A 55530-nucleotide genomic window follows, 5' to 3' on the forward strand; every position below is an offset into this window, starting at 1 on the left:
GAGTGTCGACCGATGGGGCGGGGCAGAGGCCATGGGCTCGAAAAATCTGCTGCGAGGCGGGGCGGTTGACCTCGATCAATGAAGGCCGCACCGGCGCGCGTCAAATTACGACCATCGTGGACGGCAGGGGACACCCCGCCGGCGAGGCCCCCGGAAGGGCGGCGGCGCAGGGCCGGGAGAGACGGCCGTCGACAGCGAATCCATGGCGTTACACTGCGCCGTGGGCCGGGGCGCCCGGCACGGTCTCGGGGGAGCCGTGCCGGGTGCTTCCCTTTTTGCAGGGCTGGTGAGCGCCGAAGCGCCGGCCTGCTCCCTCTTCCAGATGGTGGAGCCCTTGGGTCCTGGCGCCCGGCCGTCCTGCGCCGTCGCCGCACCACGCGGAGGTCCGCTCGATGCCTCCGCCGAACGCGCGCCCATCCATCGGCAGCGGCCGTCGCCGCCGGCCAGCCAAAGAAAAAGGCCGCCCGGAGGGCGGCCTAGTGTGTCTGCGGGAGGAAGTCGGGGGCGAGGAGGTGCCCCCGGGACAACGGCCGGCTGGCGGCCGCAGCGGGTGGTCAGTGCGAGCCCGTGACCTTGCAGAGCCTGCACACGTTGGCGATCATGACCTCGTCGTGACGTCCGTAGACGAGCAGTCCTTCGCGCCGCAGATGCGAGAAGGCCCGGCTGACGGTTTCCAGCGTGAGGCCGAGATAGTCGGCGATCTCCTGGCGCGTGAGCGGCACGCGGACGTTGACCTGGTCCTTGCCGGCCGGGCCGACGCAGCCCTGCCCGCCGCGATTCGGCACGAGCCGCATGAGGAACGTGGCGACGCGCTCGATCGCGGACTTGCGGCCAAGGAGCACGGCGTGGTCATGCAGGGCGCACATCTGCGCCTTCATGCGCTCCGCGATGAGGGCCTGGACCGCCGGCGAGCCGTCGACGGTGGCGCGGTCGTAGGCGACGATGCGGGCGGGGGTGAGCGTCTCGGCGCAGACGTCGTGAAGGCGGGTGGTCGTCAGGCCGAAGACGTCGCCCGAGCCCAGAAGCTCGATGATCTGGCGGCGTCCGTCCGGGAGGAGCTTCGACAGCATCACCGCGCCCTCGAGAATGACATAGACGGCACGGGCGTCGTCACCCTCGTCGATGACGGTGGAGCGCGGTTCGAAATCGAGGTGGCGTCCGGGCTTCTCGGCCGGCTCGGCGGCGCGGTCTTGGCGGGAGATCCCTAGCGTCCAGCGCGCGTCGTGCTTGGGCGGAGTGCGGTCACGGTCGTAGTCCGGGAGACGGTGTTCCGAGCGGGGGTCTTGGCTGCGGGTGTCGAGGGACATGGCAGGGTTCCGGAACAGCGGACCGTCAGGCCGCCATTGGCCTTAGCCGGTCCGGGCGGGAGATTTCCCGGTTGATCAAAAGCTAACCGGCGCTCCTCGAATTGTGCATCGGGAAGCGTGCGTAAGCACTGCTACGGACATCGAAAGGGGAATGTTTCGGGGAGGCCGTCTCAGACGATCTGGGCGATGATCTCGCCCGACAGCGGCTTGCGGAACAGCTCGATCCCGTCGAGGCCGCGAATCTGTTTCGCGATCGCCACCTGCGACTGGCCGGTGATGGCGATGACGCGCGGCGGATCCTTCATTTCCTGCAGCCAGCGGATCACGCCGGCGCCGCTGATGCCGGGGAGAAGGAGGTCGACGATGATGATGTCGTCCGATCGCGGCGGCGCCGCCTCGAAAAAACTTTCAGCATCCGGATAGGCGTGGACGACGTGGCCCATGCCGCGCAGGAAGGTGAGCAATGAATCGCTCACTCCCGGGTCGTCTTCGACAATGTGCACGGCCACGGTATCACCTGATCCGAAGAGGTCCGCCGGGGAGTTGGAGGCATGCCTCCTCCGAGCCGAGCTCACGCTTGATCATGATCAAAGATAATGTCTCAAGCGGGAGGCGGACCATAGGTAGTGTCACTGACGGCCTGGACGCGGACGCACCGCGTCGCCGCAGCTCCTGCATCGGGGGATGAAGGAAAGTGTGGGCCGGTTTCGTGTCGGGCGATAGCCCGTAGGACTGCGGAGCCCGCCTGCCCCGTCAGTGGCGCCTTGCGTCCGAATAGACGATGCGGACGAGGTCGGCGGTGTTGCGCGCGCCGAGCTTCTCCATGATCCGGGCGCGATGGACCTCGATCGTGCGGGGGCTGATGCCGAGCTGCCGGCCAGCCTCCTTGTTCGACGCTCCCAGCGCGATCCGCTCCAGCACCTCGCGCTCGCGGGGCGTCAGCTGCTCCTCGCCGACGAAGGCGCCGAGGGTGGGCTCCGTGGTGCGCTGGCGGGCGAGGATGGCCTCGCGCACCCGCTCGACCACCGTGTCCGCGTCGAAGGGCTTTTCGACGAAGTCGTGGGCGCCCTGCTTGATCGCCTCGACCGCCATCGGGATGTCGCCCTGGCCGGAGATCATGAAGATCGGCGCCGCGTAGTGCGGGCCGAGCTCGCTCAGGATGTCGAGGCCCGAGCGACCGGGCATGTGGACGTCGAGGATCACGCAGGCGGGTGTGCGAAGCTTCGCCGCGGCGAGGAACGACGGTCCGTCGGGAAAGGCTGCGACGCGGTAGCCCTCGAGCTCGAAGACGAGGCGCAGCGCGTCCCGGACGGCCGAATCATCGTCGACGATGAAGATTTCGCCTTCGATGGCGATCGCACTGCTCATGCTTCTGCTCCGCTCCCCGCCGATCGAAGGTCGCGGGCGGTGGTGGGGGTTTCTTCCGTGTCGTCGTCCGTCTCGGCCTCGGCCACGACGGGCAGACGCAGTTCGAACCGCGCGCCCCGGCCGTCGCCGCCGGGATCGACCGTCAGGTCGCCCGCATGGTTCTGGGCAATCGCCCGCGAGATCGACAGGCCGAGGCCCATGCCGGTCCGCTTCGAGGACGAGAACGCCTTGAAGAGCGTCGGGACCATGGAGGCCGGCAGACCCGGACCGTTGTCCTCCACGGCAATCACGAACGTGTCGCCCTGCCGCTCGGTGCTGACCCTGACGATCCCGTCCTGCCGGCCCTTCAGGGCCTCGAACGCATTGCGCAGGAGGTTGACGACGATCTGCTGGATCTGGATGGGGTCGAGGACCGCCGGTGGCAAGTTGCGGGAAAAGCTGCGCTCCATGCGGGCGTCGGTTCGAAGACCGAGGAGCGTCAGCTCCACCGCCTCCTCGACCACCGCATTGAGGTCGACGGTCCGGCGCTGCGGCTCCCGTTTCTCCACGAACTGGCGCATCCGGCTGATGATTCCGCCCGCCCGTTCCGCTTCATGGACGGCCTTCTCCAGCACTTGCCGGAACACCTCCGGCGAGGTGGGCATGCCCGTCTCGCTGCGGGCCAGCGTCCTGTTGGCAGCCTGCAGGTAGAGCATGATGGCGGTGAGCGGCTGGTTCAGCTCGTGCGCGAGGGCGGCGCCCATCTCGTCCATGGCCGAGACGCGGGCCATGTGGACGAGATCCGCCTGGAGCTCGTTGACCCGACGCTCCTGTTCCTTGCGGGGGCGCAGGTCGCGGATGATGCCGATGAACTGACGGCCTTCCGGGGTTTCGGTCTCTCCCACCGACAGCTCGACGGGGAACTCCGTGCCGTCCCTGTGCCGGGCGCGCACCTCCCGGCCGATGCCGATGATGCGGCGGTGGCCGGTGGTCATGTAGTTGTGCATGTAGACGTCGTGCGCCGACGAATAGTCGGACGGCATGATCAACCTGATGTTGCGGCCGAGCGCCTCCTTCGGCGAATAGCCGAACAGCTTCTCGCAGGCACGGTTGAAGACGAGGATCTGCGCCCGCTCGTTGATCACGAGGATGGCGTCCACCGCCGTGTCCAGGACACTTTCCAGCCGCGCCGCCGACACGGACATGGTCGCGCTCTCGTGCTGGTCCGGTTCGCCCATGCCCGTCTCAACCCTCGCCCCGTCAGAATCCTGCCCCGCGCCGGCGAGCGTGGCAAGCGATCCAATGGGAGAATTACGTACCCAAGGGGCCTGGGGTCAAGCGGGGTGGGCGCGTGCTAGTGTCACGCGGCGCGGACACGGCCTTGCGCGCCTGATACGAACCAGCGCTCCGGGGCCGGGAGGGCGGAACGGGTTTCCGCCCGGCCCGGGAGAGTGAATGCGAGGCGTCAGCGGGCCGCGCAGGTCGAGATCCCGGCGACCTTGTACAACTTGCAGCTGCCCGCCACCGCGCTCAGCATGGGCAGGACGCCGAGCCAGCCGATCCAGTTCCAGCCGGTCTGCGGCGCCCAGTAGGGAAGGGCGACGGCCACCATCGCCAGTCCGAGGTAGAAGCGGATGAGGCGGTCGAACCCGCCGACGTTGCGCGTCATCTGAGGTCTCCGGTCGTGATGCTTCCGTGCCTCGCACGGACGATCCTCCCGGTCTTTGTCGCCGCACAACGAGCGCGACTTTGCTGCAACGCAAAAATACTACCAAAGTTGTGCTGCAGTGCGGCATGGCCGGCGCCGCCGAGGCGCCGCCGGCGTCGTCCGCGGTCAGTTCGGAATGAAGTGTTCGCGGGCCTTCGTCGCCTCTCCCGACGGCGCAGTTGCCCGGAAGACGACATCGGTGGAGCGCTCGGGTATCGCGCCGCGCGGCACGGACAGCAGCACGCGGATCTCGCGGGTCTGGTCGGGGCCGACGGTCACCAGGTTACGGCCATCCGCCGCAGGGGGCTCGCCGACGATCGTGACGACGGCCTGCGGCAGGCCCTCCACCGCGATCTCGAACGTCCGGTCCTCGGCCGCCTTGTTGAGCAGGCGTACGGTGTAGCCGTTGCGGACGCCTCCGTCCGAAAGCCGGGTGAACAGGGGGTTGCGGTCGTGAAGGACGTTGATGTCCATCGTGACCCTCGTCGCCAGCGCATAGCCCATGATGCCGAGCACGGCCGCGATGATGGCGACGTACAGCATCGTCCGTGGCCGGACCACCCGGTAGACAGGAGGCTCGCCACGAGCGCGGCGCTCCATGTTCATGTCCGTGTCGTAGCCGATCAGTCCCGTGGGCCGACCGATCTGCGTCATCACGGTGTCGCAGGCGTCGATGCAGAGCCCGCACTGGATGCAGCCCAGCTGCAGGCCGTTGCGGATGTCCACCCCCGTCGGGCAGACGGCCACGCACTGGTGGCAGTCGACACAGTCACCAACGTGTTCGCCTGCGGCGCGCGCATGCTCGGCCTTCTTGACCGACATCCTCGGTTCGCCGCGGTCCTTCCTGTAGGTGACGTTCAGCGCGTACTCGTCGGTGAGCGCCGCCTGGATTCGCGGCCACGGGCACATGTAGATGCACACCTGCTCGCGCATGTGGCCGGCGAGCGCGTAGGTGGTGAAGGTGAGGATGGCGATCCAGAGATAGGCGACGAGCGGCGCCTGAAACGTGGCGAGTTCGCGCACCAGCGTCGGCGCATCGGAGAAGTAGAGCACCCAGGCTCCACCCGTCCACCACGCGATCATCAGCCAGATCGTGTGTTTCAGGATCTTCTGCGAGACGATCTCGAGATCCCAGGGCCCCTTGTCCTTGCGCATCCTCTCGCGTCGGTCGCCCTCGACCCAGCGCTCGACCGCGTAGAAGAGGTCGGTCCACACGGTCTGCGGGCACATGTACCCGCACCAGATGCGCCCGGCGACCGCGTTCATCAGGAAGAGCGTCATCGCCGCGACGACGAGGAGGCCGGTGAAGAAGTAGATTTCCTGCGGCCAGAGCTCGATGAAGAAGAAGTAGAAGCGCCGCCGCGGGAAATCGACGAGGACGGCCTGGTCCGGCAGGTTCGGGCCCCTGTCCCACCGCACGAAGGGCAGCAGGTAGTAGACGCCGAGTGACAGGGCGAGGATGGCCCACTTGATCCGCCGGAACGTCCCGCTCACGGCCTGCGGGTAGATCTGCCTGCGAGCGGCGTAGAGTGGGCCCTCGATATGAGTCTCGCCGTCGGACATGCGGATGTCTCTCGTGCTGCTTCCACCGCCGGCCATGCCCGGCGGTCAATTCGGGCCTGGTCCCGGATCACCACCGGAGTGATGGCCGGTCGGGCGGGCCGGCGCCTTGACCAAGGGCAAGGCGCCGTGACGTCCCGCTCAGTTGGCGCTCTTCACCGGGCAGGTGTTGAGGCCCAGAAGCGTGTAGGCCGGGCAGAAGCCCATCAGCGCGGTCGCGAGCGGCACCACGCCGATCCAGCCCCACAGGCCGACGGTGCCGGTGGCGGCAAGGACGATGAGGGCGAGGCCGACGACGATCCGCAGGATGCGGTCGATGCCTCCGACATTGGCGGTCATGCTGATCTCCCCTGAGCTGGCGTCCCCTCTCCGGGAACGCGGCCATTTGAGCCGACTCGGGCCGGCGGGTCGGTGACGCCGTCACATTGCCCGCGGGGGGGCGGCTCCGGACGACTACGGACGCCCCCTCTCGGCTATTTGATCAAGTCGCCCAGCGTCGCTTACCAGATGTCAAGATACCGCATGGCAAGACCGTGCAACTGGTGGTTGTGGTCAGGGAGGGGGACGATGTCGGTGGCCAGCGGACTTGGGCTCGCCGTCGCTCGCGACCGGGCCACGCTTTCCGTCCTGAAATCCCTTCTCGTCGAACTCGGCTACGACACCGAGGGCGTGACATCCGGCACCGATGCGGTACGCGAGCTTAAGCGGCTCCGACCGGCGGTGGTGGTGGCGACGTACGGGCAGGCGCCCGTCAACGGATATGGGCTCTGGGCGCTGATGCAGAGCACGCCCTCGCTCGCCGAAGTGCCCTTCGTGCTTGCGCTCACCCAGTTCGAATACACGCGGCTGACGAACGAGGGGCGCGAGATGCCCTCGAACCTCATCATCCCCTTCGGCGCCTCCAGTCTGGCCCGGGCTATCGAGCGATCCCGGACGGGGGTCGTCGACGTCTTCGAGATCTAGGACGGCCGGCGCTTTCCCTTGACCGGGCGCGCCATTGTGGTCGATTGACCCCTGTCCGTCGGGATCATCCCCCGCGGAAAAGGGAGTGCTCGATGAAGCTCGACTCTGTTCCCGCCATCGTCACCGGAGGCGCGTCCGGCCTCGGCGCCGCAACCGCCCGGGCCCTCGCCGGAGCCGGCGCGCGCGTGACGGTCCTCGACATGAACGTCGAGGGTGCCAAGGCCGTTGCCCGCGAGATCGGCGGCGTCGCCTTCGCCTGCGATGTCACCGATTCCGCCAGCGCCGAATCGGCCGTCGCCGCGGCACGCGAGGCCCATGGCGCGGCACGGATCCTCGTGAACTGCGCGGGCATCGCGCCCGCCGCGCGGATCGTCGGGAAGAACGGGGCGATGGCGCTCGATGCCTTCGCAAGGGTCATCCAGGTCAACCTGATCGGAAGTTTCAACCTGATGCGCCTCGTGGCGGCCCAGGCCGCCTCGCTGCCGACGCTCGAAGGCGGCGAGCGCGGCGTGATCATCTCCACGGCGTCCGTGGCGGCCTACGAGGGCCAGATCGGACAGGCGGCCTATGCGGCCTCGAAGGCGGGCATCGTCGGCCTGACCCTGCCCGCGGCGCGGGAACTCGCCGCGATCGGCGTCCGCGTCTGCGCGATCGCGCCGGGGATCTTCGAGACACCGATGCTCAGGGGGCTTCCCCAGGAGGTGCAGGACAGCCTCGGCGCCGCCGTTCCCTTTCCCTCGCGTCTCGGCAAGCCTGAGGAGTACGCGCGCCTCGTTCTCGCGATCGTCGACAACCCGATGCTCAATGGCGAGACGATCCGTCTCGACGGAGCGCTGCGGATGCAACCGCGCTGATCGGTTCTTCCGGCACCGGTTGAACGAACAAAGGCGGCCGAAGGGCCGCCTTCTTCTTGAGCAGGGCTTCCGCTCGACGGTCGTCGACCTGACCTCGGCGCCGCGCGAGGTTCGCTCGCTTCGGGCCGGGGAAAGCGTCTCAGGCCGACTCGCGCTCTTTCGTCAGGAGCGGCAGGCCGAGGGCTGACGAGAACGGGGTCGTACTCCCGCTGATGAGCTTGGCCTTGGGGGCCTGGCTCTTCGAGAGCATTGGCAGGCCGAGCATGCCGGAGAAGCTCCACGACTTCGCGATCGCCGGGAAGGACGGCCCGGACAGTATGAGCGCGTCGCTGTCCAGAAGCACCGGCAGATAGTTGTTGTAGCGCTGCGGGTGGCTGGGCGTCGATTCGACGTAGAGGTTGACGTTCTCCACGCCGGCGTCGATCGGGCCATGGGCGTCGAGGATATCGCTCGCCCAGAGAGCCTGGCCGAACGGCGCGCGCACGACGACCAGGGCCCCGCCCTGCGCCAGCCGTTCCGCAAAGGCGCCGGCGGACGAGGGATTGACCCCCGCGGTCACGATGGCGTCGGCGACGCCTTCCACGGCCACGAACCGGTCCATGTGGACGCGGGCGAGGCCCTCTTCCTCGAGCTGTGCCATGGCGGCGTCCGCCTGCTCGAGGGCTCCGTAGTATCGCGTGATGATGGTCGTCATGACCCCCTCCGACAATCGCTTCACCCCGGGCCGACGTCCGTTCCGGACGAGGTCCCGCCAGTCCAGTCGCATCGGCACGGGGAGTGTCCCCGTGCGGAATGGCGTCTCCGGCCGTTCCAGCCCGCGGCCCGTGGCCGGGGCTGTCCCGCCTCGTGACTTCTCAGCCTCCCGCGGCGCCCGCCTGTTCCGGCAGCGCCATGACGGAGGCCTCCCTGTCCCTTCGGGCCCCGAACAGGGGGACCATCGCGACGAGGGTCGCGAGCAGAAGCGCAATCTCGATCCCGTACACCACGATGTAGGGGGTGGCCTCGCCCAGTCCAGCGCCACGCGCAGCCACGACATCCCTGATGATGCCCCCCGACGCGACGGCGACGCCTGCGGCGGAGGCCTGCACGGCGCCCCAGGCGCCGAGCGCCAGCCCGGCCTGCTCGGGCGGTGCCATGTTCATGGTGGCTGTCAGCGTGCCGTGCCCGAACAAGCCGGCGCCGAAGCCGACGAAGAAGGTGCCCGCGCCGAAGAGGAGCGCGGAGGCCAGCGAACCCGAGAGGATCACCGCGCCGAAGGCGGGAATGCCGACGAGTACTCCCAGCGCCGCCATCCGGAACGGGTCGAAGCCACGGCTCAGCACGCGGGAGGCCAGCCAGAAGCCGCCGAGGCCGCCGATGGCGAAGGTCGCGGTGAGCTTGGTCGTGTCGGCGACGGCGAGCCCCAGAACCTGCCCGCCATAGGGCTCGAGCAGCACGTCGGCCATGCCGAAGCCCATGGTGCCGAGCCCGACGGCGACGAGGCGGTGCCGCGCGTTGGCGCCGGCGATGAAGTCATCCCATGCGTCGCGGAAATGCCCCCGGCGCCCGGGTGCGGAGGCCTCCGCGAGGGCCGCGCGGCGGCGGTCGCGGGACTCCTGCTTCCACATGGCGACGACGTTGAGCACCACGGTGACGACGGCGGCCGCCTGGATCACCTGGACGAGCCGTCCGGGCGTGAAGTCGCTGAGCAGGGCGCCGAACACGAATGCGCTGACGATCATGCCGACGAGCAGCATGACGTACATGAGGCCGACGACGCGGGGCCGCGCCTCCGGCGGCGCGAGGTCGGTGGCCAGCGCCAGCCCGACCGTCTGCACCATGTGCAGCCCGGCTCCCACGAGCAGGAAGGCGACGGCTGCGCCGGCCTGCCCGATCCAGGCGGGCAGGTGGGCCGACTGTCCCTGGTGGGCCAGCACGAGCAGCGCGAAAGGCATGACGGCAAAGCCGCCGAACTGCAGCATCGTGCCCTTCCAGATGAAGGGAACGCGGCGCCAGCCGAGGGCCGACGCGTGAACGTCGGACCGATGGCCGATGAGGGCGCGGAACGGCGCGAAGATCAGCGGCAGCGAGATCATGATGCCGACGAGCGAGGCGGGCACGTCGAGCTCGACGATCATCACGCGGTTCAGGGTGCCGACGAGCATGACGAGCGCCATGCCGACCGTGACCTGGAACAGCGACAGCCGCAGGAGTCGCGACAGGGGGAGGTCCGGTGTCGCGACGTCTGCGAAGGGCAGGAAGCGTGGGCCGAGGCTGACCCAGGCGCCGATGGCCTTGCTGCTCAGGCTGTTCATGGCATTCCCCGACCGGTCGCCGCCCGCGTGACGCGGAGCGCCGGAGAGACGAAGCGGCAGCGAGCGGCCGGAACGATTGATCCCGGCCGCCGCGATCCCGAAGGGACTATTGCGTGCTCTTCGTGACGGCCGATGCGTCGGCCGTCCGCTTCCGGGCTTCGCCCGACTCGTCGAAGACGACGCGCGCGGTGCGGCCGTCCGGCAGCACCACGACGGCCTGCGACGAATCCTCGGCGCCCTTGAAGACGACGACCGCGTTGGCGTTGGCGAACGACCCCGTGGGGACGTCGAGAGCCGCGGCCTTCTTCGGCTTGCCCTGATAGTAGGCAGGCAGCCAGGTCGTGTTCTTCAGAAGGTTGTAGTGCACGAAGAGGGACGTCGAAGCCACGGCACCCAGAAAGAGCGGGATGCCGACCGTCGGCTTCACGACGAGCCAGATCTTGGCGTTATTCATGTCCTGTTCTCCTCAGCCGAGCCACGGTGAGTAGAAAAAGGCAAGAATATGCGCAAGCAGTGCAAAGAAACCGAAAATACGCGTCCCGTCGATGACGTGACGATGTAGTTCCTCGGCTTCCCGTAGTGTCAGGCCAGACGGCCAGACCTTGTCCGGGTCATAATTCATGCTCCGCCTCCTTGAGACAGGCAGCTAGGCCCCGTGCGAAACCCGCACGTCGGTTGCAGCCGGCTGCGGAGGGGACCTCCGCGGACAACCCCCACCGACCACCGCGGCAGAATGTCACATTTGGTTGACAGCTTCAACTGTACGAACTGATTGACATTTTCCCGTCCGAACAGATCCGAAGGGCTTTTCCCGTCGTACGCACGTGTTTTCTCGCCAGACCACCGAGATGGGCCGTCATTCTCACCGGGCCGAGCGGGAACTGCCCAAAAAGGTGCCGTTCGCCCGGCTTTTCAGCGCGGGCGCGATGGCGATTTTCGGGGAGAACGTCAGCGTAAGCTGTCGGGCCGGACCTCGGACCCGGCTCAGGAGGCCCGCCGGCAGGTGAAGCGGAAGCTCCAAGGACCCTTCGGCTCGGCGGACGACCACGTGAAGGCGCCGGTCCGCAGGTCGAAGGTGAAGGCGTGCGGCACGCTCCGCAGGGCTGCGGCGGCCACGAGATGACCGTCCCGCACGAAGGCGATTCGGTCACCAAGCGTCGGCGCGTTCCGGAAGGCCCACGTTTTCGCGCCACCCTTGCCGTCGCCGGGGCTGGCGATCTCGATGCGCTCCTGCTCCGTGTCGAGGAAGACGCCCTCGGCGAGGCTCGCCGGATTGCCCGGCGTCGGGTCGAGCGGCGTGCAGCGCAACGCGATCGGCTCCGCCAGCGCCGGCGCCGCCGCGCAGAGGCCGGCGATGAGCGTGACGGCAAGCTGGCCCTGGGCGCCCGGAAGCAACGCCGCCCTCCGTTGACGCGCGAGGGGCGCGCCCGTCATGCGCCGGTGATCCGCCAGATCACGTTGCCCACGTCGTCCGCGACGAGCAACGCGCCGTCCTTTGCCAGCGTGACCCCGACGGGGCGGCCGTACGACACGCTCTCGTCGGGCGCGAGGAATCCCCAGGCCACGTCGCGCGGCGGGCCCGACGGGCGTCCGCTCTCGAAGGGCACGAAGATGACCTTGTACCCGCTCAGCGTGCTGCGGTTCCACGATCCGTGCTGGCCGATGATCATGCCGTCCGGGAAGCCGGGAAGCGTGCCGGCCGGATGCCAGCAGAGCCCGAGCGAAGCGGTGTGGCCGCCCAGCGCATAGTCCGGGGTGATGGCGCGGGCGACGAGGGCGGGGTCCTGCGGCACGCGGTCGTCGACGATCCGGTCCCAGTAGCAGTAGGGCCAGCCGTAGAAGCCGCCGTCCACCACCGAGGTCAGGTAGTCCGGCGGCGTCTCGTCGCCGAGGCCGTCGCGCTCGTTGACCACCGTCCAGAGCACGCCCGTCGTCGGCTCGAAGGCCATGCCGACGGCGTTGCGCAACCCGCCCGCGAAGATGCGGGAGGTCCCGGCCGCGAGATCGAGTTCATAGATGCAGGCGCGGCCCTTCTCTTCCTCCATGCCGCGGTCGGCGATGTTGGTGAGCGACCCGACGCCGGCGTAGAGCTTCGAACCGTCGGGTGATAGCAGGAGGCTGCGGGTCCAGTGACCGCCGGGCTTGAACTCGACGAGCCGTCGGCCAGGTCCCGTGGTGTTCTCGCTGACCCTGTCGAAGGGGAAGGCGACCACGCCGTCCGTGTTGCCGAGGTAGAAGGTGTCTCCGGCCAGCGCCATGCCGAAGGGCTGGCGCTGCTCCTTGAGGAAGACCTCGGAGACCTCCGCGACCCCGTCGCCGTCGCGGTCGCGGAGCCTGGTCACCCGGTTGGCGCTGACGCCCACGGCGCCGGCGCGGCGCATGGTGGCGCGGATGGCGACATCGAAGAGGGACTTCAGCGGCCCGGGGACGCTCATCGATTCGGCCACGAGCACGTCGCCCGATGGGAGCACCTCGATCCAGCGCGGATGGTCCAGCCCGGTGGCGAAGGCGTTCACCTTGAGCCCGGATGCCACGGAGGGAACATGGCCGGGCTCCCAGCCGCGCGCCGTCGGCATCTTCAGCGTGGGGACCTTGCCCTGCGGCTTCGCCTCCGGAATGACCGGCGCGCCTCCGAACGCCGGCCTCGCATCGCCATCGCGCGCCCGTCGCAGGACGACCATCGTCCCGCCGACCAGTGCGACGGCCCGTGCGACGAGACTGTTCGACGTGGTCATGACCGCTCCCGTTCCCTTCGACCGGCGCGGAGGCTAGTCGAACCCGCGCCCCGTGTGAACGGTCGAAGCGGCCAGCGGCCATGCATGCCGGGAAGGGATGGGCCCGTCCCGGCCGCAGGAGCCGTCAGGCCAGGGCTTCGGCGACGGCCCTGTCGAACGCCGCGATGGTGGCGTCGATCACGGCGTCATCGTGGGCGATCGAGAGGAACCAGGCGCCGCGCTCGAGCGCCCGGACGCCTTGCCCCAGGAGGGCGGTCGTGAGGCGAACATAGCCGGCCTTGTCCGCCATCACCTGGTCCCGGTACCGGTGGATCGGTTCGCGGACGCCAAGGGTGACGTGGAAGATCTGCGGCAGGCCCTGCACGCGGGCCGCGATCTGGCGGTCGCGCAGGATGGTCTGGAAGCCCTCCATGAGACGCTGCCCGCGCACCGCGATCGTCTCGTGGACACGACCGTCGGCGAGGGTCGACAGCGTGGCGACCGTCGCCGCCATGCCGAGCGGGTGTGCGTTGTACGTGCCCCCGTGCATCACGCGCCTGGTCACCATCAGGTCCATCAGGTCGGCGCGACCGGCCACCGCGGCAACGGGCAGGCCGTTGGCGATGGCCTTGCCGAAGATGGCGAGATCGGGTGTGACGCCGAGCAGGGCCTGCGCGCCGCCGGGCGCGACGCGGAAGCCGGTGATGACCTCGTCGAAGATCAGGACGGTGCCGGTCTCGCTGCAAAGCGCACGCACGCCTTCCAGGTAGCCGGGATCCGGCTTGATGACGTTCTGGTTGCACATGATGGGCTCCATGATGAGCCCGGCAACGTCGCCCTTCTTCAACCGTGCGCGGAGACGGTCGAGGTCGTTCCACACGCACACGTCGATCGAGGCTTCCGCGTGCGGGTCGATGCCCGGCGAACCGGGCACGTGGGCCGGTGCGTCAGCCGGCCCCATCGTCTCGGCCGTGGGGGCGACGCTCCAGACGACGTTGTCGAACCAACCGTGGTAGTGGCCCTCGAACTTCAGGATGGTGGAGCGGCCGGTGGCGGCGCGTGCGACGCGAAGCGCGGCCTGCGCCGCCTCGGAGCCGGAGCACGTGAACCGCAGGCGTTCGGCGCAAGGCACGAGCCTGTTCACGAGGGCCGCGGCCTCGTATTCGATCTCGGTCTGCGCCGCGAAGAGGAGGCCCTTCTCCAACTGGCGGCGGATCGCCTCCACCACCTGCGGCGGGTTGTGGCCGAGGATCATCGGCCCCATGCCGAGGTAGTAGTCGATCAGCCGGTTGCCGTCGATGTCGTGGAGGTAGGGGCCCTCGCCATGGTCTATGACCAGCGGTGTCGGCGAGATGCCGAGCCGGAAGTTGCTGTTGACGCCGCCGGGCACGAGCGACGCGGCCTCGGCGATGCGCCGGGCGGAGGCCGTGAAGGTCATCGTCATGGAAGGCTCCCCATGGTTGCGCGCGTCAGGCCCGCGCGACGGCGATGCACTCGATCTCGTATTTCAGGCCGGACAGGCAGCCCGTGATGGTCGTCCGTGCGGGAAAGGGCGCGCGGAAGTACTCGCGGTAGAGCCGGTTGAACTCCGGCACGTCGGCAGCGTCGCGCACGTAGTTGCGGGTCTGCACAACGTCGGCGAGGTCGCAGCCGGCGGCCTTGAGCACCTCGCGCATGTTCTCGATGGAGCGACGGACCTCAGCTTCGAAGCTGTCGTTGACGATGGCGCCGGAGCGATCGACCGAGGCCTGCCCGGAGACGAAGACGAAGGGGCCCACCTTCACGCAGGGAGAAAAGGGAAGGTGCGAGCGGGGGGTATCGTCGAGGGCCGGGTACTCCGGGACGAAGGTCATGAGGGTCTCCAGGGCGGGTCGAGGGGGAAGATCGGCCGGCGGATCTTCCGATAGGGCAGGGTCGTGAGATCGCTCGGGCAGGGGCCCGGCGTGCGGACCCAGTAGCTGCGGCCGCGCAACCGGTCATAGGCCCGCCGGTGGGCGACCGCCGCCTTCACCCCGACGAAGGCGAGGTCCTCCGGGACGATGCCCTGAGATCTCAACTGGCCGAGATCGAACGGGGCGGTCTTGCGCGAGGTGATCAGGATCGACGTGCCTCCGGCGCGGACGGTGGCGCAGGGGCCCATGACGATGTGGATGCCAGATGCCGCCGCCATGTGGCTGCGTCGATCCTCGAGGTCGAAGCGCCCGTCGGACCGCGAGACGAATTCGACCTCCAGGTCGAAGGGGCCGGGATCGAGCCGGCTGCTGCCGCCGAGGGGCAGCGTGACCCTGTCCCCGGGCGAGCATTCGGCGAGGCGGCGCACGGCCGCCGGATCGTTGATGACCACGGCGGAGCGCGCGAGACCGCGCCGGACGAAGCTGCGCAGGATGGTGGTGCAGTCCCCGGGTGCGCCGCCGCCGATGTTGTCGGCGGGTTCGACCAGGATCGCGGGTCCGTCCGCGGGAGGCCGGGCGAGCGCATCGTCGATGGCAGCCTCGAGGTCCCATTCAGCCGGAACGCCCTGTTCGCGCTGCGAGACAGCGATGGTCTCCAGCGCGTCCAGGTGCGCAGACATCGCCTCCGGGTCTGCGTCCGCGACCACGCAGGCGGCAACGCCGGTGTGCCAGGTATCGGCGAAGGAGTAGCCGCCGACGATGCTCACGGCCCAGACGCGAGGATCCTCCGTCTCCATCCGACGGGCGGCAGCGCTCAGGGAGCGCATCGGCTCGTCGGCCGTGCCGGTCCCGGTGGGCGGCCAGAGCACGGGGAAGTTGCGGGATGCGATGCGGGGCCGGACGCCCGTGGCGAGGCTGCGTGCCAGCAACTCGGCGGAGAGCACCGCGGCATCCCGGGCGTCCGAGTGCGGGTTCTCCCTGTAGCCGACGAGTCCCTCGGCGAGAGCCGCCATCCGTGGCGTGAAGTTCGCGTGGAGGTCGAAGACGGCAAAGATCGGCAACCGTGCGGCGCCGGGAAGGGCTCGAATGCGGGCGAGGAGTTCTCCCTCCGCGTCGTCCGTCCCGGTCGTCACCATGGCGCCGTGGAGGGCGAGCCAGATGCCGTCGATGCCCTCGGCGATGGCTGGCCGGGCCACCGCCTCGAACGCGGTCCAGAAGTCCTCGAACACGGCGTGGTCGATCGTGCCCGAGGGCGTGGCCTGCGTCTCCAGCGCCGGGATCACGGTCCAGCCGTGGCGTTCGGCGACCTCGAGGAAGCCGTCGACGGTCGAGGCGTCGCCGCGTCGCGTCAGCAGTTCCTGGCCGGACCGCGTCCGCATGTCGGCGGCTCCGGTGATCTCCTCCAGAAAGGTGTGGGTCTCGTGGAAGAGACCGGCAAGGAGGATGCGTCGCGCCATCACGGTTCCATTCAGTGGCGGGGTGCGGTGAGAAGGCCCTGCCGCGCCTCCTCCAGGGTTTCGACCAGCAGCCGGCCGATGCGGTGACGCGCCTCCTCGCCCATGCGAGTGAGGGGGCCCGCGATGCTGACCGCCGCGACCGCGTCTCCCTTGCCGTCCAGCAGCGCAGCACCGACGCAGGCGGCGCCTTCCTCGTTTTCCTCCACCTCCTCCACGAAGCCGCGGCGGCGGCATTCGGTGAGGATGGCTTCCAGCCGGGCGGGATCGACGGTGGTGTGGGGGGTGAGCGGCACAAGCGGATGCAGGCCGAGGACCTGCCGGCGCGTCGCTTCGCTGCCGTAGGCGAGCAGCGCCCGCCCGCAGGCCGTGGAGTGGTAGGACGCGCGCGTGCCGGCATAGGAGGTGATGCGCAGCGACTGCGAGCCCTCGAGGCTGTCGACGATGATCACGTCGGTCGGACACGGCAGGGCGAGATTGACCGTCTCCCGCGTGACGGCGCAGAGTTTGACCAGATAGGGCCGCATGAAGCCCAGCAGGTCCGTGCGCCGCTCGACGGCGCGGCCGTAGGCGATGAACTCGACGCCGAGCCTGTAGGCGCCCTGGCCGGGGTTGTGCTCGACGAGGCCCACCTCGACCAGCGCCGTCGTCAGGTTGAAGGCCGTGGTCTTGGCGAGGCCGGTGCCCGCCGCGATGGCGCGGAGCGTGATCCAGCCGCCGTCGCCGGCCGCCAGCACGTCGAGGATCGCCTTGGCCCGCGCGATCGACTGGATCCGAGCCTCGGGCGCCGGGGCGGCCGCATCGGTGGTTCGCTGGCTCAACAAGCTCTCCCGGCGGGGCCTCCCGCCCCGGCTGCGCCGATGACGACTGCCGTCGTTCCACAATGTAGAACGATCATCAGCGTCGATCTCTTTTCACTACACTGCTGGTCTGCAGGATTTGCAACGGGAAAAATCACTAACGAAACCCCGTTGACAGTCCGCTGGCTGAAGTCGAACATGGATACAGACCAGCTATCTTACAATGTGGAACGCCTGCTGGTCCGTTCCGCTCGGGGCAGGGGAGGCCAGCGATGCGGATGTTCGTCGGCTCGTTGGCGACCGAGACGAACACGTTCGCGCCGCTGCCCGTAGGGCGCGCGGCGTTCGAGAACGCCTTCTACAAACCGCCGGGCCAGCACCCGGAGACCCCGACCCTCTGCACGGCCCCCGTGGTCGCTGCCCGCCGCCGCGCCAGGCAGGACGGGTTCGAACTCGTCGAGGGCACCAGCGCCTGGGCCGAGCCCGCAGGGCTCGTGTCGAAGGCCGGCTACGAGAGCCTGAGGGACGAGATCCTGGGCCAGCTGCGCGCGGCGATGCCCGTCGACATCGCGCTCTTCGGACTGCACGGCGCGATGGTGGCCGACGGCTACGAGGACTGCGAGGGGGACCTGCTCGCCCGCGCCCGTGAGATCGTCGGACCCAAGGCCGTCGTGGGCGCCGAGTACGATCTCCACTGCCATCTCACCGAGAAGCGCGTGGCGGCCTGCGACGTCGTCGTGCTCTTCAAGGAGTTTCCGCATACCGACTTCCTCGCCCGCGCCGAGGACCTCGTCGACCTCGCCATCCGCACCCGGCGCGGCGAGATCCACCCGACGATGGCGATGTTCGACTGCCGGACGCTGACCGGCGCCTTCATGACGAACCAGCCGATCGGCCGCGCCTTCGTCGACCGCATCATGGCGATGGAAGGCCACGACGGCGTGCTCTCGATCTCGCTCGCACACGGGTTCTCCGCCGGCGACGTGCCGGAGGTCGGGTTCCGGGTGCTGGTGACGACCGACGGGGATCGCGCGAAGGCGGCCGCCCTCGCCGAGAAGCTCGGGCGCGAGGTGCTTGCGATGGGGCGGGCGGCGACGCCGCGCCACTACAAGCCCGAGGAGGCGATCGAACTGGCGCGGAAGGCCACCGCGTGGCCGCAGGTGTTCGGCGACCGCTGGGACAGCCCCGGCGGCGGCGTGCCCGGCGACAGCACGATCATGATCGAGACGCTGCTTCATCATCCCGACGTGCCATCGGCCATCGGCGTCACGTGGGATCCCGTGGCCGTCGACCTGTGCCGGGCGGCGGGTCCCGGGAGCCGGCTCTGGCTGCGGATCGGCGGGAAGGCGACGCCGATCTCGGGGCCATCGCTGGACGTCGAGGTGGTCGTCAAGGCCGTCACCGACGATCTCGTCATCCCCTTCGAGCAGAGCTGGGTATCGCTGGGCGCCGCCGCGGCCGTGTCGGTCGGCGACGTGGACATCGTGCTGGGCAGCAAGCGCTCCCAGACCTTCAGCCCGCCGGCCTTCACCAACCTCGGCATCGACCTGTCGAAGAAGGCGATCGTGGTGGTGAAGTCGTCCAACCATTTCTCGGCGGCGTTCGCGCGCATCGCGCCCGCCATCAACTACCTCGATACAGGCGGGCCGTTCCCCTACGACCCGCTGAAGGTCACCTACCGGCGCGTGCGCCGGCCAATCGCGCCGCTGGACGCCGACCCATGGGCCTGAAACGCCTGCCGCTGCCGCCGCGCAACGGCGGCGAGATCGACGGCCTCGTGCTGGACGCCCTGACGAAGGGCATCCCGGACGCGGCGGGCCGCGTGCGGCTTGGCGAGGTCGGTGCGAAAGGCTGGAACATCTTCCGCGGCGACATCCCGCTGCCTGCCGCAGTGATGCGCGCCGACATCCTCGCGCGCAACAATGCGTGGATGGCCGCGTTCCTCGACGCCAACGGGCTGCTCATCGCCCCGCACGGCAAGACGACGATGGCGCCGCAGCTCTACGCCATGCAGCACGGGGCGGGGGCCTGGGCGATCACGGTCGCGACGACCCAGCAGATGGCCGTCGCCCGCCATTTCGGCTTCCCCCGGGTCATCATCGCCAACCAGCCGACCGGCCGGGCGGCCATCGACGCCTGCTTCGCGGCGCTCGCCGACCCTGCGTTCGAACTGCACGTCCTTGCTGACAGCCTCGCCTGCGTCTCCGCGCTCGCCGACGGAGCCCGGCGGGCAGGCTCGCGCCGGCCCCTCGGCGTTCTCGTGGAGATGGGCGTGCCCGGCGGGCGAACCGGGACCCGAACACGCGAGGAGGCGCTCGCCGTGGCGCGCGCGGTGGTGGCGGCGCCGGGGCTCGCGCTGACGGGCATCGAGTGCTTCGAAGGCATCCTGCCCGACACGCGCGCCGTCGACGCCATGCTCGACGACGTGCTCGCGGTGGCCGCTGCCGCGGTGTCCGAAGGCCTGTTCCCGCCGCGCATGCCCGTCGTCCTCAGCGCCGGCGGAAGCGCGTTCTACGACCGCGTGGGAGAGCGCTTCGGCCCGGCCCTCTTCGGGGACCGGCCGGTGCTGAAGGTCATCCGCAGCGGCTGCTACCTCACCCATGATGCCATCGGCTACGAGACGTCGCACGACCGGATCCTGCGGGAGACGTCGCTTCACCTTCCGCCGGGGCGACTGACGGCGGCGCTGGAGGTCTGGACCTCCGTGCAGTCGCGACCCGAACCGGGCAAGGCGATCCTGACGGCCGGCAAGCGCGACGTCAGCCACGACTCGCACCTGCCCATCCCCACCGCGTGGTTCCGGCCGGGCGGCGGCATGGACGCGCCGCAGCCCCTCCCGCCGGGGCACGTCGTCTCTGGCCTCAACGACCAGCACGCCCATCTGACGCTCCCGGCGGACAGCCCGCTCGCCGTGGGCGACATGGTGTCCCTCGGGATCGCCCATCCCTGCACGACCTTCGACAAGTGGGACGTCCTTCTCGTCGTCGACGCGGAGGGAACGGTCGTCGATGCGGTGAAGACATACTTCTAGGAGCCCGGGATGCGCATCGGCCTGATCCACGTCGCCCAGGAGACGAATGACTTCAACCCCCAGCTCACGACGCTGCGGGACTACCAGTCGTTCGGCCTGCACCTCGGGCAGGAGGTGATCGACAAGTCGGGCGGCCTCGGGCAGGTCGGCGGCCATCTGGCCGCCATCGCCGAGGCTGGCGGCGGAATCGAGACGGTCCCCATCGTGCGTGCCCACGCGGTGGCCGGGGGGCGGATCGACACCCACTCCCGCCGGTACTTCCTCGACCTCATGGCCAACGGGCTGCGCAAGGCCGGCAAGCTCGACGGTCTCCATCTCCAGTTGCACGGAGCCTGTGCCGCCGAGGGCCTCGACGATGTCGAGGGCGAACAGGCTGCGCTGTGCCGGGAGATCCTGGGGCCGGACGTGCCGATCGTGCTCGGCCTCGACCACCACGCCAACGTCACGCGGCTGATGGTCGATTCGGTCGACGCCATCGTCGGCCACAGGACCCAGCCGCACGATCTCTTCGACACCGGCCTGATCGGCATGCGGCTCCTCATCCGCATCCTGCGCGAGGGACTGAAGCCGGTGATCGCCCACCGCAAGATCCCGCTGGTCACGCACCAGGAGAAGTTCCTGACGGCGCACGGCCCGATGAAGGCGTGGTTCGACCGCGCCCGGGCCATGGAGACGGATCCTCGCGTGCTGCAGGCCGCTCCGTTCCCGATGCAGCCTTGGCTCGACGTGGACGAGGGAGGATGGACCGCGGTCGTCGTCACGAATGGTGACCGCGCGCTCGCCGAGCGGCTGGCCGACGACCTCGCCGATCATGCGTGGAGCCTGCGCGACGCCTTCCTCGAGCGCGAGGCCATCGCCATCGACGACGCCGTGCGCATGGCCGACGCCGAGCCGAAGGGGCTCGTGGTGCTGAGCGACACGGGAGACACCGTGTTCGGAGGCTCTGCGGGAGACAGCAACCTGCTGCTGGAGTCGATGCTGCGGCTGAAGATCCGCGGTCCGGCCCTCATCCCTCTCATCTCGCCCCAGGTCGTCGCGCGCCTCTGGGAGGCAGGGGAGGGTGCCACCGTCACCCTGACGGTGGGCGGGGAGACGGCGAGCCGGTTCTTCAAGCCGCTGGAGGTCACCGGACGCGTCCGCATGCTCCGCGAGGGGCTGATCAAGATGTCCGGCTACCAGCATGGCGAGATCGACATGGGCCGCACCGCGGTCTTCGAGGTCGGGCCCGTGACGCTGCTGGTCAGCGAGCTCAGGGGCGTGGCGGGCAACGTGCCCGACGTCTACCGCGTCCACGGCCTCGAGCCGACGGACTTCAAGATGGCGGTGCTCAAGACGGCCTCGAACTTCCAGTACTTCGGGTCGATCACGTCGCGCGTGATCCGTGCCGACACGACGGGTCCGGGACAGTCGGACGTCTACACGCTGCCCTGGCAGCGGCTGCCCCGGCCGATCTATCCGCTCGAAACCTTCACCGACCGCAATGCCGCAAGAACATCGCCGCGGCCTGCGACGCCCTGACGCCCAGCCCACCGCCTCAACAGAAGGATGCAGGACATGAAGCAAAGCTTCTCAAGGTTGCGCCGCATCGCAGGCGCCTTGGCCATCGGAACGATGCTCGTCTCCGCGGCTCCCGCCTCGGCCCAGCAGGTATCCGGAGGCACGCTGCGCGTGGCGGTGATCGCCGACATCGCCAATTTCGATCCGCACCAGTTCTCGTTCGTCAACGCCACGCTGATCAAGAACCTCTACGACAGCCTCATCGAGTACACGCCCGACGGGAAGGCGATCCCGAGCCTCGCGGAATCGTGGCAGATCGCGCCCGACTCGAAGTCGGTGACGCTGTTTCTGCGCAAGGACGTGAAGTTCCATGGCGGCGGCGCCTTCAACGCAGAGGCGGTGGCCGCGAACCTCAAGAAGGCGGCCGATCCCAAGCTCGGCAAGAACCTCTATGCCACGATGTCGATCGTCGACGGGTGGTCCGTCGTCGATCCGTCCACCATCAAGGTGACCTTCAAGACGCCGGTTCCCGAGCGCCAGATCACCGACCTCTTCCAGTTCATGACGATCATCGATCCGGCCGGGATCGACACGGTCGAGCAGAAGCCCGCAGGTTCGGGCGCCTACGTGCTGGCGGAGCGGGTCGTGGGCCAGCGCATCAAGCTCGCCGCAAACCCGAATTACTGGCGCCAGGGCCAGCCGGTGTCCAAGGACGTGGAGATCACGATCTTCTCGCAGGATGCGGCGGCGACGGCGGCGCTCGAATCCGGCGGCGTGGACGTGATCTACGGCGGCACCGCGCGCAGCGCGGCGCGGCTGAAGTCGGCCGACTACCCGGTGCTGTCCGGCCCCGGGCCTCTGGTGCAGGTGTTCCGCATCAACGCCACGCGCGGACCGTTCAAGAACGCCAAGTTCCGGCAGGCCTTCAACTACCTGATGGAGCGCGACGCGATCCTGAAGGCCGGCTACGCGGGCCTCGGCGAGGTCGTGGCGCTGCCGTGGGCGCCGTCGAGCCCGGCCCATGACCCGAGCTACGCGAAGACCTATGCCTTCAACCTCGACAAGGCCAAGGAACTGCTTGCCGCCTCGGGCCTGAGCGCGGCCGACATGAGCGCGTGGAAGCTGGTGGTCAACGCCGGCAGCCAGCCCGACGTCGTGATCAGCCAGATCGTCCAGGCCACCCTCAAGAAGGTGGGCATCGACATCCAGCTCGACATGAAGGAAGGCTCGGAGCTGGTCGACACCATGCTGCAAGGTCGTTTCGACGCCATCTTCGGCGGCGTCGGCAACATCCAGAAGTTCCCCTCCCGCCTCGCCACCAACAGCATCTATCGCACGGTGAACAATCCCGTGCTCGGCAACCCGCACCCCTTCCCGGAGTACGTGGCGGCCATCGAGCGCGTGAACACCACCGTCGGCAGCGGTCCGGAGGTGAAGGCCGCCTACGACAACCTGAACAAGGTGCTGGTGGAGACGTCGTTCGGCATCCCCACGAATACCTACGACCAGGGGATCATCGTCACGGGCAAGAACGTCGCGGGCTTCACCTACGACATGGACAACATGCTGGTGCTGCGCACGACCGGGTTCAAGAAGTGATGCTGCAGGCCGGACGGGCGGGAAGCGGCACGACCGCCCCCGTCCTGTCCATCCGGGGTCTCGACGTCACGTTCGTGGGATCGGGCAAGCCGATCCACGCGGTGCGTGGCGTCGACCTCGACGTGCACGAGAACGAGGTGCTCGGGATCGTCGGCGAGTCCGGCTCCGGCAAGAGCGTGACGGCGCTGGCTGCGGCCGGGCTGCTGCCGCGCAATGCGCAGATCGGTGGGTCGATCCTCCTGGGCGGGGAGGAGGTGGTGGGCGCGGATCCGGCAACCCTCCGTCGCCTGCGGGGCCAGGACATCGGCGTCGTCTTCCAGGACCCGTCGACCACGCTCAACCCCCTGCTCCCCGTGGGGCGGCAGATCGTCGAAGGCGAGATCGCCCACGGGCGCCTTGCCGCTTCCGCAGGACCTGCCCGCGCGGTCGAGCTGCTGCGGGAAGTGGACATCGCCGATCCCGCGAACCGCGCGCAGCAGTACCCGTTCCAGTTCTCCGGCGGCATGCGTCAGCGCGCCGTGATCGCCATGGCGATGGCGGGACGGCCCCGCGTGATCATCGCCGACGAGCCGACCACAGCCCTCGACGTCACCGTGCAGGCACAGGTGCTGGCGCTCCTCGCGGCCCGGCAGAAGGAGACGGGGGCCGCCGTCGTCCTCATCACGCATGACCTCGGCGTGGTGGCGGAGGTCGCCCACCGCATCGCGGTCATGTATGGCGGGCGCATCGTCGAGACGGGGACGGTGCGGGAGATCTTCAGCCAGCCCCGACATCCCTACACGGCCGCGCTGCTGCGCAGCGCGCCGCGCATCGACGTCACCGGCGACCGGCTCGACCCGATCCCGGGTCAGCCCCCCACACCGACCGACATGCCGTCCGGGTGCGCCTTCCACCCGCGCTGCGCGCTCGGCGAGGGGCGTCCCCGCTGCCGCTCGGAGGAACCTCCGCTGCGGCGGCTGGAGGGGACGCGCCACGCGGCGTGCCATTTCGCGGAGGAGGTCCCCCGTCCCGGGCGCCCCGATGGAATCCCGGCGACCGCGCGGGAGGTCGGAACTGCGCCAGCAGCGGAGCCGCTTCTCACTGTCACCAACCTCAAGGTGCACTTCCCCATCCGGGCGGGGCTGTTGAAGCGAGTGGTCCGCACCGTCCGCGCGGCGGACGGCGTGACGCTGACGGTGGCGCCCGGCGAGACGCTCGGTCTCGTCGGCGAGAGCGGGTGCGGCAAGACAACCACGGGCCGCGCGATCATGGGCCTCGTCCCCTCCACCGGCGGCAGCATCCGCTTCGACGGCCAGGAAATCCGAGGCCTCCCGCGTGGCGACATGCGCGGCGTGCGACGGCGCATGCAGTACGTGTTCCAGGATCCGTTCTCCTCGCTCAATCCGATGCTCAGCGTCGGGGAGGCCGTGGCCGAGCCGCTGCGCATCCATGGCCTCTACGACGAGATGGGCGGGGACGCCTGGATCGCTCGCCTTTTCGAGATGGTGGGGCTCTCCCCCTCCGTCGCGCATCGATACCCGCGCGAGTTCTCCGGCGGACAGAAGCAGCGGATCGGCATCGCTCGCGCGCTGTCGCTGAAGCCGAAGCTGCTCATCCTCGACGAACCGGTGGCCTCGCTCGACGTCTCGATCCAGGCGCAGGTGGTCAACCTCCTGCAGGATCTCCAGCGGGACCTCGGACTGGCCTACCTGTTCATCGCCCACGACCTCTCTGTCGTGAAGCATATCTCGGACCGGGTGGCCGTCATGTATCTCGGCCGCGTGGTGGAGGAGGGCGCCAAGCGCGACGTCTACGGAGCGCCGGTCCATCCCTACACGCAGGCGTTGCTCTCGGCCGTTCCCGTCGTCGACGCGGCGGTACAGGGGCGCACGGCGCGCATCGTGCTGGAGGGCGAGATTCCCGATCCGGCGTCGCCGCCGTCGGGCTGTCATTTCCATCCGCGCTGCTTCCGGGCGACCGCCCTCTGCCGCACGGCGGCGCCTGCATTCGGCCCGGTCACCGGCAGCCGCAGCAGGGCAGCCTGCCACCATCCGGGGGCGACGCCATGAGCAGCGGGCTCCTGGTTGCCGCCGCCCGTGTCGCCCGCCGCGTCGTCGCGCGGCCGGGCGCGGCACTCAGCGTCGCCTTCCTCGCCGGACTCTCACTGCTCGCCGCCTGCGCCGGTCTCCTCGGCCTCGACCCCCTGACGCAGGATTTCGTGAGCATGCTCGAGGGGCCCTCCCGCGAGCACTGGTTCGGCACGGACGAACTGGGGCGCGACATCCTCGCCCGCGTGATCTACGGCGCCCGCACGTCGCTCGCCACGGCCGCCGGCGCGGTGCTGCTCGCCGCCTCCATCGGCGTGCCGATCGGGCTCGTCGCCGGTTTCTTTGGCGGGTGGCGCGACGCGGTGCTGATGCGCCTCGTCGACCTTCTCCTCGCCCTTCCCGGCATCATGCTGGCCCTCGCGCTCATCGCCGTTCTCGGCCGCAGCCAGGCGGCGGCACTCGTCGCGGTCGGCATCACCGGCGTGCCGACCTTCGCGCGCGTGGCGCGGGCGCAGGTGCTCTCTCTCAGGCGGCGCGACTTCGTGACGGCGGTCGAGGCCTTCGGGGCGTCGTCGTCCTACACGATGTTCCGCACCATCCTGCCCAACTCGTGGAGCCCGATCCTCACGCAGATGGTCGTGCTCTCGTCCGTGGCGATCCTGCTCGAGGCGGCGCTGTCCTTCCTCGGCGTCGGCATTCCGCCGCCTACGCCGAGCTGGGGCGAGATGCTGCGCACCGGGAAGGAGTACCTCCACGATGCGCCGACCTTCGCCGTGCTGCCGGGCCTCGCGCTGACGCTCACCATCCTCGCGTTCGACACGATCGGGCGGGCGCTCTCCAGCGTGCTGGAAGGGCGCGACACGGTCGTCGCGGCACAACCGGGGAGGGAGGCGAGATGATCGGCTTCATCCTGCGCCGGCTGCTTCACCTTGTGCCCGTGCTGATTGCGGCGTCGGCCCTGATCTTCTTCATGATGTACGCCGTGCCGGGCGGCCCGGTCGGCGTGCTCGTGGGCGAGAATGCGACGCCCGAGCAGATCGCCGAGGTGACACGCCGCTTCGGCCTCGACCGGCCGGTCGTGCTGCAATACTTCGACTGGTTGTGGCGGGCGCTGAATGGCGACCTCGGCGTGTCCCTGCACAGCCGCGTGCCGGTGATGCAACTCATCGGCGAGCGACTTCCGGCGACACTCCAGCTCGCCGCGACGGCCACCGTCGTGGGGCTTGCGCTCGGCATCCCGATGGCGCTCGCCAGTGCCCTCGCCCAGGGCTCCTGGCTCGACCGCCTCCTCAGCGGCTGGAGCGCGCTCGCGCTCGGCGTGCCGACCTTCTGGGTCGGCATCCTGCTGATCCTGCTCTTCGCCGTGGAGTTGCGCCTGCTCCCGGCGGCATCGGCCTACGTTCCGTTCTGGGAGTCGCCGCTCGCCATGCTCCGGGCGACGATCCTGCCCGCCGCGACCCTCGGGCTCTACGTGTCCGGCATCTTCGCCCGCTTCCTGCGCGGCTCGCTGATCGCCGAACTCAATGCGGACTATGTGAGGACGGCGCGCTCCAAGGGCCTCACCGAGGGCGTCATCGTGGCGCGCCACGTCATGCGCAACGCCATGCTGCCGTTCATCACCATCGTCGGCATCATGCTCGCGGGATTCATCGGCGGGGCAGTCGTCACGGAGGCCGTGTTCACCTATCCCGGCATGGGCCGGCTCGTGATCCAGGCCATCAGCAGCCGCGACTATCCGCTGATCCAGGGCTCGATCCTGGTCATCCTCGCGATCTACATCCTGATCAACCTGATGGTCGACGTGCTCTATGTCTACATCGACCCGAGGATCGACTATGACTGACCCCCGGGCGGCCGAGGCCGCCGATGCGTGGACGCCCACGACGCTTTTCGGTCTGGCCGGGCAGGTGGCGGTCGTCACCGCTTCGACGCGTGGGCTCGGCTGGGCGATGGCACAGGCGATCGCGGGCGCCGGCGCTCATGTCGTTCTTAACGGTCGGGACGCCGCTCTCCTCCGCGATCGCGTGGCGGAGCTCCGCGCGAGAGGCGGCAGCGCGGAGGGGATTTCGTTCGACGCCACCTCGGGCCGGGAGGGTGGGGACGCGCTCGCGGACATTGCCGCAAGGCACGGCCGCCTCGACATTCTCGTCAGCAACGCGGCGGCGTCCCTGCGCAAGCCCGTCACCGAGATGACCGACGAAGAATGGGAGCGCGACATCGCGGCCAATCTCACCGGCGGGTTCAGGCTGGCCCGCGAGGCGGCGCGGATCATGTCCGCCGCCGGGTACGGCCGCATCCTCTTCACCTCGTCGATCAACGGCATGATCGTGCGGCCCGGGATGGCCGGCTATGCCGCGGCCAAGACCGGGCTCTTCGGCCTCGTGCGCGGGCTCGCCGTCGAGGTGGCAGCGCGCGGCGTGACGGTGAACGCCATCGCCCCGGGCTACTTCCTCACCGACGGCAATGCGAAGACGCGTGCGGCCGATCCGTCCTTCCACGACCGGATCGCGGCACGCATCCCGGCCGGCCGGTGGGGGCGGCCTCCCGAACTGGCCGCTGCGGCGCTCTATCTCGTGTCGCCCGCCGCGTCGTTCACCACGGGGACGGTGCTGACCGTCGACGGCGGCATGACGGTGTCGATCTAGACGGTTTCGGGGCCCGCGCCGCTTCAGGCCGCGGACCGGCGCGCCAAGGGGACCGGACGGCGCTGATCTCGCCCTTCCGGGCCTGCCGGGGGCGCGGCGGAGGGATTCTTGGTCCGGCGTGACGGCGTCTCGAACCGGTCGACCATCTCCGACAGGGCCTCGATCCGGTGAGAAAGCGACAGGGCCGAGGCTGAACTCGCCTCGGCGAGGCCTGCGTTCTGTTGCGTGATCTCGTCCATGTGGGCCACGGCCTGGCTCATCTCCTGGATGCCGTTGGCCTGCTCGGCGGATGCCGCCGAGATCTCCTCGACGCTCGCCGCGACCTTCTTCGACGCCTCCACGATGCGCCCGAGCGTCACGCCCGCGTCGCGCACGAGGCGGACGCCCTCGCCGATGGCGACCGTGGACGACGAGATCAGGCCGCCGATGTCCTTGGCCGCCTCCGACGAGCGCTGGGCCAGCGTCCGCACCTCGGCGGCGACGACGGCGAAGCCCTTGCCGGCGTCGCCCGCGCGGGCTGCCTCGACCGCGGCGTTAAGGGCGAGGAGGTTCGTCTGGAAGGCGATCTCCTCGATGACGGTGGTGATCTCGGTGATCTTCGCCGAGGCCTGCTCGATGCGTGTCATCGCATCGACCGCGTTGCCGACGATCAGACCGCCTTCCTGAGCCACGCCGCGAGCCTCCTCCGCGTAGCCGACGGCGTGGCGCGAGGCCTGGGCGCTCGTCTTGACGGAGGCGGCGAGTTCCTCGGTCGTGGCGGCGGTCTGTTCGAGGGCCGATGCCTGCTGCTCGGTCCGCGCGGCGAGGTTCTGGCTGCCCTCGGTGATCTCCTGGAAGGCCATGAGCATGCTGCGGGCCGCGACCTGCACCTCGTCGAGGATGCCGGCCATCGCATCGACGAGGTCGTTCACGCCGCCGCCCAGCGCCGCGAGGTCCTCGCCAGCCTCGGGACCGGCGGAAACCCGCTTGGTCAGGTCCCTGGCGCGCGCGGCCTCGACCACGGCGCCGATCTGACTCATGACGCCTTCGAGCGCCATGCGATGCTTCACCTGTGCGGTGATGTCGGTCGCGAACTTGACGATCTGGCTGGGTTTGCCCTCCGCGTCGAGGATCGGATTGTAGGTGGCCTGCATCCAGACCTCTCGACCGCCCTTGGCGAGCCTGCAGTACTGGCGTGCGTCGTACTCCCCGGCGCGCAGATGGGCCCAGAATGACTGGTAGTCAGGACTGTTCCGCTCCGGGGCGGGCACGAACATGCTGTGATGCCTGCCGCGGACTTCGTCGAGGCCGTAGCCCATGGTGCGAAGGAAGTTGTCGTTGGCTTCGACGATCGTTCCGTCGAGATTGAAGATGGCGACGGCCTGAGACCGGCTGATGGCCTTGTTGAGCCCCTCGAAAAGCGCGTCGCGCGCCTTCTGCCCCGTGATGTCGGTGGCGAACTTGACGACCTTCTTCACCCGGCCGGACCGGTCGACGATGGGGTTGTAGCTCGCCTGGAGCCAGATGCCGGTGCCGTCCTTGCGGATGCGCCTGTACTGCGCCACCTCGAAGTGATTGGCGCCCAGGCGTTCCCAGAACTGGCGGTACTCGGTCCCCTGCGCGTAGGTCTTGTCGACGAAGAGGCTGTGGTGGCGCCCCCGGATCTCGTCGAGGGTGTAGCCCATGGTGGCGAGGAAGTTGGAGTTGGCCGTGAGGATCGTGCCATCCGGCGCGAACTCGATCATGGCCTGCGAACGGTCGATGGCGGATACGAGCTCTCCGAGGCTCGACGCGCCCCACGAGAACGGCAGACGAAGCACGATGGCAACCCCCGATGCTTTCAAGTCACGGAGACATGTTGGGGATTAAGAACTTAAGGAAGAATGCTGCCGATTGGCCGAAAATTTTCCCTTCCGTGGGATTCCATCGGCTCTGGAGGTGTCATTCATCTATCCGAGGTCAGTAAAACTACGAAGAAGCGAGCGTAGTGGCCGCAACCTTCGTTGAAACGTCAGCGAGCCACGTTGTTGGCAGGCGTGCAGAACGCCGTCGCGGCCGTGCGCACCGTCGTAAGGGCGAACTCGTCTGCGCCGACGGCCTCAGATGGACAGTCCGCCGAGCGACTTTCCGCCGTCGACGAAGAGCGTCTGGCCGGTGATGAAGCTCGTCCGCGGCGAGGCGAGGAAGGACACAGCGTGTGCGATCTCCGCGGGCGAAGCCGCCTTGCCGGCGGGCTCCAGCGCCTCCCATGCCTTGAACATCTCGGGCGGTGCGGAGCGGGTCATCGGCGTGTCGGTGAAGCCCGGCGCGACCGAGTTGACGGCGATGCGCGCGGCGCGCAATTCCATCGCCATGGCGCGGGTCAGGCCGACGACGGCGGCCTTCGAGGCGACGTAGTGGGCGAAGCGCGTCCCGCCGAGCGAGCCGCGCGAGGAGATGGTGACGATCCGCCCTCCGGCCTGCATCCGACGCGCCGCCTCCTGGGCGGGAATGAACGTGCCGATGACGTTGACCTCGAGCATCCGCCGGAAAGCGTCGTCGGTCAGGTCGAGAAAGGCGGCGTCGTTGTAGATGCCGGCGGCACACACGACGACGTCGACCCGCGGCCGCGCCGAGAACACCGCCGAGACGGCCTCCCGGTCGCAGACGTCGACGGGCGCGGCGGCGACGTCGAGGCCTGCGCGGCATAGATCCGCCACCGCTGTCTCGAGGCGATCCGCCGTGCGGTCCATTGCGACGACCTGGAACCCGTCCTCCGCCAGGCGCCGGACGATGGCGAGCCCGATGCCCTGGGCACCGCCGGTGACGAAGGCGATCTCGCGCATGGCCGCGTCCCTCACTGGTAGCCGAAGAACCGCGGGAGAAAGAGGGTGATCGAAGGGAACCACGTCAGGAGGGCGAGCAGCGCAACGAGGCTCAGCACGAACGGCCAGATCTCCCGGATGATCGCTCCCAGCGGCACCCGTGTCAGCGAGGCCATGACGAACAGGAGCAGGCCGTAAGGCGGGGTGATCAGGCCGATCATGAAGTTCAGCGTAACCACGATGCCGAAGTAGGTGAGGTCGATGCCCAGCGCCCTCGCGCTCGGGATGAGCAGCGGCACGAACACCAGCATCATCACCGAAGCGTCCAGCAGGCAGCCCAGGACCAGGAAGAAGAGGTTCACGACCAGCATGAACCCCATCGGCGAGAGCTGCATGGCCGCGATGGCGTTGACGAGGCTCTCGGCCAGCCGTTCGTTGGCGATGGCGTAGTTGAGGATGAAGGCGCTCGCCACCAGCAGCATCGTCGTGGCCGTCTGCTTGGCCGTCTCGAACAGGACGCCCTGGAACACCGGCAGGTTGATGCGACGGTAGATGCCCGCGCCCAGGACCAATGCCCAGAAGGCTGCGACGGCGGCGGCCTCGGTGGGCGTGAACAGTCCGGAAAAGATTCCACCCAGCAGCACGACGGGCAAAGTGAAGGAGAGTGCGGAGCGCGCGAAGATGCGCGGCGCCTCCCGCAATGGCACTGCCTCGCCCACCGGCAGGCCCCGACGCCCGGCGATGATCCGGATCGCGATCATCAGGGCGCCGCCCATGAGGATGCCGGGGACGATGCCCGCGAGAAACAGCGCCCCGATCGAGGCGCCGGAAAGCAGCGCGTAGATGACGAGAGGAATGGAGGGCGGGATGATTGGCGCGATCGTCGCGGCTGCCGCCGTGATCGCACATGCGAGGCCCGCCGGGTACTTTCCGGTCTCCCGCATCATGCGCGTGGCGACGAGGCCCGGCCCGGCCGCGTCCGTGATGGCGCTGCCGCTGATGCCGGAGAAGATCATGCTTGCCAGCACCGTGACATGACCGATACCGCCGCGGAAGCGCCCGACCAGCACGTTGGCGGCGGCGAAGAGCCGGTCGCTGATGGTGGCCGCGTTCATGATGTTCGCGGCGAGGATGAACATGGGGATGGCGACGAGGACATACATCGCCGTCATCTGGCTCATCACCTGTCCCACGAGCAGGCCGATGTCCTGGCGCGTGGCGAACAGGTAGGAGGCACCGCCCGCGAACATGACGAGCGCCAAGGGCAGGCGAAGGAGGGCGCCGAACAAGACCGACGCGAGAAGGGCCCACAAACCTGTTGTCACTGTTCACCCTCTGCCGTGGTGCCGTTCCAGCGGTCGAGCTCGGCGCGCCAGCGCGGCGAGACCAGCTCGCGGAGGGACCATGCGAACCGCAGGACGATGACGGCGAAGAAGAGGGGGTAGATCGCGTAGACCCAGTCGAGACGCAACTGCAGTGAGTCACTGCGCTCGCGCCAGAGGAAGAGGGTGTAGTCCACCATCCCCGGGAGCGCCGCTCCCATCAGGATGACGAAAGCGGTGCCCCCGATGAGGAGGCTGGCCCTCTGGAGCGACGGCTTCAGGTTCGTGAACACGACGTCGAAGGCGATGTGTTCGGGCCAGCGCAGGACGAACGCGGCGGTCCAGAAGGTCGACCAAGTGCAAAGCAGCGTGACGGCCTCATCGATCCAGCTCACCGGCCGGTTGGCGAGGCGCAGCGCCACCCCCACCACGAAGAGCAGAAACACGACCCCCATGCTCCAGGCCGCCACGAGCCCCGCGAAGCGACGGGCGTTTTCGCGCCAGCCGGACGGCGTGGATCCCTCGTGGCTCGTCATGGATGCCTCTCCGCCATGTTGCCGGGCGCCCGGCACGACCTGTGGTTCCGCAGGTCCCCGACCGAGGGACTCCCGCAGAGAACGGCTGCGACGATGAATCGGGACGAGGACCGGCGGGCGCTCTTCGCGACCCGCCGGTTCATGAGATCTGCTACTTCACGGCCTCGACGCGGGCCTGCAGGCCGGGCTTCCACTTGTCCATGAGTCCGGCCTTCTTGTACTGCTCCATCACGGCGGCCTTGAAGGCGGCCACGTCGGGCTCGACCACGACGATGCCGGCGGCCTTGAAGGTGTCGATGGCGTCCTTCTCGTCCTTCAGGGTCTTCGCGATCTGCATGTCGGCCGCCTCGCGCGCCGCGGCGCGCAACTCGGCCTGCTGGTCGGGCGTCAGCTTGTCGAAGACGGGCTTGGCGATGGCGATGAACACCGGCTGGACGAGGTGGCGCGTCAGGATGACCTGCTTGGTCACCTCCTGGAACTTCCAGTCGCGGGTCATGTTCGTCGGATTGTCCTGCGCGTCGATCGCGCCGGTCTTCAGCGCCAGGTAGACCTCGGTGATCGGCATGGAGACCGACGTCGCGCCGAGCGCGTTGGCGAGCATCTGGAAGGCCGGGCCGGGCGGCATGCGCATCTTCACGCCGCCGAGGTCGTTAGGCGCCTTGACCGGCTTGTCGGAGCGCAGGTTGACGGTGCGTGTGCCGAGATAGGCCGTGTCGAGGATGACGATGCCCATCTTCGCGGCCACGTCGTCGGCGAACTCCTTGCCCACGTCGCTGCGGAAAGTCTTGATCAGGTGGTCCGGGTCCCGGAACAGGTATGCGGCGCTGAACACGCCGTACTCGGGCAGCTGCCCCTCGATCTCGAAGGTGACGGGGCTCGCCATCTCGAGGTTGCCGCGCTGCATCGCGGGGAGTTCCGTCCCCTGCCGGAATAGCGCGCTGGCCGGGTGTACGGACACCTTGATCTGGCCGGGAAACTTCGCCTCCATCAGCTGCTTGATCTGGCGGAAGGCGTCGCTCAGCGGAGAGTTCTCCGGCGCGGCCGTGGAGACGCGGATTTCGGTCTGCGCCACGGCCGGCGCGGCGGCGAGCGGCAGGGCGACCGCGAGGGCGGCCGCGAATGTCCGGAAGTGTCTCATGTCGGTGTCCCCTCTCGGTCTTCGTCCTGAGCGTTGGTTTTTCAGCGTGGGTCCTGGATGGTGACGGCGAAGGACCCGATCCCCTCGATCGCGACCTCGACCTGGTCGCCGACCTTCAGGAAGGTCTGCTTCGGCACCCCCACGCCCGCGGGCGTGCCGGTGAGGAGCAGGTCGCCCGGGTCGAGCGTCATGATGCGCGAGGCTGTTGCGATCTGCTCGGCGACGGTGAAGATCATGTCGGTTGACCGCCCGTCCTGCTTCACGTCGCCGTTGACGGACAGCCTGAGGCCGACGTCCTGCGGATCCGGCAGGGCCGACGCGGGCACAATGCGCGGGCCGAGCGGGCAGCAGGTGTCGTTGGCTTTCCCCGCCACCCAGTCCAGCTTGTAGAAGGTCTCGGGGGCGCGGTTGTGGTCGCGGGCCGAGAAGTCGATCGCGACCGTCCATCCCGCCACGTGGCTCAGTGCGGTGTCGGGCGAGACGTTGCGGGCACGGCGGCCGATGACGGCGGCGAGCTCGATCTCCCAGTCGAAGGCCTTCGTGCCGATGGGCATGTGCACGGTAGGGCCTTCGCCCACCACGGCATTGCGCGGCGGCTTCATGAAGAAGAACAGCCGCTGGTCCTCCTTCTTGGCGCCGGGCATGCCCATCTCGGCCAGGTGGTCGAAATAGTTCGCGCCGGCGCAGAGGATCTTTCCCGGATAGAGCAGGGGCGCCAGCCGACGGGTGGGTGTCACACGGTCCGCCTCGGCCACGGCGTCGGCGGCGCGCGGCAGCGCGGCCTCGGCGGCCGGCCAGTCATCGAACAACGACGCGACGCTGCTGTGGCCCGGCATCCCCACGCGAGCCAGCGAGGGCTCCAGGGCGAATAGCCCTCCGGATGTCTCGAGGCACGCGACGGTCTTGCCGTTCGCCTCGACCGTCGCCAGGGACCAGGAACCTGCCGGCATCACTATCTTGCTCCACTTGCCATAACAGGAAGATGATTTTATAAAATGAGCCTGTCAACATGAATTCCGGGGCCATGACCGACACCCTCGCCGGACGATCCAACACCGAGCGTGCCTATCAGCGGCTGCGGCAGGAGATCCTGCACGGCGACCTGATGCCGGGCGACCGGCTGACCGCGGCGGACCTCCAGGACCGCTTCGCCCTTGGCCTCACGCCCATCCGGGAGGCGCTCATGCGCCTGTCGGCGGAAGGCCTCGTCGACGCGGAGACACACCGGGGGGCTCGCGTGGCCGACGTGTCCCCCATGGCTCTGGCCGACCTCATGTCGACCCGCCGCGCCATCGAGCGCCTGTGCCTCGCCGCCTCGATCGCCCGTGGCGATGCGGCGTGGGAAGCCGACGTGGTCGCCGCGATGCACCTTCTCTCGCGCACCCCGCTGCCGTCCGGACCAGACGACCGCGAGGGTGCCGCCGCTTGGGAGGTCCAGCACCGGCGGTTCCATCTCGCGCTCGTGAGCGCCTGCGGTTCGGAGTGGCTGCTGCGGTTCTGGTCGACACTGGCCGATCACTCGGAGCGGTTCCGCAAGCTGCGCCTCCTGAACCGCCATGCTGCGGAGGCGGAAGTGCGGGACGTCAACGCCGAGCACCGCGCCATCATGGCCGCCGTGCTCGACCGCGACGTCGAGACGGCGACTGCGCTGATGGACAGGCATCTGGTGGCGACGGAGCAGTCCGTCGCGCGCCTTCTCGAGGCGGGATACGACGGACACGGGGGAGCAGCGTCATGATCGTGCGTTCGGCAGTGCTGGAGGGACGCGTGGCGCCCGGACGCGAGGCCGCCTTCGATGCCGCCATGGCCGGCGACGTCGTCGCCGCCATCCGCCGCTACCCGGGTCTCGTCGACGTCCGGCTGCGTCGTCCCGTCGAGAGAGAGGAGGGTGCGCCACCCGTCTGCATGGTCTTCGATCTCCATTTCAAAACCCTGCAGGCGATGAAGGACGCTCTCGCCAGCCCCATCCGGCAGGAGGTGCGCGGCGTGATCGGGGCTGCGATGAAGGACTTCGAGGGTCGCGTCTATCACCTCGTGCTTGAGGAGGCCCGGTGACTCACGCCGTCCTCGTCACCGGGGCCGGTGTCGTCGGGCGCCTGACCGCGGAGGCCCTCGCCGCGAGGGGGGACGCGGTCGTCCTCGTCGACGTCCGGAAACCGGACCGTGACCTGCGGTCCGGCATCGCCTTCGCGATCTGCGACGTGGCGGATGCCGACGCGCTCGGCGACGTCGTCGCCCGCCACGGCTGCAGGTCCATCATACATACCGCCGCGGTGCTCTCGACCGGCATCCGGCAGGATCCCGTGCGGGGCGTTGCGGTCAACGTGCTCGGAACGGCGAACGTGCTGGACGTCGCCCGCCGCTGCGGCGTCGGCCGCGTCGTGCTGGCGAGTTCCACGACGGTCGGCTACACGACCTTCGCGCGCGGCGGCGACCACGCGGACGGCGTGCGCGAGGACCTCGCCTTGCGGATCGTGTCCGAGCGTCCGGCGAGCATCTACGCCGCCACGAAGCTGTGCGGAGAGCATCTCGGCCTGCTCTACGCCGATCTCTACGGCGTCGACACGGTGATCCTCCGCTACGGCGCAGTGCTCGGCGGCGATCTCGACCGGCCGACCAGCGTGCCGGGCCGGCTTCTCGCACGGCTCGTCGAGGGCGCTCGACGCGGCGAGACGGTCGTGCTGGACGATCCCTACTTGGCGTGGGGCGGGATGGAGGAATTCGTCGACGCCCGCGACTGTGCCGGAGCGAACGTCCACGCGCTGGACGCTTCGTCGCCGCGCCAGCGCGTCTACAACGTCGGCACGGGCGAGGCGGTCACGCTGGCCTCGTTCATCGCGATCGTCCGGCAGGCGCATCCGTCGCTGGATGTCATGTACCCCGGCGAACCCTCGACGGGGTTCGCCGGGTTCCCCCACCGCCGCCCAGCCCCCTCGAACGTGGATGCGGCGCGGTCTGAACTCGGCTTCGCCTGCCGGCACGATCTTGCCGACACCATCCGTCACTGGACCGGCGCCGAGCAGCCCTGACGAACGGCTCCGGCCGTCTTCCCGCGGTCAGTCCGGCCAGCGGGCGGCCGCCTCCGCCCGCCGGTTGCGGCGACGCTCCAGCGGCGTGGCGATGATCTCGTTCGAGCGCCGTGCCTTTTCGAGTTCCTCGACGAGCCGTGCGGCCACGATCTCTGCCTCGCCGGGATGCAGGTTGCAGGGGTCCATGTAGAAGAAGCCGTGCTCGATCTCGTGGTCGCGGACGATGACGGGGCGGGATCCCCGGGCCAGCGCATCGGCAAGGTCCCACGCGGTGATGTGCGCTTCCTTCGGGTCGATGGCGACCTTGATGCGGTCGAGCGGGTTGAAGGTGGGATCGGGCTCGAGCGTGACCGTCACGCCCTCGCGACCGGCGAGGGTTCGCATCCAGAGGTCGAGGTAGGACGTCTCCAGCGCCCTGATGCCGGCGTGGTCGCGGGTCTCCCAGGCCTCGAGGGCGGCAATGGTGCCCACCATGCCCTCCTTGCCGACCTTCATGCCTCGGCCGATCCCGCCGTTCTGCAGGTAGGCGGCGCGGACCAACTCCTTGCGCCCGGCGACGATGCCCCCGGTGGGACCGCCGAGGAACTTGTGCGACGAGTAGAGGGCCAGGTCGGCGCCCTGGGCGAGAAAGCCCTTGAGGTCGTACTCGGACGCAGCGTCGACGATCACCGGCACGCCGTGCGCGTGGCAGATCTCGCAGAACTCGTCGAGCGGAATCTGCCCGAACTGCACGGTATGGTGGGAGACGACATAGACCGCCGCGGCGGTGGCGGGTCCGATGGAGCCTTCCAGCTGGTATCGGCGTGCCTGCGTCGCCTGTCCGACAGGCACCACCTTCGCGCCCGTCAACGCGATGCCCTGCGCCACGGGTGCCCCGTAGGAAACCATGTGGCCGGTCATGATGAGCACCTCGTTCTTCAGGCCGGTGGTGTCGGGCAGCCGCTCGATGGCGAGCAGGTCGGAACCGGTCATTGCGCCCGCGACGGCGACGCTGATCGCGGCCGAGCAGGAGGCCGTCACGAAGCCGGCCTCCGTCCCGCACAGGCGGGCGATCACCTTGCTCGCCTTCTTCTGCAGATCATCGATCTCGACGAACTGCGGCAGGACGGCCGTCACGGCCTCGACCACCGACGGCGGCACGATCGAGGCGCCCAGCGATGTCATCGTGCCGGACACGTTGATGATGGGCCGCAGGCCGAGCTGGGCGCGGATGTCGGTCGTCATGGATCAGTTCCTTTGCGGCGGGGCCATCGCTGGTCTACATTCCATTCCAGCGGATGGCGTATTGCAATTACGGAAGTCGGGAAGGGCGGCGCCATGGATGCGAGGGTGAAGTCGGTCCCGGAGCGCCGGGCGCGGGTCAGCGGCATCGACCGGGCCCTCCAGGTTCTCGACGTGCTCCAGGAGGACGGTCGGCCCGCCTCGGCCTACGGCATCGCCAAGGCCATCGGCGCCCCGCTGTCGACCGTCTACAGCATCATCGACGACCTCGTGGACAAGCGCATGCTCCAGCGGCGGAGCGACGGCACCGTCTGGCTGGGGGCTCGCCTCTACCATTACGGGCTGGCCTATGCCCGCTCGCTCGATCTGCTCGACGTGGCCACCCACGAGATGCACGACCTCTGCCGTCTTGTCGGGGAGACGGTGCAGATCTGCGGGCGCGACGAGGACCACATGGTCGTTCTCGCGATGGCGGATGGCCCGGGCCATTTCCGCGTCACCTCGCGCGTCGGGACGCGCGTGCCGCTGAACTGGACCGCGTCGGGCCGGCTCCTCGTGGGGCATCTGGCGCAGGATGAACTGGTGGGCCTGTTCCGCCGGATCGCGCGGGTGTCGCCGACCGGGCGCGCCGAGACCAACCCCGCCACGCTGGCGCGTGCCAGCCGGGTGGCGCTTGAGGACAGGCTCTGCATCCAGGTGAGCGAGTCCGACTTCTCCGTGGCCTGCATCGCATCCCCTGTCCGGGACGCGAGCGGCGCCTGCGCGGCGACGATCTCCATCGTGCTGCCCGAGCACAAGGTGCAGCAGGACGGGGACCGCTACGTCGCCGCCGTGCGAGACGCGGCAGCCCGGATCGAGGCGCAACTCGGCTGGCGTTGATGCTGCGCGACGGCTGGCGGTGCGAGTGGTCACGTTGTCCTCCGCCCCGTCCCGCCCGCGGTCGCCGCCGCCTTTTCCAGAACGTCCGGCTCGTCCTTGCGAATGCAAGCCACGGCATGATCCGCGTCGATCGTCTCCAGCGGCGGGACGGCGTCGGCACAAGCCGGGCGCGCCGAGGGGCACCGTGTGCGGAAGACGCATCCGGACGGTGGGTCCAGCGGGCTCGGGATGTCGCCCTGGAGCACGACGCGGTTGCGCGTCGCGCGCGGATCGGGCACGGGCGCTGCGGACAGAAGTGCCTGCGTGTACGGGTGGCGGGGCCGGCCGTAGACCTGCCGGCTGGGGCCGCGCTCCATGACGCGGCCGAGATAGAGCACCACCACCTCGTCGCAGAGATACTCCACGACCGAGAGGTCATGGGCGATGAACAGCAGCGTCAGTCCGTAGGCCTGCTGCAGGTCCTGGATGAGGTTGAGCACCTGCGCCTGCACCGACACGTCGAGCGCCGAGACGGGCTCGTCGGCGACGATGAACTCCGGCTCCACGGCGAGCGCACGCGCAATGCCGATGCGCTGCCGCTGTCCGCCTGAGAACTCGTGCGGGAAACGCCGCGCGTGCTCGGGCGAGAGCCCCACCCGGCCCAGCAACTCCGCAATCCGCTCTTGCCTCGCGGCGCCGCGGGCGAGGCCGTGCGTGTCGATGGCTTCTCCGATGATGTCCTCGATGCGCAACCGCGGGTTCAGGCTTGAATAGGGGTCCTGGAAGACGATCTGGAGCCGCCGGCGATAGGCGCGCATCTCCCTCTCGGACAGCCCGAAAAGGTCCACCCCGTCGAACACGGCCCTGCCGCCCGAGGGCTCGACAAGCCGCAGCAGCGTACGGCCGATGGTGGTCTTGCCTGAGCCGGATTCCCCCACGAGGCCGACGATCGTCCCGCGGCGGATGTCGAAGCTCACGGCGTCGACGGCCCGGACGAGTCCGTTGCGCGTCGGGAAGCTCTTGGTCAGCTGCTGGACCGAAAGAAGAACGTCGGATGAGGTGACGGGGCCGGTCATGCGTCCTCGTGCCTCCAGCAGCGGCTGAGATGGCCGGGAGCCGCCTGCAGCAGCGGAGGCGGCTCCTCGCAGCGGGCGACGGCGAGCGGACAGCGTGGCGCGAAGCTGCATCCTGCCGGCAAGGCCGTCACGCTTGGCACGGTGCCGGGAATGGGCGTCAGGCGCGTCTTTTCGCCGACCGGGGCGCCGCGAACGAGGCCCGGCTGGGGAATGCAGGCGAGGAGCCCGCGCGTATACGGATGGCGTTGCCGGTCGAACAGGTCGGTGACCGACGCGGTCTCGACCACCCGGCCCGTGTACATGACCACCACCTGGCTCGCGATCTCGGCGACGACGCCGAGATTGTGCGTCACGAACAGGATGCTCATCCCGAGTTCGGCTTGCAGCCGGCGCAGCAGGTCGAGCACCTGAGCCTGGATCGTGACGTCCAGCGCGGTCGTCGGTTCGTCGGCGATCAGCACCCTCGGATTGCAGGCAAGGGCCAGCGCGATCATCGCGCGTTGGCGCATGCCGCCGGACATCTGGTGGGGGTAGTCGTCGAGCCGGCGCTCGGCTGCGGGAATCTCCACCAGTTCCAGCATCCGCCTGGCCCGGCTGCGGGCCTCGCGTGCCGAGACCCGTTCGTGCAGGCGGATCATCTCCATCACCTGGTCGCCGATCGTGTAGAGCGGGTTGAGGCTCGTCATCGGCTCCTGGAAGATCATCGCGATCTCGCGGCCGCGCACGGCGCGCATCTGCCGCTCCGGCAGCGTCGCGAGGTCGAGTTCGCGGCCGTCGCCCGCGCGGTAGAGGATGCGTCCGCCGACGATCCGGCCCGGCGGCGACAGGAGCCGCATGATCGAGAGGCTCGTGACCGACTTTCCCGAGCCGCTCTCTCCCACCACGGCGACCGTCTCGCCGCGATGCACGGTGAAGCTCACGTCATCGACCGACTTCGCGACGCGCGATCCCAGCTCGAACCAGGTCTGCAGGTTCTCCACGCGCAGGATCGCGTCGGCCGCGGTGTCGGTCATCGCCCCAGCGTCCAGCCGCAGTTCGGGCAGGGATTGGGGCCCGCCTTCGTGACGTGGGGCCGATACGGGCTTGCGTGGATGGGGGTCGCGCCCAGCACCGCATAGTGCGGCGTGATCATTTCGCGGATCACCGCCTCGTCGCCCATCGAGTCGCGGATCGCGAGTTCGCTTGGTTCCACCGAGAAGATCGTGAACTCGGCGCGCGTGCCGGGGGACAGGAGCCCCCGCGTCGGCAGTCCGATCACGCTCATCGGGGCCAGTGTCGATGCTTCGATCACCTTCTCGAACGGCATGCCCACCGCCAGCAGCTTCGACATGGTCGTGCCCATGTCCCAGACGGGGCTGTCGATCGAGCGGTTGTGCAGGTCGGTCGAGATGGAGAACGGGAGCAACCCGCGCTCGATCGCGATCTGGGCGGTGCGGAACGAGAACGACGCCCCGCCGTGCCCGACGTCGAGCCGCACCCCGTCCGCTGCGCAGCGCTCGGCGAGCGCGAACAGGACGTCGTCCTCGACGATGCTGCCGCCGGCCTTGCCGTTGAAGCAGTGGGTCACGACGTCACCCGGGTCGAGGACGTCCAGCACCTCGTCGAAGAGCGGCGGCGGCTCGCCGACATGCACCATCAGGGGCAGCCTGACGATGCGCGCCAGCTTCTTGGCGATGCGCACCGGCGTGATGCCCCAGCCGCCGACGATGACGCCGCTCGCGCGCACCTTGATGCCGACGATGACGTCGCGGTTGGCCTCGACCACCGCGATGGTGCGGTCGAGGTCGATCGAGCGCATGTCGATCAGTTCGCTGACGCGGTTGCAGGCGACGAGGCCGATCGAACCGACGTTGAGGAAGGCCTTGATGCGCTCGCGCGCCGGCTCGATGACGTATTCCCGGAAGCCGTGGAAGTTGGCCTCGCCCGCAGAGCCCGCATCGACGAGCGTGGTGACGCCGCGCTCCACGCCCGCGAGCGCCGGCCGGATGGAGATGTCGGTGCCGCCGTACCAGACGTGCGTATGCAGATCGACCCAGCCGGGGGAGACATAACGCCCGGTTGCATCGATCGTCCGGGCTCCAGCCGGCGCCGACAGACCCTGGCCCGTCTTCATGATAGTGCCGTCGGCGGCGACAAGGATGTCGAGCGGCGCCTGTGGCACACCCAGTGCGACCGGCGTCGCGCCGGCGACGAGCAGCGGGCCGTCCTCGGGGGGGAACGGGATCATCGTCAAAGATCCTTTCTGAGGCGCGGATCCAGCAGGTCGCGAAGGCCATCTCCGACGAGCTGGAGGGACAGGACGGCCAGCACGATGGCGACGCCCGGGAAGAGGGTCATCCAATCGGCCTGGCCCACGTACTGGCGGCCGGCGGCGATCATGGTGCCCCACGTCGGGACCTCGGGGCTCACCCCGACACCGAGGAACGAGAGGCCGGCCTCCGCCAGCATGGCGTAGGCAAAGATGAACGTGCCCTGCACGAGGATGGGAGAGACGAGGTTGCGCAGCACGTGCCGAGTCATGATCCGCCACGTGGGCACGCCCAGTGCGCGGGCGGCCTCGACATAGGGCAGTTCGCGGATGACCAGGGTCGACGCGCGGACCACCCGGGCAAGTCGCGGCGCGTAGACGATGCCCAGCGCCACGATCACCGTGGCGAGCGACGGGCCGAGCGCCGCGACCAGCGCGATCGCCAGCAGGATGTCGGGAAACGCCATCATCGCGTCGATGATGCGGGCAATGGGCGTGTCGAGCCGGCGGAAGAACCCGGCCACGAGTCCGAGCGCGACGCCGACGATGCCGGCGAAGGCGACGACGGATGCCCCCACCAGCAGCGAGAGCCGCCCGGCATAGAGCGTGCGCGTGAAGACGTCGCGCCCGAACTCGTCGGTGCCGAACCAGAACACCGGACCCGGCGGCTTCAGGCGGTTGACGATGGACAGGCGGTTGGGCGGGAACGGCGCGATCCAAGGCGCGAGGATCGCAGCGAGCGCGATGACGAAGAGAATGGCGAGACCGACCACGACGGTCTTGCGCTGGAGCAGCTGGCGCAGGGCGCCGCTGCGCGGGTTTGCCGCGGCGACGGCGGCCATCAGTAGCGGACCCGTGGATCGACGAGCAGGTAGAGCATGTCGATCAGGAAGTTGATGATCACGTAGAGCGCCGCCACGACGAGGAGCGCTCCCTGGATGACGGGATAGTCGCGCCGCAGGACCGCCGAGACGACGAGGCTGCCCACGCCCGGAAGGCTGAAGACGGTCTCCGTGACGACCGCCCCCGAGACGAGGAGTGCCGCCGTGAGGCCCAGCACGGTGAGGATCGGGATCAGCGCGTTCTTGAAGGCATGCTTCATGACGACGCGCAATTCGCCCATGCCCTTCGAGCGCGCCGTGCGGATGTAGTCGTCGCCGAGCACGTCCAGCATGCTGGCGCGGGTGAAGCGGAGGATGAGAGCCGACGAGACGATGCCCAGCGCAACGGCCGGCAGCACGAGATGCTGCAGCCGGACCGCGAGGCTCGCGCCGGGCCCGCCATAGCCTGAGACGGGAAACAGGCCGAGCCGCACCGCAAACATCTGGATCAGCAGCAGGCCGAGCCAGAAGCTCGGGATCGAAGCAGCCAGCATCGCCACCGTCGTGGTTGCCTGGTCGAACAGCGAACCGCGCCGGTAGGCCGCGTAGATGCCGATCGGGATGGCGATGACCGACGCGATGGAGAGCGAGAACAGCGTGAGGAAGAAGGTCGGCTCCGCGCGGTCCGCGAGTGCCGTCAGCACAGGGCGGTTGAGGAAGATGGATTCACCGAGGTCGCCCCGGGCGAGCTGGGCAAGGAAGAGCAGGTACTGGACGACGAGAGGTCGGTCGAGGCCGAGGCGCGCGCGCAAGGCCGCGACGTCGGCCGGAGTGGCGTCCGGCCCGAGCATGACCGAGGCGGGATCGCCCGGCGCGACGCGGACGATGACGAAGACGACCGTCACCACCACGAACATCACGGCCAGCATGCCGAGGAAGCGCTGGAGGACGTAGCGGCTCATGCGCGCGTCCCCCCGCCCCTGTGCGGACCCCCACCCCCGGCCCTGCCCTGCGAGGGGGAGGGGGGTCTCCCGACCCCGGCGCACACCGCGGTCGCGACTGGTTCACCAGCATTCATGTCTTCGCCGCGCCTTCCCCTTGCGGGCTGGGGAAGGTCTTGACGGGCGACGGTCCCCGGCCTCACGGCTCTCCGTCACTTCGCGACGGATGCGTTCCAGAAGTAGGGCCAGGGTGCCGGATCGACGCCCGTCACCTTGGGCGACTGTGCCGAGAGCGCGTTGAAGTCGCCGATCTTGATGGCCGGCACCTCGGCGTAGATCACCTTCTGGACCTCGCCCCACAGGGCCGGGCGCTTCGAGGCGTCGGGCTCCGAATTGAAGGCGTCGACCGCCTTCTTGCGGGCCGGGGACGACCACCAGCCCGGCGAGGCCTCCGACAGGATGCCGGTCAGTGCCGGCTCCGGCAGGAACGGGCTGTGGGTGATGTAGATGTCCCACAGGGCCGGGTCGGTGCGCCGCTGCGTCAGCGTCGCCCAGTCGACGACCATCAGTTCGACGGCAAAGCCGGCCTGCTTCAGGTACTCGGCCGCGACCTGCGCCATCTTGTAGTGGAACTCGTACTGGCGGCTGGTCAGGATGCGCAGCGGCTTGCCCTCGGAGCCCGCCTTCTTCAGCAACGCCTTGGCCTTCTCCGGGTCGCCGATGTTGTAGGCACCTTCAGTGCCTGCGTCGGTGTTCCAGACGTAGCCCTTCGGGAAGTAGGCGGCATTGAGCGCGAAGAAGTCCTTCGAGCCGAAGGCGGCCGTCAGCATGTCCTCCTCGTTGAGGGCCGTGCGCACCGCGAGACGGGCGTCGAGCGAGGACATGATGCCCTGCTTGGTGTTCATCACGAACACCGGCCAGCCGAAGGGCTTCAGCAGCACGGGCTGCGTCGCCTTCTGGTTCTGCAGGCGCGGGAAGGCCTCGACCGGGAGCGCGTCGACATAGTCGTACTGTCCCGAGATCGCGCCCTCGACGCGGGTATTGGGATCAGGCACCGGCACGAAACGGATCTCGTCGAGGAGCTGCTTGCGGGCGCCGCCGTAACCGTCGGGCTCGCCGGCGCGCGACTTGTAGCCGTCGTGGCGCACCAGCTGGATGTACTGGTCGGGCTTCCGCTCCTTGAGCTTGTAGGGACCCGTGCCGACCGGCTCCTTCAGCGGGTTTTCCATCTTGCCCGCCGGCATGATGACCGCCGCGGCATTGTTGAAGGCGAGCAGCGCGAGAAGCGGAGCGTAGGGCTCCTTCAGCGTGATGCGCACCGTCGACGGATCGACCGCCTCGACACCGGCGATGAACCCGGCGGCCTGCTTGCCGCGGGAGGCGAGCTCCATCCACCGCTTCAGGGAGGCCACGACATCGGCCGACGACATCGTCGAGCCATCGTGGAACGTCACGCCCTGGCGCAACTTGATCGTGTAGACCTTTCCGTCGGCCGATACCTCCGGCATAGTCTCTGCAAGGAGCGGCGTCACCTTCCAGTTCTTGTCGAAGGTGAACAGCGTCTCGAAGAAGTGCTGGGTGATGATGCCGACCAGGTCGGCCGTCGAGACCATCGGGTCGAGGGTCGGCGGCTCGCCCACGGTGGCCACGTTGATGACCCCGCCCTTGCCCTGGGCCCAGGCGGCGGAGGGGAGCGTGGCGGCCCCTGCCAGGGCGACCGTCCCCGCGAGAAACACGCGGCGAGCGACTTCGAAGCGACCGATGGTCAAATGATCCTCCCCATTCCGTTATAACGGAACATGCCATCTTATTGCGGCATGGTGAACCGACTGCGGCCGACGCGTCAATGGGCGCAGGCGTCTAGACGCCCTCGGTCGCGTGCGAAGCCTTCCCTTAGCGCACACCCACGCGTCCTGGCCGCGCCACTGACAAGGCGACGGTCCGGCCGAAGGTGGGCTGTCCCGTGAGGCTACCCACTTTTACCCAGTCTCATCGCGGCTTCCGTTTGTGGCCGCGCGGCGGCTGTTCCAGCCTGTCCACGGGGGTCGACCGCAACAGATCCCGCACAGGAGGAACGCCATGATCAGGCAGCTCGCGCTGGCTCTCGCGGGGACGGTGTGTCTCTCGTTCGCGCAGGCCAACGCCCAGACCAAGACGGTGACGCTCTGGCACCCGTTCACGCTCGAGACCGACATGATCTACGGGGGGATCAAGTCGTTCAACGAGTCCCAGAGCGAATACAAGATCGACGCGCGCATCGTGCCCGGCCCCCAGATCGCCACCGAGCTCATCAAGGCGATCGCGACCGGCTCCGTGCCGGATCTCGTCACCCTCGACAACCCGGTCGTGGCGAGCTTCTCGGCGCAGGGCACGCTCACCGACCTGACCGACCTTGTCGGCAAGTCGACCTTCATCAAGCCGAACGTCTACTTCGAGGGGCCGTGGGCCTCCGGCCTCTGGAAGGGCCGCATCTTCGCCGTGCCCCGCGACGCCAACACGCTGGCGCTCTGCTACAACGCCGACATGTTCCGCGCGAAGGGTCTCGACCCCGCGAACCCGCCGAAGACTTGGTCAGAACTGTCCGCCGCCGCCGAGAAGCTCCGCGACCCGGCCAAGAACGTCTACGGGTTCGGCTTCAGCGCGGTGCAGGGCGAGGAAGGCGTCTTCCAGTGGCTGCCCTTCCTGCACCAGGCCGGCGGCTCGGTGAGCAAGCTCAACACGCCGGAGGCCGCCGAGGCACTCAAGCTGTGGGCCGACATGGTCAAGAACGGCGTCGCCTCGAAGGACGTCATCAACCAGCGGCAGTACGAGGTGACCAACACCTTCATGGCGGGCAACAACGCCATGGTCCTCTGCGGCCCGTGGGAACTTCCGCGCCTGCAGACGGACGCGAAGTTCGACTGGAAGCTGGCGCTGCTCCCGGTGAAGGACGGCAAGAACATCAAGGCCTCCGCGCTCGGCGGCTATGACTGGGTCGTGCCGAAGGGCGCGAAGTCGGTCGAAGGCGCCTTCAAGTTCATCGAGTTCATGTCGAACCCGAAGATCCTGAACGAGGGCTGGGCGACGGGCCGCCTCGCGCCGCGCAACGACGTCACCGTGCAGAACCCGCTCTGGCCGCAGGCCTACTCGATCTACCGCGAGCAGTTGCAGAGCGCGCGGGCCCGCGGTCCGCATCCGCAGTGGCCTGACATCTCGAAGGCCATCCAGACGGCGATGCAGGAAGCGCTCACCGGCGCCAAGCCTGCCGACGCGGCCCTCGCCGAGGCGGCGAAGAAGATCGAGCCGATCCTCGCCAAAACGCCGCTCTGACGCGCGGCCGGTCCCGTCCCTCGACGGCCCAGTGACCCAAGGCGGCGGCCTCACGGCCGCCGTCCCTCCCGCCGGCTCTCCGGAGACCCATGATGCTCGCAAGGCGCACCGCCCTGCTCCACGTGTTCCTGGCGATCCCCGTCGCGTACCTGCTCGCGTTCGTGGGGTTCCCCATCGTCTACAACGTGGTGATGAGCGTGCAGGAGGTGACCCTCGGCAACATCGCCGAGTTGATCCGTCCCTTCGTCGGTCTCGACAACTACCGCGAGGTGATCGCCGACAGCTCCTTCCAGAAGGTCTTCGTCAACTCGCTCGTCTTCGTCGGCGTCAACGTCATCGCCCAGGTGGGCATCGGTCTGGCGCTGGCGCTCTTCTTCGCACAGAGCTTTCCAGGCGCCGGCTTCATGCGCGGCCTGCTGCTCGCCTCGTGGATGCTTCCCGCGCTCGTCGTCGGGGCGTTGTGGAAGTGGATGTTCGCGACCGAATACGGGGTCGTGAACTTCGTTCTTCGCGCGCTCGGCATCGTCGGGTCGCCGGTCCACTGGCTCTCCGATCCTTCGGTGGCGCTCGCCTCCGTCACCATCGCCAACGTCTGGTTCGGCATGCCCTTCAGCATGATCCTCGTCGCCGCGGCGCTCACCAGCGTGCCGCTCGAGCAGTACGAGGCGGCGGCCCTCGACGGGGCAGGGCCAGGCGCCCGGTTCCGCTACATCACGCTGCCGGCGATCCGTCCGGCGCTGCTCGCCATCGCCTGCCTCGTGACGATCTACACGATGCGGGCCTTCGACCTGATCTTCGCCATGACGCAGGGCGGGCCGCTGGACGCGTCCAACGTGCTGCCGCTGCTGAGCTACCAGTTCTCGTTCCAGCAGTTCAAGTTCGGCATCGGCTCGGCGGTGGGCACCTTCGCCTTCGTCATCGTCTTCGGCGTCGCGCTGCTCTACGTGCGCACGCTCAACAAGGAGGCGGGTGAATGAAGCCGTACCGCTTCCGCAGGCTCGGAGCCCTTCCGCTCGGCGGCGTGCCGCATGCGATCGGGGCCGCGCTGTTCGTGTGCGTCTACCTGTTCCCGATCTACTGGATGTTCATCTCGGGGCTGAAGTCGACGGCCGAGATCTTCGCCAACCCGCCGACCTTCGTGCCCCGTGCGCCGACGCTGGCGGCCTTCGAGTACGTGTTCCTGCGCGAGAACGTCCTGCGCTACCTGCGCAACAGCCTGACCATCGCCATCCCGGTGACGATGCTCACCCTGCTGCTCGGGGCGATGGGCGCCTATGCGATGAGCCGGCTGCGGGGCCGCCTTGTCGATGTCGCGCTCGTCACCGTCCTGCTGCTCCAGGTGTTCCCGGAGGCGCTGCTGGCGACGCCGATGTTCATCATCTTCAAGTCGCTGGACCTGCTGAACACCTTCCCGGCCGTCATCCTCGCCACGGCTTCGAAGACGCTTTCCTTCGCCCTCGTCATCCTGCGGCCGATGTTCCGGCAGGTGCCGTACGAGCTGGAGGAGGCGTCCTTCGTCGACGGCTGCACGCCGCTCCAGACGTTCTGGAAGATTGTGCTGCCGATCATGCGCGTCCCGCTGATCGTCGTCGGCACGCTCAGCTTCGTGCAGGCCTATGGGCAGTTCGTCTATGCCATGACGCTGATGAGCCAGCAGGAACTGCAGCCGGCCACGGTCGGGATCTACAGCTTCGTCGGCGCCGAATACGCCGACTGGCACCGCGTCATGGCCTTTTCCTCGATCTTCGTGCTGCCGATCCTCGTCCTCTTCCTCTTCCTGCAGCGGCGCATCGTCGCCGGCCTCACGGCTGGAGCCCTGAAGTGACCCCCATGACCGCCTCCGCGCCGAGCGCGTCGTCGCCTGCCTCCGCCCGCTTCACCTGCGGCTGCCTCCGGCCTCCGGGCGTCGCCTCGGTGCGCATCGGCGGGTTCTGGGCCGAGCGGATCGAGGCGACGCGCACGCGCACCCTGCCGATCCTCTACCGGCGCTGCGAGGAGGCGGGGATGTTCGACCAGATCGACCCTCGCCGCCCGGTGCCGGAGCAGCGCATCCCGTTCAGCACTGCCTTCGGAGGCAGCACGGTGCGGCCCGTGGGCGGCAACGTCACGGCCCAGATGTACTGGGACTCGGACGTCGCCAAGGTCATCGAGGCGGCGGCCGCCTGTCTCGCCGGCGGCCGCGACGCCGGCATCGAAGCCATGGTCGACCGGATCGTCGACATGTACGCCGACCTGCAGGCGGAAGACGGCTACCTCAACAGCTGGTTCATCCGCATGCAGCCGGGCAAGCGCTGGCTGAACCTGCGCGACTGCCACGAGATGTACTGCGCGGGCCACCTCATCGAGGCGGCCGTCGCCTACTTCCAGGCGACGGGCAAGCGCAAGTTCCTCGACGTGATGTGCCGCTACGCCGATCACATCTGCGCCCGCTTCGGCAAGGGACCCGGCCAGCGTCCCGGCTACTGCGGCCATGAGGAGATCGAGCTCGCGCTCGTCAAGCTCGCCCGGGTCACGGGCGAGGCGCGCTATCTCGAGCAGGCCCGCTACTTCATCGACGAGCGCGGGCAGACGCCGCGCTTCTTCGAGGTGGAGGCACAGGAGCGCAACGAGCCGCCGGAGGCCTTCGCGCACCGCACGCCGGACTACAACCAGTCGCACATCCCGGTGCGCGAGCAGACCAAGGTCGTCGGCCACGCCGTGCGGGCGATGTACCTCTACTCCGCGATGGCCGACCTCGTGACGGAGTACGGCGACGAGAGCCTGCGCCGCACGCTGGAGACGCTCTGGGACGACCTCACCACCAAGCGTCTGTACGTGACGGGCGGACTCGGGCCCTCGCTCCACAACGAGGGGTTCACGGGCGACTACGACCTGCCCAACGAGACCGCCTACGCCGAGACCTGCGCCGCCGTCGGCCTCGTCTTCTGGGCGAGCCGGATGCTGGGCGTGACGCCTGACGGCCGCTATGCCGACGCGATGGAGCAGGCGCTGTTCAACGGCGCGCTGTCCGGCATGTCGCTCGACGGCACGCGCTTCTTCTACGAGAACCCGCTGGAAAGCCAGGGCAGGCACCACCGCTGGGAGTGGCACCGCTGCCCCTGCTGCCCGCCCAACCTCGCCCGGCTCGTCGCCTCCGTCGGCTCTCTGCATTACGGCGCGGGGGACGACGCCCTCGCGGTGCACCTCTATGGGCGCGGGGAGGCCGACCTTTCCGTCGGCGGACGTCCCGTGCGCGTAGTGCAGGACACGGACTATCCATGGGGCGGCGCGGTCCGCCTGACGCTCGGGCTCGACGCGCCGGCGCGCTTCAAGCTCCTGCTGCGCATTCCCGGCTGGTGCGAGGGAGCGACGTTGCGCGTGAACGGGGAGGCCATCGATCTCCAGCCCGTCCTGCACCGCGGCTACGCGTGGATCGAGCGCGAGTGGCGGGAGGGCGACCGGCTCGACCTCGACCTGCCCATGGTGGTGCGGCGCGTCAGCGCCCATCCCGACGTCCGGGCGGATGCGGGGCGCGTCGCGCTCAGGCGCGGGCCGGTGATCTTCTGCGCCGAGGGCACGGACAACGCGGTGCCGCTCAACCGGCTCATGCTGCCGCGTGGGGCATCGTTCACCGCGGAGTGGCGCGCCGACACGCTCGGGGGCGTCGTCGTGCTGCAGGCCGACGCGCAGGCCGACTCGGCGGCGGGCTGGGAAGGCCGCCTCTACCGGCACGAGCCGCCGCGGCGCGAGCCGGCGGCGCTCACCGCCATTCCCTACTTCGCATGGGACAACCGCGCGCCGGGCGAGATGCTCGTCTGGCTGCGCGAAGGCTGAAACGCAAGGGACACCACAGGATGCGCGTCACCGTCTGGAACGAGTATCGGCACGAGCGGCAGAACCCCGTCGTCACGGCGATCTATCCGCAGGGCATCCACGCGGCCATCGCCGCGGGGCTCCGGGCGAACGGGATCGGCGACGTGACCACCGTGACGCTGGACGACCCGCACCAGGGCCTGCCGCCGGAGCGCCTGCGCCAGACGGACGTCCTCGTCTGGTGGGGCCACCGCGCGCATGACGAGGTGAGCGACGAGCTCGCCGCGGCCGTCGCCGAGCAGGTCAACCTCGGCATGGGCCTCGTGGTTCTGCATTCCGGCCATTTCTCGAAGCCGTTCAAGCGCCTCACCGGCACGACCTGCACCGTGCGCTGGCGGGCCGACGGCGAGCTGGAGCGCCTGTGGGTGGTCGATCCCGCCCATCCCGTCGCGCAAGGCATCCCGGCGCACTTCGAGATCGAGAAGGAGGAGATGTACTGCGAGCCGTTCGAGGTGCCGCCGCCGGACGAACTCGTCTTCCTCAGCTGGTTCAAGGGCGGCGAGGTGTTCCGCAGCGGCTGCTGCTACCGGCGCGGGCGTGGGCGGATCTTCTACTTCCGCCCTGGCCACGAGACGTTCCCGACCTACCACCACCCCATCGTCAACCAGGTGATCGCCAATGGCGTGCGCTGGGCGATGCCCGTGAAGCGCGAGGAGGGACCGATGCTCAACGTGAAGGTCGCTCCGCTGGAGCCCATCTGAGGACCGCGCCATGCCGATGATCCTCGTCGCCGGGACCGCCGATACCAAGGGGGCGGAGCTCGCCTTCCTGAAGCGGATCCTCGTCGGCGAGGGTCTGCCGGCGGTGATCGTCGACCTCTCCACGACGCCGCATGGCGAGCCCGTCGACGTGCCGGCCGCTGCCGTCGCGGCGAGCCATCCCGGCGGCGAGGGCGCCGTGTTCACGGGAGACCGGGGGTCCGCCGTCGCGGCGATGGGCGTCGCCTTCGCCCGCTGGGTCGAAGGGCGACGCGACGAGATCGTGGGGGCGCTTGGCATCGGCGGATCGGGCGGCACGGCCATGGTGGCGCAGGGGCTTCGCGAGCTGCCCGTGGGCACTCCGAAGCTGATCGTCTCCACGGTCGCGTCGGGCCACGTCGCCCCCTATGTGGGGCCGAGCGACATCGCGATGATGTACTCGGTCACCGACCTCGCGGGCGTCAACCGAATCGCCCGGGTGGTGCTCGCCAACGCCGCAAACGCCGTCGCCGGCATGGCCCGTGCGCGCCTCGCCGGACGGGAACAGGTGCCGCCCGCGGACGACCGGCCCGCCATCGGGTTGACGATGTTCGGCGTCACCACGCCTTGCGTGCGGCAGGTGACGGAGGCGCTGCAGGACCGCTTCGACTGCCTCGTCTTCCATGCCACCGGCACCGGCGGGCAGTCGATGGAGAAGCTCGCTGATTCCGGGCTCCTCTCCGCCGTGCTCGATCTGACGACGACGGAGGTCTGCGACCACCTGATGGGCGGCGTCATGCCCTGCACGGAGGACCGCTTCGGCGCCATCGCCCGGTCGCAAGTGCCCTATGTCGGCTCCTGCGGCGCGCTCGACATGGTCAACTTCGGCGCACCGGAGACGGTGCCGGAGCGTTACCGCGACCGGCTGTTCTACCGCCACAACCCGCAGGTGACGCTGATGCGCACGACGCCGGACGAGAACCGGCGCATGGGCGCATGGATCGCCGAGCGACTCAACCGCTGCGAGGGGCCGGTGCGGTTCCTCGTTCCAGAGGGCGGCGTCTCGCTGCTCGACGTCCCCGGCCAGCCCTTCTACGACCCGCAGGCGGATGCAGCGCTGTTCTCGGCACTGGAGACGCACTTCGTGCCGGGCCCCCGCCGGCACCTCGTGCGGGTGCCCCACGCCATCAACGAACCCGGCTTCGCCGGGGCCGTCGTCCACCACCTCAACGCGGTTTTCGCGGAGGCCTGACCATGCATTTCGATCGTTCCGCCCTCGTCGCCCGCTTCCACCAGATGATCCGCGACGGCGTGCCCATCATAGGCGGAGGCGCCGGCACGGGTCTCTCGGCCAAGTGCGAGGAGGCCGGCGGGATCGACCTCATCGTCATCTACAATTCGGGTCGCTACCGCATGGCGGGCCGGGGCTCGCTCGCCGGGTTGCTGGCCTACGGCAACGCCAACCAGATCGTGCTCGACATGGCATCGGAGGTGCTGCCGGTCGTCAAGCGCACGCCGGTGCTCGCCGGCGTGAACGGGACCGACCCGTTCTGCCACTTCGACAGCTTCCTCGACCGGTTGAAGACGCTGGGCTTCGCGGGCATCCAGAACTTTCCGACGGTCGGTCTCATCGACGGCCTCTTTCGCGCCAACCTCGAGGAGACCGGCATGGGCTACGACCTCGAGGTCGACCTCGTGCGCCTCGCCCATGCGAAGGACATGCTGACCACGCCCTACGTCTTCACGCCCGAGGAGGCGCGCAAGATGGCGCTCGCGGGCGCCGACATCGTCGTCGCCCACATGGGCCTGACCCGGGGCGGGATCATCGGAGCGGAGACGTCCTTCTCGCTCGACGACTGCATCGAGCCGATCAATGCCATGGCCGCCGCGGCGCATGCGGTGCGCCCCGACGTCATCGTGCTGTGCCATGGCGGTCCCATCGCCGAGCCGGACGACGCGCGTTTCATCCTGTCGCGCTGCCCGCTCTGCCATGGCTTCTATGGCGCCAGCAGCATGGAGCGGCTGCCCTCCGAGGTGGCGCTGACGGCGCAGACGCGCAGCTTCAAGGCGATCCAGCGGGCTCACGCCTGAGACCCGCGACGCAACGGAGGAGACGACATGGCCAGGGTCTATGTGAGCGGCATCATCGACGCGCCGGTCGACGCGGTGTGGGCCTATGCCCGCGACTTCAACGGCCATGGCGAGTGGCATCCGCTCATCGCCGAAAGCCACATCGAGGACGGGCGGCCGAGCGACCAGGTGGGCTGCGTCCGCAACTTCAAGCTGTCGAACGGCGGCCACCTGCGCGAGCGTCTCCTGTCGTTCAGCGACCTCGAGCGGCGTTTCACCTACAACATCATCGTCTCGCCGATGCCGATCGAGAATTACGTCGCCACCTTCGGGGTGAAGCCGGTCACCGAGGGCAACCGCACCTTCGTGGAGTGGATGGCGGAGTTCGACGTCGGCCCGCAGGACGAGGCGCGCATCAAGCAGCAGGTCGGGCGCGACACGTTCGCCGCCGGCATCCTGGCGCTGGAGAAGGCAGTGAAGGCCCGCCTCTAGGACCTGAGGAGGCCCAACGCCTTCATCTTGTTGTAGAGAGTCTTGCGCGAGATGCCGAGGTAGTCGGCCGTGCGCCCCCGCCGGAAGCGGTTGTGCTTCAGGGCGTCGAGGATCCACGCCTTCTCGGAGACACCCGTGAGGGCGGTGTCCGGCCGGCGAGAGGCCTCGAGTTCCGGCAGATGCTCGACGCCGATGACGGCGCCGGGGCAGGCGACGTGGGCGCGTTCCAGGACGGCGTTGAGCTGGCGGACGTTGCCCGGCCAATCGTAGTCGCAGAGCAGGCGGAAGACGCTCGGCTCCAGCGCCTTGCGCTCCCCGCCACCCCGCTCCGCCGCGGAGGCGAGCGCCTCCTCGATGAGCGAGGGCAGGTCCTGCGCCCGCTGCCGCAGCGGCGGGACAGGGATGGTGAAACAGCCGATCCACTCGGCGAAACGCGGGTCGAGGTCCGCGTTGCCGGGATCGCGCAGCGGCCTGTCGGCGATGGCGATGACGCGGACGTCGAGCGCCAACGCTTCTTCTCCCCCGCGCCGCCAGTAGCGGCCGGAGTCCACCGCCGCGACGAGCATGCGCTGCGTCTCCAGCGGCAGCTTCTCCACGCGGTCGAGCACCAGCGTCGACCCGCGGGCGATCTCGAGCCAGCCGATGCGCGTGCGCGTGACCCCCGGCGCCGCGCCGGCCATGCAGCCGAAGAGGTCCAGCGCCAGCCGCTCGGCGGGGGCCCCGGCACAATCGACGGTCACCACGTCGCGCCCCCGTCGCGCGCTCAGCGTGTGCAGGGCGCGAGCGATTTCCCGGCGCCCCGAGCCCGGCTCACCCGCGATCAGGACCGGGTGCTCGGTGGAGGCCAGCCGGGCAAAGAGGGTACGGGCGTTCTCCACGGCCGGGGAATGCCCCCACAGGCTGTGCGGGAACGTGCGGCGATCCAGCCGCCGCGCCGAGGCCTGGCCCTGCTGCAGCGCGCCGATGGCCTTGAAGGTCGCGGTCACCGCCTCGATTGCGCTTTCGGAGGGCACGCGGTCGATGGTGGATCCGCCGACATAGCCGTCCACCTCGGCCACCATGCAGAGATCTTCGAGCTGTCGCGGACTGACGATGGGCCCGCCCTCGACCACGCAGAGCGTGCCAGGCGAGGCACTCCTCACGGCCTTGGCGACCGTGGCGGCGGTGAAGGCCGCCTCCTCGACCCTCAGGCTCGTCTCGACGCCGAGCACGCCGCCGGTGTTCCAGCCGAGGTCGATATTGACGATGTCGACGCCGCGCCTCGCCGCCGCGGCGGCCTCCTCGGCCGTATGGGTATAGGCGAGGGTGGCCATGCTCCGGCGTCCGGCACGCTCCAGCAGGTCCAGCTCGCGCGCGAAGCCGATGCCGCTCGCCTCGAGGAAGCCGCGGAAGGCGCCGTCGATGAGGACGGCGCTCGGGAAGTTGGCGACGCCGGAGAAGCCCGCCTCGCCGATGCGGTCGAGCA

At 69.1% G+C, this 55530-nt stretch carries 54 protein-coding genes (2 of these 54 running past the window's edge); 22 read left to right on the plus strand and 32 right to left on the minus strand.

The genetic code is table 11. From position 1 onward, the window contains the following. The 8 genes from ACX9GQ_RS01170 to ACX9GQ_RS01205 all read right to left on the minus strand — a co-directional run. A protein-coding gene (locus tag ACX9GQ_RS01170; RefSeq protein WP_459627691.1) for an AbrB family transcriptional regulator crosses the window boundary here: on the minus strand, positions 1-33 show its 5' portion. The gene continues 1050 nt to the left of window position 1, outside the view; only the first 33 of its 1083 coding nucleotides appear in the window; the start codon lies at positions 31-33; the stop codon falls past the left edge of the window. Positions 34-554: 521 nt separating this feature from the next. After that, on the minus strand, positions 555-1307 hold the full coding sequence (locus ACX9GQ_RS01175) for a Crp/Fnr family transcriptional regulator (RefSeq protein ID WP_459627692.1): 753 nt from the start codon (positions 1305-1307) through the stop codon (positions 555-557). A gap of 170 nt (positions 1308-1477) precedes the next feature. After that, positions 1478-1882: a response regulator gene (locus ACX9GQ_RS01180; RefSeq protein WP_459627693.1), complete on the minus strand. Its 405-nt coding sequence runs from the start codon at positions 1880-1882 to the stop codon at positions 1478-1480. A gap of 178 nt (positions 1883-2060) precedes the next feature. After that, the gene (locus tag ACX9GQ_RS01185; protein WP_459627694.1) at positions 2061-2675 is read right to left on the minus strand and encodes a response regulator transcription factor; all 615 of its coding nucleotides are present in this window, start codon (positions 2673-2675) and stop codon (positions 2061-2063) included. Then, the gene (locus ACX9GQ_RS01190; RefSeq protein ID WP_459627695.1) at positions 2672-3892 is read right to left on the minus strand and encodes a two-component system sensor histidine kinase NtrB; all 1221 of its coding nucleotides are present in this window, start codon (positions 3890-3892) and stop codon (positions 2672-2674) included. Before ACX9GQ_RS01190 ends, ACX9GQ_RS01185 begins: the two co-directional genes overlap by 4 nt. A gap of 227 nt (positions 3893-4119) precedes the next feature. Next, positions 4120-4323: a YgaP family membrane protein gene (locus tag ACX9GQ_RS01195; RefSeq protein WP_459627696.1), complete on the minus strand. Its 204-nt coding sequence runs from the start codon at positions 4321-4323 to the stop codon at positions 4120-4122. 165 nt (positions 4324-4488) lie between these two features. Beyond that, positions 4489-5925 carry a cytochrome c oxidase accessory protein CcoG gene (gene ccoG, locus ACX9GQ_RS01200; protein ID WP_459627697.1) on the minus strand — a complete coding sequence of 479 codons (1437 nt, stop codon included), beginning with the start codon at positions 5923-5925 and terminating at the stop codon, positions 4489-4491. A gap of 138 nt (positions 5926-6063) precedes the next feature. Then, positions 6064-6261, minus strand: coding sequence for a YgaP family membrane protein (locus ACX9GQ_RS01205; RefSeq protein WP_459627698.1), 198 nt, complete (start codon positions 6259-6261; stop codon positions 6064-6066). Positions 6262-6489: 228 nt separating this feature from the next. Here ACX9GQ_RS01205 and ACX9GQ_RS01210 point away from each other — a divergent pair, with 228 nt between their 5' ends. Together ACX9GQ_RS01210 and ACX9GQ_RS01215 are read left to right on the plus strand one after the other, a co-directional pair. Next, entirely contained in the window at positions 6490-6885 is a 396-nt protein-coding gene (locus tag ACX9GQ_RS01210) for a hypothetical protein (RefSeq protein WP_459627699.1), read from the plus strand. Positions 6886-6977: 92 nt separating this feature from the next. Further along, positions 6978-7739: an SDR family NAD(P)-dependent oxidoreductase gene (locus ACX9GQ_RS01215; RefSeq protein WP_459627700.1), complete on the plus strand. Its 762-nt coding sequence runs from the start codon at positions 6978-6980 to the stop codon at positions 7737-7739. A 139-nt stretch (positions 7740-7878) separates the two neighbouring features. Here ACX9GQ_RS01215 and ACX9GQ_RS01220 read toward each other — a convergent pair whose 3' ends face one another. From ACX9GQ_RS01220 to ACX9GQ_RS01265, 10 genes are all read right to left on the minus strand, one after another. Then, positions 7879-8433 (minus strand): hypothetical protein, encoded by a 555-nt coding sequence (locus tag ACX9GQ_RS01220; protein WP_459627701.1) that lies wholly within the window; start codon positions 8431-8433, stop codon positions 7879-7881. Positions 8434-8593: 160 nt separating this feature from the next. Continuing rightward, entirely contained in the window at positions 8594-10033 is a 1440-nt protein-coding gene (locus ACX9GQ_RS01225; RefSeq protein WP_459627702.1) for a PucC family protein, read from the minus strand. A gap of 106 nt (positions 10034-10139) precedes the next feature. After that, entirely contained in the window at positions 10140-10487 is a 348-nt protein-coding gene (locus ACX9GQ_RS01230; protein WP_459627703.1) for a light-harvesting protein, read from the minus strand. A 12-nt stretch (positions 10488-10499) separates the two neighbouring features. Continuing rightward, the gene (locus tag ACX9GQ_RS01235; protein WP_459627704.1) at positions 10500-10655 is read right to left on the minus strand and encodes a light-harvesting protein; all 156 of its coding nucleotides are present in this window, start codon (positions 10653-10655) and stop codon (positions 10500-10502) included. Positions 10656-11017: 362 nt separating this feature from the next. Beyond that, positions 11018-11467: a hypothetical protein gene (locus ACX9GQ_RS01240; protein ID WP_459627705.1), complete on the minus strand. Its 450-nt coding sequence runs from the start codon at positions 11465-11467 to the stop codon at positions 11018-11020. Beyond that, positions 11464-12768, minus strand: a complete 1305-nt coding sequence (locus tag ACX9GQ_RS01245; protein ID WP_459627706.1) for a PQQ-dependent sugar dehydrogenase — start codon at positions 12766-12768, stop codon at positions 11464-11466. Before ACX9GQ_RS01245 ends, ACX9GQ_RS01240 begins: the two co-directional genes overlap by 4 nt. 124 nt (positions 12769-12892) lie before the next feature. Beyond that, positions 12893-14191, minus strand: coding sequence for an aspartate aminotransferase family protein (locus tag ACX9GQ_RS01250; RefSeq protein WP_459627707.1), 1299 nt, complete (start codon positions 14189-14191; stop codon positions 12893-12895). A gap of 25 nt (positions 14192-14216) precedes the next feature. Next, complete coding sequence (locus ACX9GQ_RS01255; RefSeq protein ID WP_459627708.1) at positions 14217-14600, minus strand: RidA family protein; 384 nt, start codon at positions 14598-14600, stop codon at positions 14217-14219. Next, positions 14597-16096 carry a M81 family metallopeptidase gene (locus ACX9GQ_RS01260; RefSeq protein WP_459627709.1) on the minus strand — a complete coding sequence of 500 codons (1500 nt, stop codon included), beginning with the start codon at positions 16094-16096 and terminating at the stop codon, positions 14597-14599. Before ACX9GQ_RS01260 ends, ACX9GQ_RS01255 begins: the two co-directional genes overlap by 4 nt. Positions 16097-16107: 11 nt before the next feature. Beyond that, positions 16108-16914 carry an IclR family transcriptional regulator gene (locus tag ACX9GQ_RS01265; protein WP_459627710.1) on the minus strand — a complete coding sequence of 269 codons (807 nt, stop codon included), beginning with the start codon at positions 16912-16914 and terminating at the stop codon, positions 16108-16110. Positions 16915-17165: 251 nt separating this feature from the next. On the opposite strand from ACX9GQ_RS01265, the gene ACX9GQ_RS01270 reads away from it, so the two are divergent. The 8 genes from ACX9GQ_RS01270 to ACX9GQ_RS01305 are packed head-to-tail and all read left to right on the plus strand — an operon-like array spanning position 17166 to position 27692. Further along, positions 17166-18623, plus strand: a complete 1458-nt coding sequence (locus ACX9GQ_RS01270) for a M81 family metallopeptidase (RefSeq protein WP_459627711.1) — start codon at positions 17166-17168, stop codon at positions 18621-18623. Beyond that, positions 18614-19924: a type III PLP-dependent enzyme domain-containing protein gene (locus ACX9GQ_RS01275; protein WP_459627712.1), complete on the plus strand. Its 1311-nt coding sequence runs from the start codon at positions 18614-18616 to the stop codon at positions 19922-19924. The genes ACX9GQ_RS01270 and ACX9GQ_RS01275 overlap by 10 nt, the downstream gene beginning before the upstream one ends. A 9-nt stretch (positions 19925-19933) precedes the next feature. Then, complete coding sequence (locus ACX9GQ_RS01280; RefSeq protein ID WP_459627713.1) at positions 19934-21442, plus strand: M81 family metallopeptidase; 1509 nt, start codon at positions 19934-19936, stop codon at positions 21440-21442. Between the two features lie 36 nt (positions 21443-21478). Beyond that, positions 21479-23020: an ABC transporter substrate-binding protein gene (locus ACX9GQ_RS01285; protein WP_459627714.1), complete on the plus strand. Its 1542-nt coding sequence runs from the start codon at positions 21479-21481 to the stop codon at positions 23018-23020. Continuing rightward, entirely contained in the window at positions 23020-25068 is a 2049-nt protein-coding gene (locus tag ACX9GQ_RS01290) for an ABC transporter ATP-binding protein (protein ID WP_459627715.1), read from the plus strand. Before ACX9GQ_RS01285 ends, ACX9GQ_RS01290 begins: the two co-directional genes overlap by 1 nt. Next, complete coding sequence (locus tag ACX9GQ_RS01295; protein WP_459627716.1) at positions 25065-25946, plus strand: ABC transporter permease; 882 nt, start codon at positions 25065-25067, stop codon at positions 25944-25946. The genes ACX9GQ_RS01290 and ACX9GQ_RS01295 overlap by 4 nt, the downstream gene beginning before the upstream one ends. After that, positions 25943-26890 carry an ABC transporter permease gene (locus ACX9GQ_RS01300; protein ID WP_459627717.1) on the plus strand — a complete coding sequence of 316 codons (948 nt, stop codon included), beginning with the start codon at positions 25943-25945 and terminating at the stop codon, positions 26888-26890. The genes ACX9GQ_RS01295 and ACX9GQ_RS01300 overlap by 4 nt, the downstream gene beginning before the upstream one ends. Beyond that, complete coding sequence (locus ACX9GQ_RS01305; RefSeq protein ID WP_459627718.1) at positions 26883-27692, plus strand: SDR family oxidoreductase; 810 nt, start codon at positions 26883-26885, stop codon at positions 27690-27692. The genes ACX9GQ_RS01300 and ACX9GQ_RS01305 overlap by 8 nt, the downstream gene beginning before the upstream one ends. A gap of 23 nt (positions 27693-27715) precedes the next feature. Here ACX9GQ_RS01305 and ACX9GQ_RS01310 read toward each other — a convergent pair whose 3' ends face one another. From ACX9GQ_RS01310 to ACX9GQ_RS01335, 6 genes are all read right to left on the minus strand, one after another. Further along, positions 27716-29491 carry a methyl-accepting chemotaxis protein gene (locus tag ACX9GQ_RS01310; RefSeq protein ID WP_459627719.1) on the minus strand — a complete coding sequence of 592 codons (1776 nt, stop codon included), beginning with the start codon at positions 29489-29491 and terminating at the stop codon, positions 27716-27718. 279 nt (positions 29492-29770) lie between these two features. Further along, on the minus strand, positions 29771-30496 hold the full coding sequence (locus tag ACX9GQ_RS01315; RefSeq protein ID WP_459627720.1) for an SDR family NAD(P)-dependent oxidoreductase: 726 nt from the start codon (positions 30494-30496) through the stop codon (positions 29771-29773). Positions 30497-30507: 11 nt separating this feature from the next. After that, positions 30508-31764: a TRAP transporter large permease gene (locus tag ACX9GQ_RS01320; protein WP_459627721.1), complete on the minus strand. Its 1257-nt coding sequence runs from the start codon at positions 31762-31764 to the stop codon at positions 30508-30510. Positions 31765-31796: 32 nt separating this feature from the next. Then, complete coding sequence (locus tag ACX9GQ_RS01325; protein WP_459627722.1) at positions 31797-32333, minus strand: TRAP transporter small permease; 537 nt, start codon at positions 32331-32333, stop codon at positions 31797-31799. A 151-nt stretch (positions 32334-32484) separates the two neighbouring features. Continuing rightward, positions 32485-33471, minus strand: a complete 987-nt coding sequence (locus tag ACX9GQ_RS01330) for a DctP family TRAP transporter solute-binding subunit (protein ID WP_459627723.1) — start codon at positions 33469-33471, stop codon at positions 32485-32487. A 41-nt stretch (positions 33472-33512) separates the two neighbouring features. Next, positions 33513-34421, minus strand: a complete 909-nt coding sequence (locus tag ACX9GQ_RS01335; protein ID WP_459627724.1) for a fumarylacetoacetate hydrolase family protein — start codon at positions 34419-34421, stop codon at positions 33513-33515. 74 nt (positions 34422-34495) lie between these two features. On the opposite strand from ACX9GQ_RS01335, the gene ACX9GQ_RS01340 reads away from it, so the two are divergent. The 3 genes from ACX9GQ_RS01340 to ACX9GQ_RS01350 are packed head-to-tail and all read left to right on the plus strand — an operon-like array spanning position 34496 to position 36500. Continuing rightward, complete coding sequence (locus tag ACX9GQ_RS01340; protein WP_459627725.1) at positions 34496-35209, plus strand: GntR family transcriptional regulator; 714 nt, start codon at positions 34496-34498, stop codon at positions 35207-35209. Then, a complete protein-coding gene (locus ACX9GQ_RS01345; protein WP_459627726.1) occupies positions 35206-35526 on the plus strand; it encodes a hypothetical protein in 321 nt (106 codons plus the stop codon). The genes ACX9GQ_RS01340 and ACX9GQ_RS01345 overlap by 4 nt, the downstream gene beginning before the upstream one ends. Then, entirely contained in the window at positions 35523-36500 is a 978-nt protein-coding gene (locus tag ACX9GQ_RS01350; RefSeq protein ID WP_459627727.1) for an NAD-dependent epimerase/dehydratase family protein, read from the plus strand. Before ACX9GQ_RS01345 ends, ACX9GQ_RS01350 begins: the two co-directional genes overlap by 4 nt. 27 nt (positions 36501-36527) lie before the next feature. Here the strand turns inward: ACX9GQ_RS01350 and ACX9GQ_RS01355 are convergent, their stop codons facing one another. Continuing rightward, positions 36528-37724 (minus strand): aminotransferase class V-fold PLP-dependent enzyme, encoded by a 1197-nt coding sequence (locus tag ACX9GQ_RS01355; protein ID WP_459627728.1) that lies wholly within the window; start codon positions 37722-37724, stop codon positions 36528-36530. A 93-nt stretch (positions 37725-37817) separates the two neighbouring features. Here ACX9GQ_RS01355 and ACX9GQ_RS01360 point away from each other — a divergent pair, with 93 nt between their 5' ends. After that, on the plus strand, positions 37818-38600 hold the full coding sequence (locus ACX9GQ_RS01360) for an IclR family transcriptional regulator (protein ID WP_459627729.1): 783 nt from the start codon (positions 37818-37820) through the stop codon (positions 38598-38600). Between the two features lie 29 nt (positions 38601-38629). Here ACX9GQ_RS01360 and ACX9GQ_RS01365 read toward each other — a convergent pair whose 3' ends face one another. The 6 genes from ACX9GQ_RS01365 to ACX9GQ_RS01390 form a co-directional block, all read right to left on the minus strand. After that, entirely contained in the window at positions 38630-39655 is a 1026-nt protein-coding gene (locus ACX9GQ_RS01365; RefSeq protein WP_459627730.1) for an ABC transporter ATP-binding protein, read from the minus strand. Next, positions 39652-40668, minus strand: a complete 1017-nt coding sequence (locus ACX9GQ_RS01370; protein WP_459627731.1) for an ABC transporter ATP-binding protein — start codon at positions 40666-40668, stop codon at positions 39652-39654. The genes ACX9GQ_RS01365 and ACX9GQ_RS01370 overlap by 4 nt, the downstream gene beginning before the upstream one ends. Then, complete coding sequence (locus tag ACX9GQ_RS01375) at positions 40665-41882, minus strand: amidohydrolase/deacetylase family metallohydrolase (protein WP_459627732.1); 1218 nt, start codon at positions 41880-41882, stop codon at positions 40665-40667. Before ACX9GQ_RS01375 ends, ACX9GQ_RS01370 begins: the two co-directional genes overlap by 4 nt. A 2-nt stretch (positions 41883-41884) precedes the next feature. Beyond that, entirely contained in the window at positions 41885-42745 is an 861-nt protein-coding gene (locus ACX9GQ_RS01380) for an ABC transporter permease (RefSeq protein ID WP_459627733.1), read from the minus strand. Beyond that, complete coding sequence (locus ACX9GQ_RS01385) at positions 42745-43686, minus strand: ABC transporter permease (RefSeq protein ID WP_459627734.1); 942 nt, start codon at positions 43684-43686, stop codon at positions 42745-42747. The genes ACX9GQ_RS01380 and ACX9GQ_RS01385 overlap by 1 nt, the downstream gene beginning before the upstream one ends. Positions 43687-43877: 191 nt before the next feature. Then, the gene (locus ACX9GQ_RS01390) at positions 43878-45434 is read right to left on the minus strand and encodes an ABC transporter substrate-binding protein (RefSeq protein ID WP_459627735.1); all 1557 of its coding nucleotides are present in this window, start codon (positions 45432-45434) and stop codon (positions 43878-43880) included. Between the two features lie 310 nt (positions 45435-45744). Here ACX9GQ_RS01390 and ACX9GQ_RS01395 point away from each other — a divergent pair, with 310 nt between their 5' ends. From ACX9GQ_RS01395 to ACX9GQ_RS01430, 8 genes are all read left to right on the plus strand, one after another. Beyond that, positions 45745-46974, plus strand: a complete 1230-nt coding sequence (locus ACX9GQ_RS01395) for an ABC transporter substrate-binding protein (protein ID WP_459627736.1) — start codon at positions 45745-45747, stop codon at positions 46972-46974. Positions 46975-47063: 89 nt separating this feature from the next. Continuing rightward, complete coding sequence (locus ACX9GQ_RS01400; RefSeq protein WP_459627737.1) at positions 47064-47951, plus strand: carbohydrate ABC transporter permease; 888 nt, start codon at positions 47064-47066, stop codon at positions 47949-47951. Beyond that, a complete protein-coding gene (locus ACX9GQ_RS01405) occupies positions 47948-48799 on the plus strand; it encodes a carbohydrate ABC transporter permease (protein WP_459627738.1) in 852 nt (283 codons plus the stop codon). The genes ACX9GQ_RS01400 and ACX9GQ_RS01405 overlap by 4 nt, the downstream gene beginning before the upstream one ends. 5 nt (positions 48800-48804) lie before the next feature. Beyond that, positions 48805-50787, plus strand: a complete 1983-nt coding sequence (locus tag ACX9GQ_RS01410) for a glycoside hydrolase family 127 protein (protein ID WP_459627739.1) — start codon at positions 48805-48807, stop codon at positions 50785-50787. Between the two features lie 20 nt (positions 50788-50807). Next, a complete protein-coding gene (locus tag ACX9GQ_RS01415) occupies positions 50808-51527 on the plus strand; it encodes a ThuA domain-containing protein (RefSeq protein ID WP_459627740.1) in 720 nt (239 codons plus the stop codon). A gap of 10 nt (positions 51528-51537) precedes the next feature. Next, positions 51538-52755, plus strand: coding sequence for a Tm-1-like ATP-binding domain-containing protein (locus tag ACX9GQ_RS01420; protein ID WP_459627741.1), 1218 nt, complete (start codon positions 51538-51540; stop codon positions 52753-52755). Between the two features lie 2 nt (positions 52756-52757). Beyond that, positions 52758-53594, plus strand: coding sequence for a phosphoenolpyruvate hydrolase family protein (locus tag ACX9GQ_RS01425; protein WP_459627742.1), 837 nt, complete (start codon positions 52758-52760; stop codon positions 53592-53594). Between the two features lie 27 nt (positions 53595-53621). After that, positions 53622-54065: an SRPBCC family protein gene (locus tag ACX9GQ_RS01430; protein ID WP_459627743.1), complete on the plus strand. Its 444-nt coding sequence runs from the start codon at positions 53622-53624 to the stop codon at positions 54063-54065. Here the strand turns inward: ACX9GQ_RS01430 and ACX9GQ_RS01435 are convergent. Then, positions 54062-55530, minus strand: the 3' portion of a protein-coding gene (locus tag ACX9GQ_RS01435) for a phosphoenolpyruvate hydrolase family protein (RefSeq protein WP_459627744.1). Its footprint extends 367 nt past the window's final position; the window shows 1469 of its 1836 coding nt (coding positions 368-1836); its start codon lies off the right edge, out of view; it ends in the stop codon at positions 54062-54064. The genes ACX9GQ_RS01430 and ACX9GQ_RS01435 overlap by 4 nt on opposite strands.

The organism is Alsobacter sp. R-9, assembly GCF_054612375.1.

Coding starts and splice junctions, on each gene's coding strand:
- ACX9GQ_RS01365 (WP_459627730.1), bottom strand. CDS start 39,655: ATGACCGGCCCCGTCACCTCATCCGACGTTCTTCTTTCGGTCCAGCAG.
- ACX9GQ_RS01405 (WP_459627738.1), top strand. CDS start 47,948: ATGAAGCCGTACCGCTTCCGCAGGCTCGGAGCCCTTCCGCTCGGCGGC.
- ACX9GQ_RS01280 (WP_459627713.1), top strand. CDS start 19,934: ATGCGCATCGGCCTGATCCACGTCGCCCAGGAGACGAATGACTTCAAC.
- ACX9GQ_RS01215 (WP_459627700.1), top strand. CDS start 6,978: ATGAAGCTCGACTCTGTTCCCGCCATCGTCACCGGAGGCGCGTCCGGC.
- ACX9GQ_RS01375 (WP_459627732.1), bottom strand. CDS start 41,882: ATGATCCCGTTCCCCCCCGAGGACGGCCCGCTGCTCGTCGCCGGCGCG.
- ACX9GQ_RS01230 (WP_459627703.1), bottom strand. CDS start 10,487: ATGAATAACGCCAAGATCTGGCTCGTCGTGAAGCCGACGGTCGGCATC.
- ACX9GQ_RS01305 (WP_459627718.1), top strand. CDS start 26,883: ATGACTGACCCCCGGGCGGCCGAGGCCGCCGATGCGTGGACGCCCACG.
- ACX9GQ_RS01385 (WP_459627734.1), bottom strand. CDS start 43,686: ATGAGCCGCTACGTCCTCCAGCGCTTCCTCGGCATGCTGGCCGTGATG.
- ACX9GQ_RS01220 (WP_459627701.1), bottom strand. CDS start 8,433: ATGACGACCATCATCACGCGATACTACGGAGCCCTCGAGCAGGCGGAC.
- ACX9GQ_RS01250 (WP_459627707.1), bottom strand. CDS start 14,191: ATGACGATGACCTTCACGGCCTCCGCCCGGCGCATCGCCGAGGCCGCG.
- ACX9GQ_RS01355 (WP_459627728.1), bottom strand. CDS start 37,724: ATGACGACCGACATCCGCGCCCAGCTCGGCCTGCGGCCCATCATCAAC.
- ACX9GQ_RS01245 (WP_459627706.1), bottom strand. CDS start 12,768: ATGACCACGTCGAACAGTCTCGTCGCACGGGCCGTCGCACTGGTCGGC.
- ACX9GQ_RS01360 (WP_459627729.1), top strand. CDS start 37,818: ATGGATGCGAGGGTGAAGTCGGTCCCGGAGCGCCGGGCGCGGGTCAGC.
- ACX9GQ_RS01255 (WP_459627708.1), bottom strand. CDS start 14,600: ATGACCTTCGTCCCGGAGTACCCGGCCCTCGACGATACCCCCCGCTCG.
- ACX9GQ_RS01190 (WP_459627695.1), bottom strand. CDS start 3,892: ATGGGCGAACCGGACCAGCACGAGAGCGCGACCATGTCCGTGTCGGCG.
- ACX9GQ_RS01285 (WP_459627714.1), top strand. CDS start 21,479: ATGAAGCAAAGCTTCTCAAGGTTGCGCCGCATCGCAGGCGCCTTGGCC.
- ACX9GQ_RS01195 (WP_459627696.1), bottom strand. CDS start 4,323: ATGACGCGCAACGTCGGCGGGTTCGACCGCCTCATCCGCTTCTACCTC.
- ACX9GQ_RS01395 (WP_459627736.1), top strand. CDS start 45,745: ATGATCAGGCAGCTCGCGCTGGCTCTCGCGGGGACGGTGTGTCTCTCG.
- ACX9GQ_RS01410 (WP_459627739.1), top strand. CDS start 48,805: ATGACCGCCTCCGCGCCGAGCGCGTCGTCGCCTGCCTCCGCCCGCTTC.
- ACX9GQ_RS01430 (WP_459627743.1), top strand. CDS start 53,622: ATGGCCAGGGTCTATGTGAGCGGCATCATCGACGCGCCGGTCGACGCG.
- ACX9GQ_RS01335 (WP_459627724.1), bottom strand. CDS start 34,421: ATGCCGGCAGGTTCCTGGTCCCTGGCGACGGTCGAGGCGAACGGCAAG.
- ACX9GQ_RS01275 (WP_459627712.1), top strand. CDS start 18,614: ATGGGCCTGAAACGCCTGCCGCTGCCGCCGCGCAACGGCGGCGAGATC.
- ACX9GQ_RS01425 (WP_459627742.1), top strand. CDS start 52,758: ATGCATTTCGATCGTTCCGCCCTCGTCGCCCGCTTCCACCAGATGATC.
- ACX9GQ_RS01290 (WP_459627715.1), top strand. CDS start 23,020: ATGCTGCAGGCCGGACGGGCGGGAAGCGGCACGACCGCCCCCGTCCTG.
- ACX9GQ_RS01205 (WP_459627698.1), bottom strand. CDS start 6,261: ATGACCGCCAATGTCGGAGGCATCGACCGCATCCTGCGGATCGTCGTC.
- ACX9GQ_RS01225 (WP_459627702.1), bottom strand. CDS start 10,033: ATGAACAGCCTGAGCAGCAAGGCCATCGGCGCCTGGGTCAGCCTCGGC.
- ACX9GQ_RS01345 (WP_459627726.1), top strand. CDS start 35,206: ATGATCGTGCGTTCGGCAGTGCTGGAGGGACGCGTGGCGCCCGGACGC.
- ACX9GQ_RS01415 (WP_459627740.1), top strand. CDS start 50,808: ATGCGCGTCACCGTCTGGAACGAGTATCGGCACGAGCGGCAGAACCCC.
- ACX9GQ_RS01270 (WP_459627711.1), top strand. CDS start 17,166: ATGCGGATGTTCGTCGGCTCGTTGGCGACCGAGACGAACACGTTCGCG.
- ACX9GQ_RS01295 (WP_459627716.1), top strand. CDS start 25,065: ATGAGCAGCGGGCTCCTGGTTGCCGCCGCCCGTGTCGCCCGCCGCGTC.
- ACX9GQ_RS01370 (WP_459627731.1), bottom strand. CDS start 40,668: ATGACCGACACCGCGGCCGACGCGATCCTGCGCGTGGAGAACCTGCAG.
- ACX9GQ_RS01175 (WP_459627692.1), bottom strand. CDS start 1,307: ATGTCCCTCGACACCCGCAGCCAAGACCCCCGCTCGGAACACCGTCTC.
- ccoG (WP_459627697.1), bottom strand. CDS start 5,925: ATGTCCGACGGCGAGACTCATATCGAGGGCCCACTCTACGCCGCTCGC.
- ACX9GQ_RS01325 (WP_459627722.1), bottom strand. CDS start 32,333: ATGACGAGCCACGAGGGATCCACGCCGTCCGGCTGGCGCGAAAACGCC.
- ACX9GQ_RS01420 (WP_459627741.1), top strand. CDS start 51,538: ATGCCGATGATCCTCGTCGCCGGGACCGCCGATACCAAGGGGGCGGAG.
- ACX9GQ_RS01315 (WP_459627720.1), bottom strand. CDS start 30,496: ATGCGCGAGATCGCCTTCGTCACCGGCGGTGCCCAGGGCATCGGGCTC.
- ACX9GQ_RS01300 (WP_459627717.1), top strand. CDS start 25,943: ATGATCGGCTTCATCCTGCGCCGGCTGCTTCACCTTGTGCCCGTGCTG.
- ACX9GQ_RS01185 (WP_459627694.1), bottom strand. CDS start 2,675: ATGAGCAGTGCGATCGCCATCGAAGGCGAAATCTTCATCGTCGACGAT.
- ACX9GQ_RS01235 (WP_459627704.1), bottom strand. CDS start 10,655: ATGAATTATGACCCGGACAAGGTCTGGCCGTCTGGCCTGACACTACGG.
- ACX9GQ_RS01400 (WP_459627737.1), top strand. CDS start 47,064: ATGATGCTCGCAAGGCGCACCGCCCTGCTCCACGTGTTCCTGGCGATC.
- ACX9GQ_RS01260 (WP_459627709.1), bottom strand. CDS start 16,096: ATGGCGCGACGCATCCTCCTTGCCGGTCTCTTCCACGAGACCCACACC.
- ACX9GQ_RS01380 (WP_459627733.1), bottom strand. CDS start 42,745: ATGGCCGCCGTCGCCGCGGCAAACCCGCGCAGCGGCGCCCTGCGCCAG.
- ACX9GQ_RS01340 (WP_459627725.1), top strand. CDS start 34,496: ATGACCGACACCCTCGCCGGACGATCCAACACCGAGCGTGCCTATCAG.
- ACX9GQ_RS01210 (WP_459627699.1), top strand. CDS start 6,490: ATGTCGGTGGCCAGCGGACTTGGGCTCGCCGTCGCTCGCGACCGGGCC.
- ACX9GQ_RS01240 (WP_459627705.1), bottom strand. CDS start 11,467: ATGACGGGCGCGCCCCTCGCGCGTCAACGGAGGGCGGCGTTGCTTCCG.
- ACX9GQ_RS01330 (WP_459627723.1), bottom strand. CDS start 33,471: ATGAGACACTTCCGGACATTCGCGGCCGCCCTCGCGGTCGCCCTGCCG.